The sequence below is a fragment of the Pseudomonas sp. 18.1.10 genome, from assembly GCF_024655625.1.
Lineage (GTDB): Bacteria > Pseudomonadota > Gammaproteobacteria > Pseudomonadales > Pseudomonadaceae > Aquipseudomonas.
On record NZ_JANLGL010000026.1, the window covers coordinates 1 to 46,602 of the forward strand.

The 46,602-nt window shown below is 60.4% G+C and carries 49 protein-coding genes, 2 tRNA genes and 1 pseudogene; 28 read left to right on the forward strand and 24 right to left on the reverse strand.

What is annotated here, in order from left to right; genetic code table 11:
* Positions 1-73: 73 nt before the first annotated feature.
* The 6 genes from NUV89_RS07070 to hemA form a co-directional block, all read right to left on the reverse strand.
* Positions 74-592 (reverse strand): acyloxyacyl hydrolase, encoded by a 519-nt coding sequence (locus NUV89_RS07070; RefSeq protein ID WP_257780739.1) that lies wholly within the window; start codon positions 590-592, stop codon positions 74-76.
* A gap of 111 nt (positions 593-703) precedes the next feature.
* The gene (gene murI / locus NUV89_RS07075) at positions 704-1,498 is read right to left on the reverse strand and encodes a glutamate racemase (protein WP_257780740.1); all 795 of its coding nucleotides are present in this window, start codon (positions 1,496-1,498) and stop codon (positions 704-706) included.
* Positions 1,491-2,246: a molybdopterin-synthase adenylyltransferase MoeB gene (locus tag NUV89_RS07080; protein ID WP_257780741.1), complete on the reverse strand. Its 756-nt coding sequence runs from the start codon at positions 2,244-2,246 to the stop codon at positions 1,491-1,493. The genes murI and NUV89_RS07080 overlap by 8 nt, the downstream gene beginning before the upstream one ends.
* Positions 2,240-3,070, reverse strand: a complete 831-nt coding sequence (gene prmC, locus NUV89_RS07085) for a peptide chain release factor N(5)-glutamine methyltransferase (protein WP_257780742.1) — start codon at positions 3,068-3,070, stop codon at positions 2,240-2,242. Before prmC ends, NUV89_RS07080 begins: the two co-directional genes overlap by 7 nt.
* Positions 3,071-4,153, reverse strand: coding sequence for a peptide chain release factor 1 (gene prfA / locus NUV89_RS07090; RefSeq protein WP_122489521.1), 1,083 nt, complete (start codon positions 4,151-4,153; stop codon positions 3,071-3,073).
* Positions 4,150-5,439: a glutamyl-tRNA reductase gene (gene hemA / locus NUV89_RS07095; protein WP_124529887.1), complete on the reverse strand. Its 1,290-nt coding sequence runs from the start codon at positions 5,437-5,439 to the stop codon at positions 4,150-4,152. The genes prfA and hemA overlap by 4 nt, the downstream gene beginning before the upstream one ends.
* A 182-nt stretch (positions 5,440-5,621) precedes the next feature.
* Between hemA and NUV89_RS07100 the strand changes: the two genes are divergently transcribed.
* The 18 genes from NUV89_RS07100 (at position 5,622) to NUV89_RS07185 (ending at position 20,044) form a co-directional block, all read left to right on the forward strand.
* Positions 5,622-7,346: a tetratricopeptide repeat protein gene (locus tag NUV89_RS07100; RefSeq protein WP_257780743.1), complete on the forward strand. Its 1,725-nt coding sequence runs from the start codon at positions 5,622-5,624 to the stop codon at positions 7,344-7,346.
* A gap of 4 nt (positions 7,347-7,350) precedes the next feature.
* The gene (gene lolB, locus NUV89_RS07105; protein ID WP_257780744.1) at positions 7,351-7,968 is read left to right on the forward strand and encodes a lipoprotein insertase outer membrane protein LolB; all 618 of its coding nucleotides are present in this window, start codon (positions 7,351-7,353) and stop codon (positions 7,966-7,968) included.
* A gap of 49 nt (positions 7,969-8,017) precedes the next feature.
* The gene (gene ispE, locus NUV89_RS07110; RefSeq protein WP_257780778.1) at positions 8,018-8,821 is read left to right on the forward strand and encodes a 4-(cytidine 5'-diphospho)-2-C-methyl-D-erythritol kinase; all 804 of its coding nucleotides are present in this window, start codon (positions 8,018-8,020) and stop codon (positions 8,819-8,821) included.
* Positions 8,822-8,858: 37 nt separating this feature from the next.
* Positions 8,859-8,933: transfer RNA gene (locus NUV89_RS07115), tRNA-Gln, on the forward strand.
* Between the two features lie 46 nt (positions 8,934-8,979).
* Positions 8,980-9,921, forward strand: coding sequence for a ribose-phosphate pyrophosphokinase (locus NUV89_RS07120; protein WP_003208392.1), 942 nt, complete (start codon positions 8,980-8,982; stop codon positions 9,919-9,921).
* A 138-nt stretch (positions 9,922-10,059) separates the two neighbouring features.
* Complete coding sequence (locus tag NUV89_RS07125) at positions 10,060-10,653, forward strand: 50S ribosomal protein L25/general stress protein Ctc (protein ID WP_017735149.1); 594 nt, start codon at positions 10,060-10,062, stop codon at positions 10,651-10,653.
* 168 nt (positions 10,654-10,821) lie between these two features.
* Positions 10,822-11,406, forward strand: coding sequence for an aminoacyl-tRNA hydrolase (pth, locus tag NUV89_RS07130; RefSeq protein WP_017735148.1), 585 nt, complete (start codon positions 10,822-10,824; stop codon positions 11,404-11,406).
* Between the two features lie 21 nt (positions 11,407-11,427).
* Positions 11,428-12,528 carry a redox-regulated ATPase YchF gene (gene ychF, locus NUV89_RS07135; protein WP_017735147.1) on the forward strand — a complete coding sequence of 367 codons (1,101 nt, stop codon included), beginning with the start codon at positions 11,428-11,430 and terminating at the stop codon, positions 12,526-12,528.
* Positions 12,529-12,847: 319 nt separating this feature from the next.
* The gene (locus NUV89_RS07140; protein WP_257780745.1) at positions 12,848-13,771 is read left to right on the forward strand and encodes a sigma 54-interacting transcriptional regulator; all 924 of its coding nucleotides are present in this window, start codon (positions 12,848-12,850) and stop codon (positions 13,769-13,771) included.
* A gap of 528 nt (positions 13,772-14,299) precedes the next feature.
* A complete protein-coding gene (locus NUV89_RS07145) occupies positions 14,300-14,671 on the forward strand; it encodes an EscI/YscI/HrpB family type III secretion system inner rod protein (RefSeq protein ID WP_257780746.1) in 372 nt (123 codons plus the stop codon).
* 2 nt (positions 14,672-14,673) lie between these two features.
* The gene (gene sctJ / locus NUV89_RS07150) at positions 14,674-15,474 is read left to right on the forward strand and encodes a type III secretion system inner membrane ring lipoprotein SctJ (RefSeq protein WP_257780747.1); all 801 of its coding nucleotides are present in this window, start codon (positions 14,674-14,676) and stop codon (positions 15,472-15,474) included.
* A gap of 13 nt (positions 15,475-15,487) precedes the next feature.
* The gene (locus NUV89_RS07155) at positions 15,488-16,069 is read left to right on the forward strand and encodes a type III secretion protein (RefSeq protein ID WP_257780748.1); all 582 of its coding nucleotides are present in this window, start codon (positions 15,488-15,490) and stop codon (positions 16,067-16,069) included.
* Positions 16,047-16,640: a type III secretion system stator protein SctL gene (sctL, locus tag NUV89_RS07160; protein ID WP_257780749.1), complete on the forward strand. Its 594-nt coding sequence runs from the start codon at positions 16,047-16,049 to the stop codon at positions 16,638-16,640. Before NUV89_RS07155 ends, sctL begins: the two co-directional genes overlap by 23 nt.
* 89 nt (positions 16,641-16,729) lie before the next feature.
* A complete protein-coding gene (locus tag NUV89_RS07165; protein WP_257780750.1) occupies positions 16,730-16,945 on the forward strand; it encodes a type III secretion protein in 216 nt (71 codons plus the stop codon).
* Entirely contained in the window at positions 16,946-17,341 is a 396-nt protein-coding gene (locus NUV89_RS07170; RefSeq protein WP_257780751.1) for a type III secretion protein, read from the forward strand. It abuts the gene before it with no gap.
* A gap of 11 nt (positions 17,342-17,352) precedes the next feature.
* Positions 17,353-19,494: a type III secretion system outer membrane ring subunit SctC gene (gene sctC / locus NUV89_RS07175; RefSeq protein ID WP_257780752.1), complete on the forward strand. Its 2,142-nt coding sequence runs from the start codon at positions 17,353-17,355 to the stop codon at positions 19,492-19,494.
* A complete protein-coding gene (hrpT, locus tag NUV89_RS07180) occupies positions 19,491-19,694 on the forward strand; it encodes an HrpT family type III secretion system protein (protein WP_257780753.1) in 204 nt (67 codons plus the stop codon). Before sctC ends, hrpT begins: the two co-directional genes overlap by 4 nt.
* Before the next feature lie 11 nt (positions 19,695-19,705).
* On the forward strand, positions 19,706-20,044 hold the full coding sequence (locus NUV89_RS07185) for a transcriptional regulator (RefSeq protein WP_257780754.1): 339 nt from the start codon (positions 19,706-19,708) through the stop codon (positions 20,042-20,044).
* Here NUV89_RS07185 and sctU read toward each other — a convergent pair whose 3' ends face one another.
* From sctU to NUV89_RS07240, 11 genes are read right to left on the reverse strand one after another with little or no spacing between them, the layout of a single operon-like run.
* The gene (gene sctU / locus NUV89_RS07190; RefSeq protein WP_257780755.1) at positions 20,045-21,142 is read right to left on the reverse strand and encodes a type III secretion system export apparatus subunit SctU; all 1,098 of its coding nucleotides are present in this window, start codon (positions 21,140-21,142) and stop codon (positions 20,045-20,047) included.
* Positions 21,139-21,927: a type III secretion system export apparatus subunit SctT gene (gene sctT / locus NUV89_RS07195; protein ID WP_257780756.1), complete on the reverse strand. Its 789-nt coding sequence runs from the start codon at positions 21,925-21,927 to the stop codon at positions 21,139-21,141. Before sctT ends, sctU begins: the two co-directional genes overlap by 4 nt.
* A 10-nt stretch (positions 21,928-21,937) precedes the next feature.
* The gene (gene sctS / locus NUV89_RS07200) at positions 21,938-22,201 is read right to left on the reverse strand and encodes a type III secretion system export apparatus subunit SctS (protein ID WP_005784582.1); all 264 of its coding nucleotides are present in this window, start codon (positions 22,199-22,201) and stop codon (positions 21,938-21,940) included.
* A 7-nt stretch (positions 22,202-22,208) separates the two neighbouring features.
* The gene (gene sctR, locus NUV89_RS07205) at positions 22,209-22,862 is read right to left on the reverse strand and encodes a type III secretion system export apparatus subunit SctR (protein ID WP_257780757.1); all 654 of its coding nucleotides are present in this window, start codon (positions 22,860-22,862) and stop codon (positions 22,209-22,211) included.
* Positions 22,859-23,872: a FliM/FliN family flagellar motor switch protein gene (locus tag NUV89_RS07210; protein ID WP_257780758.1), complete on the reverse strand. Its 1,014-nt coding sequence runs from the start codon at positions 23,870-23,872 to the stop codon at positions 22,859-22,861. Before NUV89_RS07210 ends, sctR begins: the two co-directional genes overlap by 4 nt.
* Positions 23,869-24,327, reverse strand: coding sequence for a type III secretion system HrpP C-terminal domain-containing protein (locus tag NUV89_RS07215; RefSeq protein ID WP_257780759.1), 459 nt, complete (start codon positions 24,325-24,327; stop codon positions 23,869-23,871). The genes NUV89_RS07210 and NUV89_RS07215 overlap by 4 nt, the downstream gene beginning before the upstream one ends.
* Complete coding sequence (locus NUV89_RS07220) at positions 24,324-24,752, reverse strand: YscO family type III secretion system apparatus protein (RefSeq protein WP_257780760.1); 429 nt, start codon at positions 24,750-24,752, stop codon at positions 24,324-24,326. The genes NUV89_RS07215 and NUV89_RS07220 overlap by 4 nt, the downstream gene beginning before the upstream one ends.
* Complete coding sequence (locus NUV89_RS07225; protein WP_308220187.1) at positions 24,739-26,097, reverse strand: FliI/YscN family ATPase; 1,359 nt, start codon at positions 26,095-26,097, stop codon at positions 24,739-24,741. Before NUV89_RS07225 ends, NUV89_RS07220 begins: the two co-directional genes overlap by 14 nt.
* On the reverse strand, positions 26,094-26,996 hold the full coding sequence (locus NUV89_RS07230) for an FHA domain-containing protein (RefSeq protein ID WP_257780761.1): 903 nt from the start codon (positions 26,994-26,996) through the stop codon (positions 26,094-26,096). Before NUV89_RS07230 ends, NUV89_RS07225 begins: the two co-directional genes overlap by 4 nt.
* A 37-nt stretch (positions 26,997-27,033) precedes the next feature.
* Entirely contained in the window at positions 27,034-29,127 is a 2,094-nt protein-coding gene (gene sctV / locus NUV89_RS07235; RefSeq protein WP_257780762.1) for a type III secretion system export apparatus subunit SctV, read from the reverse strand.
* 1 nt (position 29,128) lies between these two features.
* On the reverse strand, positions 29,129-30,187 hold the full coding sequence (locus NUV89_RS07240; protein ID WP_257780763.1) for an HrpJ domain-containing protein: 1,059 nt from the start codon (positions 30,185-30,187) through the stop codon (positions 29,129-29,131).
* A gap of 263 nt (positions 30,188-30,450) precedes the next feature.
* On the opposite strand from NUV89_RS07240, the gene NUV89_RS07245 reads away from it, so the two are divergent.
* The 5 genes from NUV89_RS07245 to pgeF all read left to right on the forward strand — a co-directional run bounded on the left by NUV89_RS07245 (position 30,451) and on the right by pgeF (position 34,882).
* On the forward strand, positions 30,451-31,002 hold the full coding sequence (locus tag NUV89_RS07245; protein WP_257780764.1) for an RNA polymerase sigma factor: 552 nt from the start codon (positions 30,451-30,453) through the stop codon (positions 31,000-31,002).
* A gap of 268 nt (positions 31,003-31,270) precedes the next feature.
* Positions 31,271-31,347, forward strand: a tRNA-Met gene (locus tag NUV89_RS07250).
* A gap of 153 nt (positions 31,348-31,500) precedes the next feature.
* The gene (locus tag NUV89_RS07255; RefSeq protein ID WP_257780765.1) at positions 31,501-32,280 is read left to right on the forward strand and encodes a PhzF family phenazine biosynthesis protein; all 780 of its coding nucleotides are present in this window, start codon (positions 31,501-31,503) and stop codon (positions 32,278-32,280) included.
* 36 nt (positions 32,281-32,316) lie between these two features.
* On the forward strand, positions 32,317-34,146 hold the full coding sequence (ggt, locus tag NUV89_RS07260; RefSeq protein WP_257780766.1) for a gamma-glutamyltransferase: 1,830 nt from the start codon (positions 32,317-32,319) through the stop codon (positions 34,144-34,146).
* Between the two features lie 25 nt (positions 34,147-34,171).
* Positions 34,172-34,882 carry a peptidoglycan editing factor PgeF gene (gene pgeF, locus NUV89_RS07265; protein WP_257780767.1) on the forward strand — a complete coding sequence of 237 codons (711 nt, stop codon included), beginning with the start codon at positions 34,172-34,174 and terminating at the stop codon, positions 34,880-34,882.
* Here pgeF and ddlA read toward each other — a convergent pair.
* Together ddlA and NUV89_RS07275 are read right to left on the reverse strand one after the other, a co-directional pair.
* Positions 34,872-35,966, reverse strand: a complete 1,095-nt coding sequence (gene ddlA, locus NUV89_RS07270; RefSeq protein WP_257780768.1) for a D-alanine--D-alanine ligase — start codon at positions 35,964-35,966, stop codon at positions 34,872-34,874. The two genes, pgeF and ddlA, sit on opposite strands and share 11 nt — an antisense overlap.
* A 44-nt stretch (positions 35,967-36,010) precedes the next feature.
* Positions 36,011-36,649 carry a LysE family transporter gene (locus tag NUV89_RS07275; protein ID WP_257780769.1) on the reverse strand — a complete coding sequence of 213 codons (639 nt, stop codon included), beginning with the start codon at positions 36,647-36,649 and terminating at the stop codon, positions 36,011-36,013.
* 139 nt (positions 36,650-36,788) lie between these two features.
* On the opposite strand from NUV89_RS07275, the gene NUV89_RS07280 reads away from it, so the two are divergent.
* Positions 36,789-37,598, forward strand: a complete 810-nt coding sequence (locus NUV89_RS07280) for an AraC family transcriptional regulator (protein WP_257780770.1) — start codon at positions 36,789-36,791, stop codon at positions 37,596-37,598.
* Between the two features lie 124 nt (positions 37,599-37,722).
* Here the strand turns inward: NUV89_RS07280 and NUV89_RS07285 are convergent, their stop codons facing one another.
* Positions 37,723-39,066 carry an MFS transporter gene (locus tag NUV89_RS07285; RefSeq protein WP_257780780.1) on the reverse strand — a complete coding sequence of 448 codons (1,344 nt, stop codon included), beginning with the start codon at positions 39,064-39,066 and terminating at the stop codon, positions 37,723-37,725.
* A gap of 122 nt (positions 39,067-39,188) precedes the next feature.
* Here NUV89_RS07285 and NUV89_RS07290 point away from each other — a divergent pair, with 122 nt between their 5' ends.
* Positions 39,189-40,073 (forward strand): LysR family transcriptional regulator, encoded by an 885-nt coding sequence (locus NUV89_RS07290; RefSeq protein WP_257780771.1) that lies wholly within the window; start codon positions 39,189-39,191, stop codon positions 40,071-40,073.
* Between the two features lie 3 nt (positions 40,074-40,076).
* On the opposite strand, the gene NUV89_RS07295 is transcribed toward NUV89_RS07290, so the two are convergent.
* The 4 genes and pseudogenes from NUV89_RS07295 to NUV89_RS07305 all read right to left on the reverse strand — a co-directional run bounded on the left by NUV89_RS07295 (position 40,077) and on the right by NUV89_RS07305 (position 42,459).
* Positions 40,077-40,652, reverse strand: a complete 576-nt coding sequence (locus NUV89_RS07295) for a flavin reductase family protein (RefSeq protein ID WP_257780772.1) — start codon at positions 40,650-40,652, stop codon at positions 40,077-40,079.
* 52 nt (positions 40,653-40,704) lie between these two features.
* A complete protein-coding gene (locus NUV89_RS29890) occupies positions 40,705-41,136 on the reverse strand; it encodes a methyl-accepting chemotaxis protein (RefSeq protein WP_374684460.1) in 432 nt (143 codons plus the stop codon).
* Between the two features lie 108 nt (positions 41,137-41,244).
* Positions 41,245-42,063 (reverse strand): annotated as a pseudogene (locus NUV89_RS29895) (PAS domain-containing protein); the annotation flags it as partial.
* Between the two features lie 63 nt (positions 42,064-42,126).
* Positions 42,127-42,459 carry a DUF2790 domain-containing protein gene (locus tag NUV89_RS07305; RefSeq protein ID WP_257780774.1) on the reverse strand — a complete coding sequence of 111 codons (333 nt, stop codon included), beginning with the start codon at positions 42,457-42,459 and terminating at the stop codon, positions 42,127-42,129.
* A gap of 226 nt (positions 42,460-42,685) precedes the next feature.
* Between NUV89_RS07305 and NUV89_RS07310 the strand changes: the two genes are divergently transcribed.
* From NUV89_RS07310 to NUV89_RS07320, 3 genes are all read left to right on the forward strand, one after another.
* Positions 42,686-44,005 (forward strand): OprD family porin, encoded by a 1,320-nt coding sequence (locus NUV89_RS07310; RefSeq protein WP_257780775.1) that lies wholly within the window; start codon positions 42,686-42,688, stop codon positions 44,003-44,005.
* Between the two features lie 344 nt (positions 44,006-44,349).
* On the forward strand, positions 44,350-45,024 hold the full coding sequence (locus tag NUV89_RS07315) for a heavy metal response regulator transcription factor (RefSeq protein ID WP_257780776.1): 675 nt from the start codon (positions 44,350-44,352) through the stop codon (positions 45,022-45,024).
* The gene (locus NUV89_RS07320; RefSeq protein WP_257780777.1) at positions 45,021-46,415 is read left to right on the forward strand and encodes a heavy metal sensor histidine kinase; all 1,395 of its coding nucleotides are present in this window, start codon (positions 45,021-45,023) and stop codon (positions 46,413-46,415) included. The genes NUV89_RS07315 and NUV89_RS07320 overlap by 4 nt, the downstream gene beginning before the upstream one ends.
* Positions 46,416-46,602 lie beyond the last annotated feature (187 nt).

Consider the following 46,602-nt stretch of genomic DNA (forward strand, 5'->3'; position numbering starts at 1 on the left):
TGCATGTATCGACTGATCCACCGCATTCGCGAGCAAGCCCGCTCCCACAGGGGTTCTTCAGTAGCCAGAAAAATTACAGCTCCAGGGTGTAATGCAACGCGTAGCTCTCGACCCCATCGTTATTGCTGCTCAACCCGGCATTGGAATAATGCGTGGCGCGAATGCCGACTTCATGCCCACCATTGAAGCGCAAGCCAAAGCCCAGCCGGTCTTCGAACTGAAAGGCCTGGCCGATATTGTTGTCTTCGACCCGCGTGCGCGAGAACACTGCCACGCCAATCCCCGCCTCGATGTAGGGCTTGACCTTCTCCCCGGCAAACTCATACACAAACACCGGTGAGAACGACAGGCTGCTGACGCTCGCACGTTTGTCCCCGTCCCAATAGGTGTAGGCGCCGCTCCAATAGCCGGTCAAGCGACCGGTATCGCTCTGCCACCAGCTTTTGTCCCACTGCGACGTCAACCCCAACCGGTAGGTCATGGTCGAATCACTGGTACTCCCCACCCCCAATTCCAGGCCCGCAGCCTGGGCTGAAACGGAGTGTCCTACAACGACGGCTGCAATCGCAGCCAAACAGAACAAGCGCTTCATAAGAAACATCCTTTCCCGACGAAGTTATTTGGTGTGTACAGGCTATCTGGCTATAGAAGCTGGCGAACAGACGGAAGTTCCAGCTTTTAAGGCAGGCATTTCACGAATTTTTCACGCGCCAAAGCTTCGCACAACGCCCGGATATTTCCATAGTGTCGGTAGGATATTTCTTAGGTGATACACATCGCCGCTGGTCCAGAACTGTGCAGGCTCGGGATTGCCGCCGGCCAGCAGATCGCGCTCGCCCAGCAAACGCTTGAGCTGGCGGGCCACGGCGGCGCCGGTGTCGATGAGGATGATGCTGGGGGGCAGCATCTGTGCCAGGAGTGGCTTGAGGAAGGGGTAGTGGGTGCAGCCGAGAATGATGGTGTCGCAACCGGCGCTGAGCAACGGGTCGATATAACCCTGCAACAACTGGCGCAGCGCGGGGCTGTTGAGGTCGCCGGTCTCGATCAGTTCCACCAGGCCTGGGCAGGGCTGGGTTATCACCCGCACATCGGTGGCAAAGCGGTCGAGCAAGGCGGCGAACTTGGCGCTTTGCAGGGTGCCGGTGGTGGCGAGCACGCCGACCACACCGCTGCGGGTCGCGGCGGCGGCGGGCTTGACGGCGGGCTCCATGCCCACCAGCGGCCAGTCGGGCGAGTCCAGGCGTAGATCGGCCACAGCGGCGACGGTGGCGGTATTACAGGCAATCACAAATGCCTTGGCGCCTTTTTCGCGGAAAAACTCAGCGACCCGGCGCGAACGTTCGAGGATGAATGCAGGCGTTTTCTCGCCGTACGGGATATGCCCGCAGTCGGCGACATACAGCAGCGATTCGTGGGGCAGCAGTTGCTGGATTTCGTCCAGCACCGTCAAGCCGCCGATGCCGGAATCGAACACACCGATCGGCGCGTCCTTAACCATGGTGCGGCCCACACACGCTGCAGCCGGGGTCACGCTTGACGCGCAGCTCGCGGAAACGGCTGGTCAAGGCATCGATCAACAGCAGGCGACCCACCAGCGGCTCGCCGAAACCGGCCAGCAGCTTGAGGGCTTCCAGCGCTTGCAGGCTGCCGACCATTCCCACCAGCGGGCCGACCACGCCGGCTTCGCTGCAGGTCAGTTCGCTGTCGCTGCCATGCCCGTATAAACAGTGGTAACACGGGCTTTCGGCGCGACGCGGGTCGAACACCGACAACTGCCCTTCCAGGCGAATCGCCGCGCCGCTTATCAACGGCTTGGTCGCGGCGACGCAGGCGGCGTTGACCGCTTCACGGGTGGAAAAGTTGTCGCTGCAATCGAGCACCACATCCACCGCCGCCACTGCCGCGGCCAGGGAATCGGCATCCAGCGCATTGCGATGGGCCACCAGCTTGATTTCAGGGTTGATCGCGCTCAGGCGGCGCAGGGCCGAATCGACCTTGGTCTGCCCGACGCTGTCGGTGTCGTGGATGATCTGGCGTTGCAGGTTGGTCAGGTCGACGGTGTCGAAGTCCGCCACGTGCAACTCGCCGACGCCTGCCGCCGCCAGGTACAACGCCACCGGCGCGCCCAGGCCGCCGAGGCCGATGACCAAGGCGCGGCCCTGTTTGAGGCGCAATTGGCCGTCGATGTCGACCTGCTGCAACAGAATCTGTCGGCTATAGCGCAACAGCTCCTGATCGGTCAGCACGGCCGGCGTCCCAGGGTGATGCGTTCGTGGCCGCCAAGGTCGATGCGGCTGTGCACCTCATCAAAGCCTGCGCCCAGCAACAGGTCACGCACGGCGGCGGCCTGGTCGTAACCGTGTTCGAGCAGCAACCAGCCAGCGGCATTCAGGTGCTGTGGGGCTTCCTGGATGATGTGGCGCAAGTCGTCCAGGCCGTCGCGGCCCGCCACCAGCGCGCTGGCCGGTTCGAAGCGCACGTCACCGGCGACCAGGTGCGGGTCGTTGTCGGCGATGTACGGCGGGTTGCTGATAACCAAGTCGTAGGTGTGGCCTTGCAGGGCGCTGAACCAATGGCTGTTCAACACCGTAACGTTGTTCAGGTGCAGGCGCTGGCGATTGCGTTCGGCCAGGGCCACGGCTTCGAGCACGCGGTCGACGGCGGTGACCTTCCAGGCCGGGCGTTCGCTGGCCAAGGCCAGGGCGATGGCGCCACTGCCGGTGCCGAGGTCGAGGACCTGGGTCGGCGTGGCCGGCAATAATTCCAGGGCCGCTTCTACCAGCAACTCGGTGTCCGGGCGCGGGATCAGCGTGTGGGGCGCGACCTCCAGGTCGAGCTTCCAGAAGCCTTGCTGGCCGAGGATATACGCCACTGGCTCACCGCCACGGCGACGCTGCAGGTAGCTGGCAAAGGTCAGCGCGTCTTCGCTGCTGACGATTTTTTCCGGCCAGGTGTGCAGGTAGCTGCGGGGCTTGCCCAGGGCCGCCGCCAATAACAGCTCGGCGTCGAGGCGCGCGGTGGGCGAGTCGGGCAGGTCGGCGGCGCGTAGCAGGCTGGCAATGATGGTCATTTATTCACCTATCGCCGCTAATTGATCGGCCTGGTATTCGGCGAGCAACGGCTCGATCACCGCATCGACGCCACCGGCGAGAATCTCGTCGAGGGAGTACAGCGTGAGGTTGACCCGGTGGTCGGTGACCCGGCCCTGGGCAAAGTTGTAGGTACGGATGCGCTCGGAGCGGTCGCCCGAGCCCACCAGCAACTTGCGCTCGCTGGCAATCGCGTTGGCGGCGGCGCTGGTCTGCTGGTCGTTGAGCTTGGCTGACAGCCAGGACATGGCCCGCGCGCGGTTCTTGTGCTGGGAACGTTCTTCCTGGCACTCCACCACAATGCCCGACGGCAAGTGGGTGATGCGGATCGCGGAATCGGTCTTGTTGACGTGCTGGCCACCGGCCCCCGACGAGCGGTAGGTGTCGACGCGCAGGTCAGCCGGGTTGATCTCGATGGCTTCCTGCTCGTCTGGCTCGGGCAACACGGCCACGGTGCACGCGGAGGTGTGGATACGGCCCTGGGATTCGGTGGCCGGCACGCGCTGTACGCGGTGCGCGCCGGATTCGAACTTGAGCTTGCCGTAGACGTTGTCGCCTTCAACCCGCGCGATGACTTCTTTATAGCCGCCGTGCTCGCCTTCGTTCTCCGAGAGGATCTCGACCCGCCAGCCGCGCCGTTCGGCATAACGCGAATACATGCGGAACAGGTCGCCGGAGAAGATCGCCGCCTCGTCGCCACCGGTGCCGGCGCGGATTTCGAGGAACACGTTGCGCCCGTCATTCGGGTCTTTGGGCAGCAGCATGCGTTGCAGGTCGCCTTCCAGCGCGACCAGTTTTTCCTTGGCCTCGCGGACTTCTTCCACGGCCATTTCGCGCATGTCCGGGTCGCTGTCCTTGAGCAGTGCCTGGGCACCCTCGAGGTCGGCCTGGGTTTTCAGCCACTGGCCGTAGGTGGTCACAATCGGCTCAACTTCCGCGTATTCCTTGGAATAGGTGCGGAATTTGGTCTGATCGGAGATGACTTCGCCATCGCCGAGCAAGGCGGTCAGTTCTTCGAAACGGTCCTGGAGCACGTCCAGTTTATTGAGCAGTGACGCTTTCATTGCGGTTTTTTATCCGAAGAGCTGTCTGACGCGCCCTCACCGAGGGCAAAGAGTTCTTGGGCCATGGCCAGCGCATCGAGGCGGCCTTCGGCAGTCAACTTTTTAAGCTGCACGCTGGGGGCGTGGAGCAGCTTGTTGGTGAGGCCCCGGGCCAGTTGCATCAGCACCTCTTCGGCGCTGCTGCCGTTGGCCAGCAAGCGCTGGGCCTTGCTCAGTTCCTCGTCGCGCAGGCGTTCGCCCTGCTGACGATACGCCTTGAGCACGTCCACCGCTGCCAGTTCGCGCAGGCGCACCATGAAATCGTCGGCGCCGGTGCTGACCATCTCTTCGGCTGCCTGGGCAGCGCCCTGGCGACTCTTGAGGTTTTCGGCGACCACTTCGTGCAGATCGTCGACGCTATAGAGGTAAACGTCGTCCAACTCGCCGACTTCGGGTTCGATATCCCGAGGGACGGCGATGTCCACCATGAAGATCGGCTTGTGCTTGCGCAGTTTCAGCGCGCTCTCGACCGCGCCTTTGCCGAGGATCGGCAACTGGCTGGCGGTGGAGCTGATGACGATATCACTGCGCACCAGCTCGGCCGGGATGTCCGAGAGCAGCACCGCGTGGGCGCCGAACTGCTCGGCGAGGATGCTCGCGCGCTCCAGGGTGCGGTTGGCGACGACGATGCGCTTCACGCCCAGGTCGTGCAGGTGGCGGGCCACCAGGGTGATGGTTTCACCGGCGCCGATCAGCAGGGCCTGGCTGCGTTGCAAGTCACTGAAAATCTGTTTGGCCAGGCTGACCGCGGCAAACGCCACGGACACCGGGTTTTCGCCGATGGCGGTGTCGGTGCGCACCTGCTTGGCCGAGTTGAACGTGGCCTGGAACAGGCGGCCCAGCAGCGGCCCCACGGTGCCAGCCTCACGCGCCACGGCGTAGGCGGACTTCATCTGGCCAAGGATCTGCGGCTCGCCCAACACCAGCGAATCGAGACCGGCGGCCACACGCATCATGTGACGAACTGCCGCATCTTCTTCGTGCACATACGCACACGCGCGCAGCTCTTCGAGGCTTAAATGGTGGTAATCGGCCAGCCAGCGCAGCACCACATCCGCTGAAAGATGTTCCTGCTCTATATAAAGCTCGCTGCGATTGCAGGTTGAAAGGATTGCAGCTTCGCGGCTGTCGGTGAGCCGGCAGAGCTGTTGCAAGGCCTCAACCAACTGCTCTGGCGTGAACGCCACGCGCTCGCGCACGTCTACGGAAGCAGTCTTGTGGTTAATACCGAGTGCGAGGAAGGCCATTCAATATCGCTGATGATGTCGGGAAGCCGACAATTGTCCTACTTCGAATGATTCAGAACAACCACCGTAGGCTATTGTCCCTATACGTTGTGCCTATAAATACACCAACTGAGTCTCGGTTATGTTTGGCCGAAGGCTTGTGTCATGATGATCCGACCGCAGGTTAGTCGTCCTCTTCCTATATGAATAGATCTTCCGCGTTGCTCCTTGCTTTTGTCTTCCTCAGCGGCTGCCAGGCCTTGGCCCCCGTGTCGCCGGACGGTACGCCGCCGGTGGAAGACAGCACCCCCGCCCCTGAAAAGCCCAAGGTTTATTCCTCGTTCAGTGAAGAAACGGTGTTCAGCCTGCTGAGCGCGGAGCTGGCTGGCCAGCGCAATCGTTTCGATATTGCGCTGGATAACTACGTGACCCAGGCCATCAACACACAGGACCCGGGGATTTCCGAGCGGGCGTTTCGCATCGCCGAGTACCTGGGCGCCGATCAGGCGGCGCTGGATACCTCGCTGATCTGGGCGAAAAACGCCCCGGACGACCTTGAGGCGCAGCGTGCGGCCGCCGTGCAACTGGCACGCGCCGGGCGCTACGACGACTCCATGGTCTATATGGAGAAGGTCTTGCAGGGCAAGGGCGACACCCATTTCGACTTCCTCGCGCTGTCGGCCGCCGACACCGACCAGGACACGCGCAATGGCCTGATGAAGAGTTTCGACCGCCTGCTGCAAAAACACCCAAAGAACAGCCAGCTGATTTTCGGCAAGGCCTTGCTGTTGCAACAGGACGACGAGGCCGATGCCGCCCTGAAGCTGCTGGAGCAGAACCCACCGGAAGAGGGTGAGATCGCACCGATCCTGCTGCGCGCGCGCCTGCTGCAAAATCTCAATCGCGGCCAGGAAGCGATTCCGCTGCTGGAAAAAAGCATCAAGAAGTACCCGGACGACAAGCGCCTGCGCCTGACTTATGCGCGCATGCTGGTCGAGCAAGACCGCATGGAAGACGCCAAAGTGCAGTTCGCCAACCTGGTCCAGCAATACCCGGACGACGACGAACTGCGTTATTCCCTGGCGCTGGTGTGCCTGGAGGCCAAGGCCTGGGACGAGGCCAAGGGTTACCTGCAGGAGCTGATCGAACGCGAAAGCCATGTGGACTCGGCGCACTTGAACCTGGGCCGCATTGCTGAAGAGAAAAACGACCCGCAGGCCGCCCTGCTCGAATATGCCCAGGTCGGCCCCGGCAACGACTACCTGCCGGCGCAACTGCGCCAGGCCGACATCCTGATGAGCAATGGCCGCACCGACGAGGCGGAAAAACGCCTGGCAGCCGCGCGCGATGCCGAACCGGACTACGCGATCCAGCTTTACCTGATCCAGGCTGAAACCTTGTCGGCCAATAAACAGGGCGAGCGCGCCTGGAAGCTGCTGCAACAAGCCTTGCTGCAATATCCCGACGATTTGAACCTGCTTTATACCCGTGCCATGCAGGCGGAAAAACGCAATGACCTGGCGCAGATGGAAAAAGACCTGCGCCTTATCATCAAGCGCGACCCGGACAACGCCATGGCCTTGAATGCCCTGGGCTACACCTTGTCCGACCGCACGACGCGCTACGACGAAGCCAAGGCGCTGATCGAGCAAGCCCACAAGCTCAACCCGGAAGACCCGGCCGTGCTCGACAGCCTGGGCTGGGTGAATTACCGCCTGGGCAACCTCGATGAAGCCGAACGCTTGCTGCGCCAGGCCCTGGAGCGGTTCCCCGACCAGGAAGTCGCGGCGCACCTGGGTGAAGTGCTGTGGGCCAATGGCAAGCAGCGCGAAGCCCGTCAAATCTGGGAGAAGTTCCTCAAGGAACAACCCGAAAGCCCTATCCTGCGCGGCACCATCAAGCGCCTGACCGGATCCGAGACCCTTTAAGCTTATGTTCTTGCGCCATGTTGTAGTGTTCAGTCTTATCGCCCTGCTCGCCGGTTGTGCGGGCATCGGCAGCCGTGAATCCGTCGAGGGCCAGGGCAACCCGGCGCAATGGAAACAGCACAAGGATCAGCTCAGCAGCATTGATGGCTGGCAGATCGAAGGAAAAGTCGGCGTTCGCGCGCCGAAAGATTCCGGCAGCGGCACCTTGTTCTGGCTGCAACGCCAGGACTACTACGATATTCGCCTGTCTGGCCCGCTGGGCCGTGGCGCAGCACGCCTGACCGGTCGACCGGGGCAAGTCAGCCTGGAAGTGGCCAACCAGGGCCGCTATGAAGCGAGCTCGCCGGAAACCCTACTGGAAGAACAGATTGGCTGGAAGCTGCCGGTATCGCACCTGGTCTGGTGGGTCCGCGGCCTGCCTGCGCCGGACAGCAAAAGTCGCCTGGGCCTGAACGGCGATAGCCGCCTGGCCACCCTGGAACAGGATGGTTGGCAGGTCGAATATTTGAGCTATGTGCAACAGAACGGCTATTGGCTGCCCGAGCGCATCAAGCTGCATGGCACCGACCTGGATGTCACGCTGGTCATCAAGGACTGGCAACCGCGCAAGTTGGGGCAATAACGTGACCGTACAAAAGCTGACCCTGCCCTCTCCCGCCAAACTCAATTTGATGCTGCACATTCTTGGTCGCCGTGAAGACGGCTATCACGAGTTGCAGACGCTGTTTCAATTTCTCGACTACGGCGATGAAATGACCTTCGCCGTACGCGACGATGGCGTGATCCAGCTGCATACGGCATTCGAAGGCGTGCCCCACGACAGCAATCTGATCGTGAAGGCCGCAAAAAAACTTCAGGAACAATCCGGCTGCGCGCTCGGCATCGACATCTGGATCGATAAAATCCTGCCCATGGGCGGCGGTATCGGCGGTGGCAGTTCGAATGCGGCCACCACGTTGCTCGGTCTGAATCACTTGTGGCAGCTGGGTTGGGACCACGATCGCCTGGCAGCGCTGGGCCTTACGCTGGGCGCCGACGTCCCGGTTTTCGTGCGTGGACACGCTGCATTTGCTGAGGGTGTCGGGGAAAAACTCACCCCTGTAGACCCCGAAGAACCGTGGTATGTCGTACTTGTGCCGCAAGTATCTGTAAGTACAGCAGAAATTTTTTCAGATCCGTTGTTGACACGTAACTCTTCTCCCATTAAAGTGCGCCCCGTTCCCAAGGGAAACAGTCGAAATGACTGCTTACCGGTTGTAGCAAGGCGTTATCCAGAGGTACGTAACGCTTTGAATTTGTTAGGTAAATTTACCGAAGCAAAATTAACCGGAACTGGAAGTTGTGTGTTTGGGGGCTTCCCAAACAAAGCTGAAGCTGATAAAGTCTCGGCCCTTCTTACAGAGACCCTTACAGGGTTTGTAGCAAAGGGAAGCAACGTTTCGATGTTGCATCGCAAGCTGCAAAGTCTGCTCTAAAAGGAACCGAGTGTTAGGCACTCGTTGCAACAGATACAGGGGCGTCGCCAAGCGGTAAGGCAGCAGGTTTTGATCCTGCCATGCGTTGGTTCGAATCCAGCCGCCCCTGCCATTTTCTAATACTCATCCAGGTTACCCTCAGCCTCTAGGTACTGCGCGTGTCCAAGATGATGGTCTTTACGGGGAACGCCAACCCCGATCTGGCTCGACGTGTCGTACGTCAGCTGCATATCCCTCTCGGTGACATCTCTGTCGGTAAATTCTCCGACGGCGAAATTACAGCCGAGATCAATGAAAACGTCCGCGGTAAAGACGTCTTCATTATTCAGCCGACTTGCGCTCCGACCAACGATAACCTGATGGAACTCGTCGTGATGGCTGATGCCTTCCGCCGCTCCTCAGCAACTCGAATCACAGCTGTAATCCCTTACTTTGGTTATGCCCGTCAGGATCGCCGTCCGCGTTCCGCACGTGTAGCTATCAGCGCGAAAGTCGTTGCTGACATGCTGACCGTGGTAGGTATCGACCGTGTTCTCACGGTTGACCTGCACGCTGACCAAATCCAGGGGTTCTTCGATATTCCGGTAGATAACATCTACGGTTCGCCAGTATTGGTGGATGACATCGAAGACCAGCGCTTTGAAAACCTGATGATCGTGTCCCCGGACATTGGTGGCGTCGTGCGTGCACGGGCTGTTGCCAAATCCTTGGGCGTGGACCTCGGGATCATCGACAAACGCCGTGAAAAAGCCAATCACTCTGAAGTGATGCATATCATCGGTGATGTCGAAGGGCGTACCTGTATTCTGGTTGATGACATGGTCGACACCGCCGGCACCCTGTGCCACGCGGCGAAAGCCTTGAAAGAGCACGGTGCCGCAAAAGTCTTCGCCTACTGCACACACCCTGTGCTGTCGGGCCGAGCGATCGAGAACATCGAGAACTCCATGCTGGACGAACTGGTGGTGACCAACACCATCCCGTTGTCCGCAGCAGCTCAAGCCTGTTCGCGTATCCGTCAACTGGATATCGCACCGGTAGTTGCCGAGGCGGTTCGCCGCATCAGCAATGAAGAATCGATCAGCGCGATGTTCCGTTAAGGGTCAAACCTTCGGATCATTTCACTGACGAAAAGCGCCCCGCCCCAGCATTCTGTTGGGGCGGGGCTTTTTTGCCCATATCGCCTTTAGCGCTGGTCGCAAACGCTGGGGCGAATGTGGTTATTTTGGAGATACAACATGAACGATTTTACTCTGAATGCTGAAGCGCGTTCCGACCTGGGGAAAGGTGCGAGCCGCCGCCTGCGTCGTCTCGCAAGCCTGGTTCCAGCTGTAGTTTACGGTGGCGAAAAAGCCCCTGAATCCATCAGCATGCTGGCCAAAGAAATCGCCAAACTGCTCGAAAACGAAGCTGCCTACAGCCACGTTATCGAACTGAACGTTGGCGGCACCAAGCAAAACGTAATCATCAAGGCTCTGCAACGTCACCCGGCCAAAGGCCACGTGCTGCACGCTGACTTTGTACGCGTTGTTGCTGGTCAGAAACTGACCGCGATCGTTCCAGTTCACTTCGTTGGTGAAGCGGCTCCGATCAAGAAAGGCGGCGAAATCTCGCACGTTGTTGCTGAGATCGAAGTTTCCTGCCTGCCAAAAGACCTGCCTGAGTTCATCGAAGTCGACCTGTCGGCCGCTGAAATCGGCGCCATCATCCACCTGTCCGACCTCAAAGCCCCTAAAGGCGTTGAGTTTGTCGCACTGGCTCACGGTGATGACAAAGCTGTTGCAAACGTACACGCTCCACGCGTTGCACCAGAAGCAGACGCAGCAGAGTAATTCACTCTGTAACGTCGGAGCTTGAGGAAACATCGCGGACCGGAACGTAGCGAGAAAGCGGGCGATAACGCGGCGTTTTACTCTTGAGTAAACAGCTTCTGTCGTCCACTTTCGCCGCACAACGGTTGCGGCGATGTTATCCACAACTCCAAAGGAAGGGCCCCTGTCGTGACTGCCATTAAACTGATCGTTGGCCTGGGAAATCCAGGCGCCGAATACGAACAGACCCGGCATAACGCGGGGGCCCTTTTTGTTGAGCGCATCGCCCACGCGCAAGGTGTGAACCTTGTGGCCGATCGCAAGTATTTTGGCCTGACCGGGCGCTTCTCGCACCAGGGTCAGGATGTTCGTCTGCTGATTCCCACCACCTACATGAACCGCAGCGGCCAGGCCGTCGCGGCGCTTGCGAATTTCTTCCGGATCAAACCCGAAGAAATCCTGGTGGCCCATGACGAACTGGACCTGCCACCCGGCGTTGCCAAGCTCAAGCTCGGCGGCGGGCACGGCGGGCACAATGGCCTGCGTGACATCATCGCGCAGTTGGGTAATCAGAATAATTTCTACCGTCTGCGGCTCGGCATTGGCCACCCAGGCGTCGCCAGTATGGTTTCAAATTTCGTCCTGGGTCGTGCGCCACGCGCCGAACAGGAAAAACTCGATGCCAGCATCGACTTTGCCCTCGGCGTGCTGCCGGATATCTTCGCCGGTGAATGGAACCGCGCGATGAAAAACCTGCACAGCCAGAAGGCCTGACTCTTACCGAGGGGAAACACCATGGGATTCAATTGCGGCATCGTCGGCCTGCCCAACGTCGGCAAATCCACCCTGTTCAACGCCCTGACCAAGTCCGGTATTGCGGCGGAGAACTTCCCCTTCTGCACCATCGAGCCCAACAGCGGTATCGTGCCGATGCCTGACGCTCGCCTGGACGCACTGGCGGCTATCGTCAATCCCAAGCGCATCCTGCCGACCACCATGGAGTTCGTCGACATCGCGGGCCTGGTTGCCGGCGCGTCGAAAGGTGAAGGCCTGGGCAACAAGTTCCTGGCCAACATCCGCGAAACCGATGCCATCGCCCACGTGGTCCGCTGCTTTGAAGACGAGAACGTGATTCACGTCTCCAACAGCGTCGACCCGAAACGCGACATCGAGATCATCGACCTGGAACTGATCTTCGCCGACCTCGACAGCTGCGAGAAGCAACTACAGAAAGTTGCGCGCAACGCCAAGGGCGGTGACAAGGACGCAGTGGTCCAGAAAGGCCTGCTGGAACAACTGATCGCGCACTTCACCGAAGGCAAGCCGGCACGCAGCCTGATGAAGAACATGGGCGTCGATGAGAAGGCCGTCATCAAGGGCTTCCACCTGCTGACCACCAAGCCGGTGATGTACATCGCCAACGTTGCCGAAGACGGCTTCGAGAACAACCCGCTGCTGGACGTGGTCAAGGCCATCGCCGACGAAGAAGGCGCGATCGTGGTGCCGGTGTGCAACAAGATCGAAGCAGAAATCGCCGAGCTCGATGACGGCGAAGAAAAGGACATGTTCCTTGAGGCCCTGGGCCTGGAAGAGCCTGGCCTGAACCGCGTGATCCGCGCCGGTTACGAAATGCTCAACCTGCAGACCTACTTCACCGCCGGTGTCGAAGAAGTCCGTGCCTGGACCGTCAAGGTCGGCGCCACCGCGCCACAAGCCGCCGGCGTGATCCACACCGACTTCGAAAAAGGCTTTATCCGTGCCGAAGTGATCGCCTACAACGACTTCATCCAGTTCAAGGGTGAAGCCGGTGCCAAGGAAGCCGGTAAATGGCGCCTGGAAGGCAAGGATTACATCGTTAAAGATGGTGATGTGATGCACTTCCGTTTCAACGTATAAGCTTCCCCCGCGGTTTTGCCGCAAACAAAAAGCCGATGCAATGCATCGGCTTTTTTGTGGGCGCTCGTTAGGCAAATAAGCCGTCATCATCGCCATTGCAACTAAAGATAAAGAATAATCCTACTTGCATGCGCACAGTTGCATGCCAGTCGATATAACTATAACTCTGCCGCCAAGCCCCCCTTACTTTTCGTACAGCATCTTAGCCATTTCTCCCTTACAGACCTCGCAAAAAACTTGATAAGTTACCTTTACCGGCTGATATCGAAAGAGTATCAGGCCAACAATGAAGTGATAGCGATAGTGGAGCACCCGCACTATGTTGGCCTCGTTTCAGATAGACAAGGAAGTAGACCCACCCTTTATCGAAGGGTCGTATATTGAAGAAACGCTCAACACTACAGCGAACCTCAACATTGACATCCTGCTACTGGGCGAAACCGGTACCGGCAAGGACACCTTGGCGCAACGGGTTCATCATTTGTCGGGGCGGCGGGGCAGCTTCATCGCCGTGAACTGTGCCGCTATCCCGGAAAGCCTTGCGGAAAGCCAGTTGTTCGGCGCCAACAGCGGCGCGTATACCGGCGCGATGCAGTCACGGGCAGGGTTCGTAGAAGCCGCTCACCTTGGCACGCTGTATCTGGATGAAATCGACAGCATGCCGCTGGCGCTGCAGGCCAAGCTGTTACGAGTGCTGGAGTCGCGCGGGGTGGAACGGCTGGGATCGACTCGCTTCATCCCGGTCGATATGCGCGTCATTGCGTCCGCCCAACACTCGTTGCACACCATGGTCGAACAAGGCACCTTCAGGCGCGACCTGTACTATCGCCTGAATGTCGTCAACATCCAACTCCCGGCCCTGCGGGATCGGCGTGAGCGCATCATCCCGATGTTTCTGGAAATGATCCAGGAAGAAGCCGACCAGTTCAAATGCACGCCCCCACTGCCTTCTGGCGACCTGTTGCAGCAGCTGCTCTGCCACCCCTGGCTGGGTAACGTTCGCGAGTTACGCTCAACGGCTAAGCGGTTTGTCTTGGGTCTCCCGCCGCTTTCAACTCCCGCGTGCAGCCAGCAACCACCTCAGTTGGACTTGAAGGCACGCCTTCAGCAAATTGAAAAGGCGTTTATTGAAGAGTCGATGTACCGCCACCGCCACTGCGTGGACACCGTGTCAATTGAGTTAGGAATTGCTAAACGCACGCTGTATTACAGGATGAAACAACTGGACATATCACTGGCATAAGGAAGTCAACCCTTCCCCAATTGCCTGACTACACAGCCGACCAAGAAATATTTAGTAACATCGATGCGAGAAATATCGGGAACGTTTTAACCGTACCGGCCACGCAGTAATAGCCAGAAGCAAATTCCCATACAACCCTCTAGTTGCCATGATTTGACCGATGGCCAATAAATAGCCTCAACAACCATCACAGGATTCTCATATGCAAATCAACCCTACAAACAATGCCAGCTATCAGAATAATTCAAATGTTGATCCCCGCAACTCAGGTTCGAGCACAGACAGCCACAAGGCGGAACTCGAAGCCGAATATGAACGATCACTCCAGGACACCGTTGCTAACGCCAAAAGGACCAGGAGATCGGCGGAACTTAAAGGGATAGCCCGAGCAATTAGTTAATAACTACTCGGTGATAAATTACCTTTCAGGCTTGCTAGCCTGAAAGGTAATTATCCAACCCGCTCGACAGGCCATTTCGGTACCTCTCACCGCAGAGCCGCTGCCCACCCTGAATGAGTAGACACTTCATGGAAATAGTAGACAATCTTTTCTTACAAAAAAGCAGCCGTACTCAACATAGCTATACACCACCAGAACAATCAGCAGGTGCTTCGGACGTCAGCTTTTTCACATCGACGCTCGAAGGCCCACGCCTGACGAGTAAGGTTTCTGCCAAGCCGGAAGCATCATTTCTTATGACAAAGGTCTCCCAGCACCTGAGTGACTCAAGAGATGGCTTCGCAAGAATAAACCGTTCAACCAAAAACGGTATAGATATGGAGGCCTTAGGGGCTTACCCAGCCGCATTAAATAACTTACACCTCACATCACAGCTCACGGTGAAATGCATCGCAAAGGCAACACAATGCGTCGATAAGCTCGGCAACATGACGTCTTGAGCATGAATAACTCACTGCTTGTCGCTTTAGTGTTGAGTATGGCTTCTATATTGAGCGGGTGCGGTGACCGAGTGGAACTTCATCGCCAACTTTCCGAGCAAGAGGCCAATGAAGTCGTAGCAGAATTGGCTGATAAACATATTCGTGCACAAAAAATTCCGGCCAAAGATGGTGTCGTCGTGACGGTTAATACGAGCGATATCGGGCGCGCCGTACGGACCTTGGAAGCCGCCGGCCTGCCTCGACTCGCCCGGACCACCATGGGGGATACGTTTCGAAAGGAAGGGGTGATTTCCACGCCGCTGGAAGAGCGTGCCCGCTACATCTATGCATTATCCCAAGAGCTTGAAACCACCCTCTCCAAGATCGACGGTGTCATCGTCGCACGCGTGCATGTCGTGCTGCCTGAACGCATAGCACCAGGAGAGCCGGTCCAACCCGCATCCGCTTCCGTATTCATCAAGCATGATCCACGCCTGGACCCCGACAACATCCGCGCGCGGGTACGCAGAATGGTGGCGAGTAGTATCCCTGGGATGACCGCTGCGGTGGACAACCCGCAAAAACTCACGGTGGTCTTTGTACCTGCCGCCACTTATCAGGAACAACAACGCCTGGTGTACTTCGGCCCCTTCCTGGTGCCCGGAGACGATCTCGGGTTCTGGCGAACCAGCGTCATAGTTTTGCTGCTCGGTCTGGCTTCGGTCGTGCCCGCCACGATCTTCCTGCAACTTCGACGCAAGCGTGCTCCTCAAGGCTCCGCTCTTGGGGGCGAGTCAGACGGGTCATCACATGGCACCTAGGCCCGATCATCCCATGCGTGAACAACTTGCCTGGGCTCAATGGTGGGCTTTTCCGTGGGAGCATGCTCACCAGGACTGGAGAAATGACGAGTATCGTGCGATTGAAAAGCTGTTTCACAGTGGCCGGTCCGTGCCAGACAAGCTGGCGGGTTTTGTCGCCTGCTTGCCTGCTACGCCTCACGCTACGGTACTTCGGTTGGCGCTGGCCTCTACAGACCAACTCAACCAGGTGCTGACGTTGGTTAGCCACACGCTCAATCCAGCAGCGGCGGTACCGTTGAGCGAAAGCCATCATCAGTGGTGCATCCGCCTCGCCATGGCGCTGCCCCCGACCATGCTGCCTCCACATGCCGACCCGCTGCGACTGCTTCATAGCTGGGTTGAACCCGCTACCTGGCAGCGCCTTCGCTTGCGCTTCCCCCGTGCACGTGTGAGCGAGGCTGAAACAGCAAGCGTCCCACTCGGAAATGCGAGCAGCCGATTGAACACGCTCTGGCAGGCCGTCGTGTGGCGCGTCACGACCACGCAGAGCGACAACATGCCCCTGTCTCGCGCGGACGAGGAAACCAGTGATGTTATGCCGACATACTATTGAGTTACGCAAGGGCGCATCCGCTGCGCGAGGAAGCCTTATCCCGCGCGAAGAGCTTGCCAATTGGGAAGAGGCCAACCGGCTCTTAAGTCGTGCCAGTGCCCAGGCCGACGCATTGATAAGCCAGGCCGAAAAAAAATGCGAGGCACTGCTTGAACACGCCTCACTGGAAATCTGGCAACGCGCCGACGCTCAATTCAAGCAATGGGCGCTCGACCGTCAAGCGATGTGCGACAACCTTGAACACTACGCGACCACCATCACCAACCTGGCTATTCGCCGTCTGCTCGACGAGTCGGTTGCCCCGCAAAGGCTTGCAGCGCTGTTAAAGCAATTGTTGCAGAGCCAAGTCCAGGAAGTCAGTGCGACGCTGTTCTGTCATCCCCATGATCTTGAGGAGATAAGACAGGGTCTTGCCCGTCACAAGAGCAGATTCTGGAAGTTAAACGCCGACGACACTCTTCATCCCCAGACGCTCGTACTGAAAACAGATGAAGGAGACTTCCGTATCAGCTGGGACGCCATGCTCGAGACGTTCCCCAACCCGGTCAAAGAAAGTTTGATTGAGATCTAATCCTACAAACACGAAGACTTTATTTATATTCAGCATTAAGCGCTGGCTGTTTAATACATTCATCAGCAATAGATCGCGGAGAAAAAACCATGGACTTCTTCAAAGAGCAAACTCATCAGGTTTCCCGAAATAAAACTTCTGCATATAAAGACTACGAATCCGGCTTTGAAGAAAGCCTGGCCGCCGGAGACAGCGATTTTTTCTTCCATTTAGTAGAACGCAGAGAGGCAACTTTCATGCTTTATAACGATTTCAACAAAACGGTCAACCAAATACTCAAAACAACTATTGAAAGCTTTCCGTAAATGAAAGTGCTCGTGGGTGACTGGCTGAGCAACGGTGGGCGGGAAATCGCCCTGTTTGAAGGCGAAGACGAAGTCACCCTGCAGCGTCAGGGAGACATTGTGTTAATGGGCGTTCAACTGACCTCAACTCTGCCAGATAACCCAGCCTTGCAAGGCTGGCTGCGCCTGGGCGCAGCCAGCTTGAGCCATTTCCAGGGTGCACTGGCCCAGAAAGCTGGCACAGGTGCGCTATGGCTGATTCAAAGCCTGCGCACCGACCGTGGAGAAGCCTACGTGCTCCACTGCCTGGAGGTTTTACTCAACCAACGCGACACATGGCGCGCAATCGTTGCACGCCTTGCTCGCCCAGCCCCGCCCCTCAAACCCACTCCGCTGCGTTTACGCTCGTACAAATAAGAGAACTGTCTATGCCTAACAAGACCCATAAGGTTAACCGCTTGTGCCTTGGCTGGCCCGGGGGGTTAGCCAAAAGAGCCCATTGGCGGAAAATGTTCCTGTTTTCCTGGCTACTGGTTTCAGCAGAAAGCGCGTTGGCCGCCATCCCTCCCGCATGGAAAAACACCGCCTACGCCTATGAAGCCGAGCACAAGCCAGTGCGGGACGTACTCGAAGACTTCGCTAAGACCTTCGGCGCACAATTGCAAATAGAGGGTCTGCTGGAGGGCACGGTCAATGGCAAGATACGCGCCAATACCCCGCAGTCATTGCTCGACCGCCTGGGAGTAGAGCACCGCTTCCAGTGGTACATGTACAACAACACGCTTTACATCAGCACGCTGGACCAACAAGAGTCCGCGCGCCTGGAGGTTTCCTCCGAAACCATTGCCGACCTCAAGCAGGCCCTCACCGATATTGGCCTGCTCGATAGTCGCTTCGGCTGGGGGGAATTGCCCGAGGATGGCGTCGTGCTGGTCTCTGGTCCCCGGCGCTATATCGAACAAATCAAGCAGTTCAGCAGCCAGCGCCGCTCAGCGGATGAAATGCAGGCTGTGCTGAGTTTCCCGCTGAAGTTCGCCAGTGCAGCGGATCGCCCATTGGATTATCGCGGTGAAAAGCTGACCATTCCGGGCGTTGCCAGCATTTTGAGAGGGTTGCTGGAGCCGCGCTCCAATGCGATGACCTCGGCGATGAACCCGCGTTCCTCCTCACAACCCGCCCCTCTCACGCCGAGCGCTCCCCGCTTGAGCAATCCCTTGCTGGGGCAGATGCTCGGTTCAAACAGCAATATCATGCCGTTGGACAGTGGCGCGACACTCACCCCACGCGCGCCGACACCCACCAACCGGGTTCGTGTCGAAGCCGATGTACGCAATAACGCGGTGTTGATCTATGACGTGCCAGAGCGCCAGGCCATGTACCGCGAGTTGATCGCTCAACTCGATGTCGCACGCAAACTGGTGGAAATCGATACGATCATTCTTGATATCGAGCGAACGCAATTGCGTGAGTTCGGTGTGACCTGGGGGTTTCAGAACAGCCGGTTCCGTGGTCACGCAAATGTGGCACCGGGCACATCGCAGCAGTTGTCGATTAATAATCGCGACCGTTTCTATGCCGATATACGAGCGCTGGAAGCCAAGGGGCTGGCAACCATGGTGTCCAACCCTTCCGTGCTCACCCTGGAAAACCAGCCGGCGGTAATCGACTTCAACCGAACTCAATACCTGACCCCCGGACGTGAGAACGCAACCATACTACCGGTCACCGTGGGTACCAGCGTCCAGGTCGTGCCCCGCGTCATTACCAGCCGTGGAGGCCATCAGATCCACTTGGCCGTGGATATCGAGGACGGCACGTTCGACGAATCCAACCCCGAACGCGACCTCAAAGACCTTGATGTTCGCCGCGGCAACGTCAGTACCCAGGCCGTCATGGCGGAGAAGCGCTCGATGGTGGTGGGTGGCTTCCACGTCACGGCAAGTACCGACAAGCAAAACAAGGTGCCGCTGCTGGGCGATATTCCGCTGCTGGGCAAGGCATTGTTCTCCTCGAGCGAAAGGCAGAACAATCGGCGTGAACGCCTGTTCATCATCACCCCACGCGTTATCGGCGACCAAGCCGACCCGTCCCGCTACTTGCCCCAGGCAGACCAAGTCGAATTGCAGGCCGCCCTGACACCGCTGGCCCGGCGATACGCCCCTCACCAGCCCGTGATAAAGCGTAGCGACATCATCAGCACCCTGGCGCACCTGGTGACGGGGCAAGTGCCCAAGGCTTTCAAGTTGGCGCCCATGCCCCTGGGGTTGAACACACTGTGCAGTACCCGCGACTTGCTGGCGTTGAGCGCCGAGCGCAGCCAGTGGTACGCAGGCCCTGAATACAACGTCGCGGTCGTGGTGCTGCGCAACACGTTCAACCGCAATGTGCGCATCGACGAAAAAGAATGCAGCAACTCGCAGACCCTGGCCGTCACCGTCTGGCCGCGCGCCTGGCTGAAGCCTGGAGAGGAAGCCGAGGTATTTATCGCCATGCGGCCAGTGGTGAAGGATGAACACCTGAGCGTCCCCCGCCCCACCTTGATTACTCCTCTTCAGAAGGTCCGACCATGAAACACCCATTGCTATGCGTCACCCTGACCGGCCTGGTGTTGCTCATCACTGGCTGTACCCCAACGTGCAAAGGTGACTCCTGCTCACGCCCCCAGTCGACCCCGGATAAGATGGTGATCTGGTGGCCATCGCAGATGCGCGCAGAGCCCGGCCCGGCCGGAGAGCGCGCGGACTACCAGACCATATCGCTGGAACGATGAGTACCGCGTAAATGCCCTCCGATCAACGTCAGGTATTTCTGGAGAACGTGGTGAGCGGCACTGCCGCTCACCTGCCGCTCGCTCCCGGCATCAAAGTGTACGTCGAACGCCAGGGGCTAGCGCTGCGCGTCGCGCGCGAAGCGTTGCAAGCCAAACAATTGCAGAGGGTACTAGAGAGGCGCTTTGAGCAGGCCCAGATCTTCGATGGCTGCTTTGCCTACCTCGATGCCGACAACGCACTGGTGATCTGGCATGCACTGCCGACAACGCAGAAGACCGCCGACAAGATCCTCAGCCGGATACTCGCGCTGGCCAACCTTGAGGCCCTGGACGCCCACACCAACAGCTAATCAGCGCCGCTCCAGCTCCGGCAGCTCCAGGGTTTCGCGCTTGGCTTCGTCGTCCAGCTCACGCAACGTGCGGTAGATCAACGCCACGGCCTGCAACGTCTGGCGAGGAATGCTGATGCCGAGCCGGTTGGTGTAGAGCGTGCGGGCCAGCCATACACACTGGACCACCGGCACATCGGCCGCCTTCGCTTGGGCAATCAATTGACGGGCCTCAGCGTCCGTCCCTTTGCCAATCAGCAATGGCAACGGCGTCTCGCCGGGGCGGTAATACAGGGCGACCGCAAAGTGTGTCGGGTTGACCACCAGCATGTCGGCTTCCTCCAGCTTGGGCAGCTTGACCTTGGGTTCCTCCTGGGCCAATTGCTGGGCCAATGCGCGGCGCTGGCCCTTCACATGGGGGTCGCCTTCCATGTCCTTGTATTCCTTCGTGACCTCAACCTGTGTCATGCGCATACGCTTGGCGAAGAAATACTTCTGCAAGGTCAGATCGATCAGCGCCAACACCAGCAACAGCCCCAGACAGGCATGCAGCAAGTGACGGAACAACGCGATCAGCGCCAGCAGGTAACTTGGCAGATCGCTGTTGGCAAGGTTTATCAACGTCCCCAAGGAGGGCCAGACCACCACATACACAATCAGGCCCAGGAGGAACGCCTTGGCGATGCTCATCAGCAGCGTCATCAGCGACTGCGCAGAGAACATCTGCTTGATCTGGCTGATCGGGTTGAGGCGATTGAAATCCGGTTTCAGCGTGTCCGGGGCGAACAGCAAGCCGAACTGCATCCAGCTGCCAATCAGCTTCGCGGCAATCGCCAGCCCGGCCATCAACAGAGAGAACGAGAAGAACATGACCAGGCCCTCCATCAGCACCTCTTCCAGCGCCCGCACAAACGGCAGGCTCAAGCGTGACATCGGCAACACCAGCAGTTGCTGAAAGCGCAGCAGGCTGGTCTCGGCCGTGAACAAGGCGACCTCACTGATCGCCGTCAGCGCCAGCAGTTTGCTCACATCCTGGCTTTGCGAGACCTGACCTTTCTTGCGTTGGTCACGCAGTTTCTTGGCGGACGCCGGGTGCTTTTTTTCCCCCGAATCACTCACGGCGCCGGGACCTTGAACAAAAGCCCCAGGTAGTGCTTGAGGTCACCCAACTGGCTCATGCGCCCGACAATCAGGTCCTGCAACAAGGCAAAGTACAGCAACAAAATACCAATTCCCGCCAGACATTTGACCGGCGGCGCCAAGGTACTCACTTGCAATTGCTGGCTATAGACACCCAGCAACGCAATGCCGAACTCCAACAGCAACAACACGGCAATAAAGGGCGCTGCGTAGAGCATCATGTGCATGAACGTGTCACCCAGCAGCCCGACAAATACGCTCATGCCCTCGGCGGCGGGTAGCGGAAACCACACGGTGGGTGGCCAGATCAGGTAACTGTCCCAGATCACCTGAGTCAACGCGCCCAACCCCAGGATGACTATCAACAGGTAAATCGCCAGCTGCTTGAACATGTGCCCGATCGGTGTCGCGTCCGGCCCCAGTGACGGGTTCAACTGGCCACCGGCCAAGGCTCCACGCTGGTTGTCCAGCAGCGCGCCCACCGATTCGAACATCCAGAACGGCATCGCCAACAACACCCCTAGCAGCAATCCCAGGACCACCTCTTTAAGCACCAGCATACCGATCATCAGTGCTGAAATGTCCTGCCCCGCCAGAGCTGCGTGAATGCCCGGAGCGGGCAGCAGCGCCATGACCATCACGATGGTGTGCCGGGGCAGGCCGCGCACGTGTTGAAAACAGAACGCCGCCACCAGGATGCCGCAGGGGTAGATACGCGCCATGCCGATAATCAGGCTGGGTAAATATTCAAGATAAAGCAGCACAGGTCAGGCCTCAGTTCAGGGCCGAACGGCCGATCATTTCAAACGTCAGGTTAATCAGCTGGATCAACTCCACGCCAATCCAGCGGCCTGTCAGGATCAATGTGATCCCCACTGCCACCAGTTTGATGCCGAAGGGCAATGTCTGGTCCTGGATCTGCATCAACGCCTGTACCAGGGAGGTCAGCACCCCGACCACCACCGCCACGATCAGCGGCGGCGCCGACAGCACAACCACCAGCAACATGCCCTGCTTGAATAGCACGATAGGTTCCATACGCCTCTCAGAGATAAGAAAGGAACAGGCTGTCGAGCAACCGCGACCAGCCAGACACCAGCACGAACAGCAACAGCTTGAGCGGCAGGGAAATGGTCATCGGCGAGACCATCTGCATGCCCAGCGCCAGCAGCAGGTTGGAAACAATGAGGTCGATCACGATGAAGGGGATGTAGATCAGGAAGCCGATCTCGAACCCCGCCTGCAATTGCGATAGCACAAAGGCCGGAATCAGCAGGATAAGGTCCTCACGCTGGACCTCCTGCGCCATTTTCGCAGGCCACAGACGTGCGGTGTTTTCCAGTAGATGGGTCAGCACATCCGCATCCACATTGCGCAGCATGAAGGCGCGCAAGGGCTTGATGGCCTCATTACCGGTATCCAGAAACGTTTGCACGTTGCTCATGTCCAGGGGCGAAGCCTTGACGCTCTCGGCGATCTCATACCCCACCGGCGCCATGATAAACAGGGTGGCCGCCAGGGCGATTCCGTTGATGGCCATGCTCGGCGGGACCTGTTGTACGCCGATGGCATTGCGGGTAATCATCAGCACAATCACGATTTTCAAGAAGGCTGTGCAGACCACCAACAGCATGGGCATCAACGACAGCGCCCCCAGAAATATCGCCAGGACTATCGGGTCCAGCCCTTGAAGTATCATCGACCGAACACCACCCGGGACAACTGCAACCCCAGGCGCCCGTCGACCTCCACCAACTGCCCCTGGCCAATGGGCCGATCGCCGTAATACAGGCCTGCCATGCCGGGGGCGAAACCGGCAATACCCAGCACCGCGCCGGGCGCGAGGTTACGCAACTCCCCCAAGGTCAAGTTCAGTGTTCCGCAGCGTACGCTCAGCGCCATGCTTAATTCATCAAAAGGCTCGGGGCCGAATACATCCATGACGGGTTCATCGTCTTCATGCCCCGAGTAATGAGGTACAGCTAGATCTTCGTCCACGGACGTGCCCTCGATAGAAGTAAGAATGAAACGTAACCATCCGGTGTCATCGTCAATACCGCCATGCAGGCGCTTTCTGCCGACCGGCACATAACCGCTGCCCCCGGCCTGGAAAGCAGTCTGTTCAAGCACCAGCACATCGCCGGCTCGCAGGCTGCCAGCCTGTACGATGGGTAACCGCAACCGCCCAAGAGTCACGTCAATTGCCAGTTGAAACGACAACGGCAGCGGTGCAGCCGAGGCCTGCCAGGCCCCCGCTTCATGCAACGCAAAAAAACTTTCCGGACTCAGCCACACATACCCCTCGACCCGGGACGCCCCCAGCGTCACGGTGAGACGGCAGCCAAAGCCCTTTGGTCGCTCGGCGTGCAGCAACCGCACATAACCCAACAGCGCTCGTACTTCGGGGCTCAGGTGATACTGGAACAACGCCCAGAACCAGGAGTCCGGGTCGTCACCAGCCCCAGCGAAGGTCACCGGACACTCCCCCAGCAGGCTAAGCAACGGCCCTGCCTGAGCGAGCGCCAGCACACCGCATTGCGTGTCGAAGCACAGCGATTCGCCGCCAGATGGCGGACGTCCAGGCTCGAGCCGCAACTCCCCGGCCTGCCCCACGACCTTGAACGGCAGGTGCAGGCCGCGGCCCAGTCGGTGGCGTGCGGCAACCACGTCGCCCTTGATCGAAGGCAATGTCACTATCGGTACGATCATGGTTTACCGACGTTTGGCAGAACCAGGTTGACCGGCAGCCCCAACGTTTGCGCAAAGCGGCCCTCGCATTGTTGCCGTACGCCGCTGAGCCAGCGCGCGGTGGCGTCGTGTTCCGCCTCCAGCTCAATGGCCCAGGCGCCTTGTTCCCGGCGCACGCTGGCGTTGATCCGGCCCAGGCGTGGCAAGTACAGCACCGCCTGCAACGGCCACTGCGAACCGGCCAGCACACGCGGCCCCAGCTGTTCGGCGAGCGCTTCGATCTGGGCGACACCCGCTGCTGATTTTTTCGCCGATAAGGAGGCTCCCGCTCCACCGCCCTCCCGCTCATCAGCAAACAACCGTGCGAACAGTCGCCCTTGCTCCCAGGGCACGACGCCCACCGCGCCCGGTTCACGCTCATCCCGTGGTTCACGCAGGCGTGGACGCTCGGTCGGTTTATTTGCTACCTGGGTCATGTCGGCTCCTGTGCCAGTAAAAGAGAGAGCTCCTGAAGCTTTTCCACCTGCCGCAGGCATTCGGTGACCTGTTTCTGGGCACTGCCAACCCGGTGTTCCTTTTCTGTCCGCTGGTTGCGCAACGCCTCGAGTTGCCCTTCTTCGCGCTGGGTGCTGGCAGATAAAGAGTGCTCCTGTGCGCGCCAGGATTTCAGACCCGTCAAGGTCAGCGTCTGGCCCTGGTGCTGGCTGAGCAACTGAGCACTTTGCCGGGCCTCCTCCTGCCGCGTGTGCTCAAGTGCATCCTGGGCCTGCCGGATGTGAACAAGCAGGGCCTGCTGCTCTCGTTTCGCCTCGCGCAGGGCACGCTCGGCCCGATCGGCCCTGTGCCTGCGCAGACGCCGTAGCGTCTCCACTTCACCGAGCAGCACATCAGAATGGGACATAGGCCGTCAGCTCCTTCAGTTGCTCCAGCGTGGCCGCCATCGGCGTGGGCTCACGCAAATCCTGGCGAAGGAAACCGTCCACCGCCTGGCGGCTGTCCACTGCCAGGTCAGTCAGGGCATCGCTGCCAGGCTGGTACTCCCCCAGCTTGAGCATCAGCTCGATCTGCTGGTAGGCCGACAACAGACGGCGCAACGCCGTACCCGCGCGGATATCTTCAGGCTCGGCGACGTTGGTCAATATTCGTGAAAGGCTGGCCAGCACATCCACCGCCGGATAGTGCCCACGCTCGGCCAATTTGCGTGACAGCACGATATGGCCATCGAGCAGCGAACGTACTTCATCGGCCACCGGGTCATTCATCGAGTCCTGCTCGATCAGCACGGTGTAGATGGCCGTGATCACACCCTCGCGGGTCAGCCCGGCGCGCTCAACCAGGCGTGGCAGCAAGCTGTACACCGAAGGCGGCAGGCCACCGCGTCCCAGGGGTTCGCCGGCAGCCAGGCCGATTTCGCGTTGGGCCCTGGCGAAACGGGTCAGGGAGTCGATCAGCAGCAACACCCGTTGCCCCTTGCGCCGAAAACCTTCGGCCAATGCCGTGGCGGTGAACGCGGCGCGGGCGCGCTCCATGCTGGAGCGATCAGATGTGGCACACACCAGTACCGCTTTGGCGCGCAGTTGGTCATCCAGCTCATGGTCGAGAAACTCGCGCAATTCCCGACCCCGCTCGCCGATCAGGCCGAACACAATGACATCACACTCGACGTTACGGGCGATCTCGGCCAACAAGGTCGTCTTGCCGCAGCCGGCCCCGGCGAACAGACCGACGCGCTGGCCTTCACCGAGCGTCATCAATCCATCGATGGAACGTACTCCGGTAGCCAGCGCACGGTTGATCCGCGGCCGCTCGGTGGGCAACGGCGCTTCGCACAACACCGCACTGGTATCCGGCAGCTCGGCGTCGACAAACGCACTGGCCCCCTGCCCCGTGATCGGCCGTCCGAAACCATCCAGCACCTGGCCCAACAGCGCTGCGCTGACCTGCACCCGATGCGATACGCCCAGGCGCTCGACACTGGCCCCCACGCGCACGCCTTCCAGATTCCCCAGGGCACTTAGCACCGCATCTTGCTGATCGAAGCCGATGATTTCGGCGAGCATGTAGTCACCCGGCGTTTTTTCGACCCGGCACAAGTCGCCGATGCGCGCTTGAGGTAGCCGGCACTGCAGCAGCATGCCGTTGACGCGCTGGATTCGACCGCGCATCGCCACCGGCGCAAAGCTGCCCAGCGCCTGGGCCTGACGCTGTTGCCAGGCGTCGAGGCGCACGTGCAATGGCGTACTCACCAGTGCACCTCGTAACGCTGCGTGCCATCAAACACCACCTTGCTGTTGTCGATCAGTACCAGGCGCAGCCCTTCCACCTGATCGCCAACAAAGAGTCGGCTGCCCTCCTCCAGAACCACGTGACCGTTCGGCCCGCCGATGATCTGCACAATCCTGAACGGCAATGCATCATCGCGCACACGCACACGGCTGATAACCGGTACCGCGCTGTCAAATTGCTCACCAAAACGACTGAGCATCCGCGCCACCAACTCCACATCGTCCTGGGACACGCCCCCACTGAGCACAACTTGGCCATTGATTACTTGCAAGCTGATCCGCTGGCTCAACTCACGCTCGCCGAGCATCTTCAGCAACTGCTGGCGCACGTCAAACGGTGAAGCCAATTCGTGTTTGTTCACCACCGCGGGCATCAGGGAAGCCTGCGCCTCGTGCTCCCCTGTGGAGGCCATGCCCACCACCGCGATGACCACCGCCATCACCAGCACCAGGCTAATCAAGCGCTTTTGCTGGATGGGTGAGATGGACGATAACTTCAGCGCCCGCGCCGGTTCATCCGGCGATGGCGACGACGCTACGGATACCGGGGCCGTTGGCTGGGGCCACGGCTGCTCCGCCAAGGTCACACACAGACGTACGCCGCCCACCAGGAAGGGAACGTTCAACGCCAGGTGCGGGATCTGCGCCCTGGCCTGGCCATCCGCTGCGTACACCAACTGCGCCTGGGCCTGCACCGACCAGTTGGCGTCGAAAAACCGCAGCAGAGCATGATGTTCGGCAACCTCTGGATCGCTCAGCACCAAGTCAGCGTCTGCCTGGGCACCGATGCTCCACTGTTCGCCGAACAACGGTAACGCGGCGCCCTGCCGCAGCCCATCAAGCACCCGCAACTCGAACATCACCAAGCCCTCCTTCCAACCGACCATGGCCGTGGGGTCATGCCGCTGCACCCCGCATCAACGCTTCCTGACCAAGGTCAATGCGCCCCAACACCTTGACCTTGGAGCTGCTCCCCAACTCAGCGAAAGACAGCACCGGCACATGGTTGAACTCTTCCAGCAACAAGGTGCGCAAGGGGCTGCGCAAGTCTTGCGCCACCAACATCACGCTTTTGGTCTTGGCCCTTAAGACAAAGGCCTGATTGAGCAGGCTGATAAGCACCGCGCTGTGGTCCTCGCCCAACGCAAAGAACACCCCGGTCTGGGTCTGGCGCAGGGCTTCGCGCAGGATGTTTTCGCTCTGTGGCGACAACAGCCATGCATGCAGGCCGTCGTCCTCGCTGTACTGGTGGTAGATCTGCGCCTTGAGGGCAATGCGCGCATAGTCGGCCAGGGCTTCCGGCTCACGTTCATGCTGCCCGTATTCGATCAACGACTCGACGATCAGCCGCACCGCCCGCAGGGGTACACCTTCACTGGCCAGGCGTTGCAACACCGCTGAAAAACGCGACAGCGGCATAATGCGCTGCAGTTCCTGCACCAGCTCCGGTTGGTTTTGCTCCAGCCAACTCAGGATCGACTTGCTCTCCTGAATCCCCAGGAACTGGGGCCCGCTGAGCATCATTGCCTGCTTCATACGCTCGATAATCAGGCTCGTGGCAGTGAAGCGCTCCAGTTGCGGATCATCAAGCAACGGATCATCAGGAGGCAGCCAGAGCCAATCCTGTTCATCCCGCTCGACCAGCCCCGGTATGGCGTGCTCAGGCTCAACCGTCAGCACGTTTCGCGCAACGGCCACACGACCAACCACCGACGCCCTGACCATGGGCACTTCATGTACGCAAAAGCGCATTTCATCGTCGGCCAGGGCGTCATCGAGTTCGACTTCGAACGGCGGCAATGTCAGGCCAATGTTGGCGACCAGCGAGTTTCGGGCCTGGCGAATCCCATGAATCAGATCCGTCACTTCGGGCGTCCCGCGCAGGACGGGGGAAAACTGCAACAGGTAGGGGCGCGACGGATCAAATCCGCGCAAGTCCTCTTTACCGTTCTCTTCGGGGCGCACGGCGGTGGCGGCTTCATCGGAGGGCTTTTCCTGTCGGGCACGCTGGCGCACCAGGAAGTAACCCAGGCTGCCGGTTATCAGCGCAATCAGGATAAACACCAGGGTAGGCATGCCAGGTACTGCAGCAAACGCAAGCATCCCCACCGACGCAATCACCCAGCTTTTCGGCTCGCTGGTCATTTGCCGGGCAATTTCGGCGCCCATGTTAGTGATGCCTTTGCGCCCGTCCGGCGCCACGCGGGTAATAATCATGCCGGCAGTCAGGGAGATCAGCAGCGCTGGAATTTGTGCAATCAGGCCATCACCGATGGTCAGTACCGAGTACAACGCCATGGAGTCGGCAGCGCTCAAGCCGTGCTGGAACATGCCCGTGGAAAAGCCTCCCAACAGGTTCACCACGACGATAATCAAACCGGCGATGGCATCGCCCTTGACGAATTTCATGGCGCCATCCATGGCCCCGAACAGTTGGCTTTCACGCGACAGCTGATCGCGCTTGTCACGCGCCTGAATGCCGTCAATCAGCCCGGCACGCAAATCGCTGTCGATCGACATTTGCTTTCCCGGCATGGCATCCAGGCTGAACCGCGCCGCGACCTCGGCGACCCGCTCCGAACCCTTGGTAATCACCAGGAAGTTGACCAGGGTCAGGATCAGGAAGATCACCATCCCTACCGCCAGGTTTCCCCCCACCACGAAATTACCGAACGCCTCGACGATATCACCGGCGTCCTGCTCCAACAGGATCAGGCGCGTGGTCGCGATCGACAGTGCCAGCCGAAACATGGTGGTCAGCAACAGGATCGACGGGAACGACGAGAACGCCAAAGGGCCCGGTAGATAAAGCGCCAGCACGATCAACAGGCAAGATATGCAGATATTGAGCGCAATCAGAATATCTACCAGCCAGGTCGGCAGTGGCACGATAAAGATAAAGATAATGGCCATGACCACCACGGCGCCCAGCACTTCGGCTCGCTGCGCCACTTTGAGCAGCAAGCCATTGATGGACGACAGTAGAGGCATGTCAGGCCCCTGCCATGTTTGGAAACCGCTGGGTGCCACCGTCGCTCCGGTTCAGTTCATCCATCAACGCGATAAACGTGAACAAGGTTTCCTCGCGGACTCGACTGTCAGGCCACAAGGCCATAGGTAGCTCCCGGAACAGAGGGAAAAGCGCGTTCAGAGCTACCAGCCTTCGAGGGCGCAAACTGCCTCCCATCTCTTGCCCAAGCAGCAAGATTTCCTCGGCGGCGATACCGCTGTTGGCATATCCGAGCAGGCGCTGCAGAAGGGTAACGGCCTCCTGTTCAATGCCCAGTCGCAGTTTCAACGCCAGGCATCCGGCTAACACTGAGCCCAACTGCCCACAGCTTCGCAGGCCCAGCAGCAAGGAATGCAACAGTGGCTTGTCCATCGATGACTTCTTGGCGGCGATATCGTCCACCAAGGCTTTACGCATCACATTGAGCCCCTCGTGGAAGCGCTCGCCGCCGTACACACCCAGTAAGGTTTGCATCATCGTCGTTAGGGATTGGCGCGTGACCACACTGGCGTAGTAGAGCGACCGCAGTGCTTGGCGCTCCTGCGGATCGACACTGGCCGCCTGCAATGAGCGGGCGGTGTTCAGGCCAGCCAGAATCTCCCTTTCGTATTTGGCCTCCAGGTTGGCAATAGCTGCGCGTGCCGCGTCGGCCTCAGGGCGACGCGCTTCAGCGTCCGCGTGGGCAGCCACATGCTTGAGCACCACAAACGCACGCGCCGGATCCCCACCCACCTCTGCGAGCAACTCGTCGATATTCGCTTTTTGCAGCAACAGCATCCTGATGAGACGCGAAATGGAGGCCATGCTTGCCTGGGCCGGATGACCCAATTGGTCATAGAGCTGCACCATTTTTTCCGCTGGAGGCACGCGCAACCCCATCTGTCGTTGGGCCAGCGGGAGCTTATTGAGCTCCACTTCCTGATTGAACAGAAGGGCCAGTTCATCACTCCCCTTCGCCGGCTCGGGCACGGAAGCATTGCTGACAACAGGTTTATCCAAGTGTTGGACTGTTTGCACATCGCTATGGGATTCGACTTTCATGGGCAGGCCCGTTCAGGAAGAGTATTTCCTTGTGTGGCGAGACCGGCCCATGTGGTTCCATCGAGATTCAATGCCACTGCGAGTTTGAAAATACTTGCAAACGCTCTGTTTTCACACGTGCAAAACACTGCATGAAAGCGCTTCAATACAAGATATTAATTTATATAAATCAACTAGTTACATGTTTTTTTCCATTTGGCACAAGCAGTGCTATCGGGTTCCTGTCGATACGTTTCGACTGCGTCTACCCAAAGGAAAAAATCATGAGTATCCCTATTGAAGCTTTGGTTCACCTTGTTGGCAGTTCGCCTCAATTCATGCTTCACCTGACGGACGACCAGCAAAAAAAGCTGCGCCGTTTTATTCACAAACGTGTGCTCAATCCCGAGGATGCGGATGATCTTCTGCAACTGACTTACCTGGAGGCCTGGCGCAATAGGGAGCGCTTCGGCGGCCAGGCCACCCTCAGCACCTGGATGTGCGGCATTGCCCAGAACCTGATCCGCAACCACTTCCGGCGCATGTATGCCAAGCCGGTCCATTGCGAATTCGATGAGACGCTGTGGCATGGCCAGGAGGACAGCCGTAACCTGGACTGGGAATTCGAAATCAACCGTCGCCTGGAGAAAACCCTGACCGCCATTGACCACCTGCCGATGGAGATGCGTAAAACACTGTACGCCTCGCTGGAAACCGACGGCAGCTACCAGGACACCGCCGACGTGTTGGACATCCCGATCGGCACGGTTCGCTCACGCCTATCGCGAGCGCGCGAACAACTCAAGCGCGTCACCCATAACTCGCGACACCCCTAAGTAAGGCTACGCGTTGGGCGACAGGGATATCTGCCCAACCGGGTCACACGCCAACGGCACCAAGAGGCCATCGCCGCGCCCCTCGTCGATCGCCCCCCACCGAAAAACCGCTCCCTCCACCTGAATTCTTCAGCGCAGAAACATCAACGCCCACCGCGCCACTCGTCGCGGATTCAGCCTATTTCGCTTAAACAGTTGAAAGCGTAGATAAAAATTAAAAATAAACGCTTGACGCATTCCCGTTCTCCGCGAATAATGCGCGCCACTTGGCTACATAGCTCAGTTGGTTAGAGCATAGCATTCATAATGCTGGGGTCCGGGGTTCAAGTCCCTGTGTAGCCACCAAGTACTAAAAACGGCTTACCGAAAGGTAGGCCGTTTTTTTATGCCTGCGGAAAAGTACCGCACACATACGTTCAAAAAAAACCGCCATCTGTACGTCGACGCCCCCACTGACCCACTGTTAGTGTCCTGCCTCCCCCACACGGAGCGCCCCCGATGAAATTGGACATCTACCAAGTCGACGCTTTCAGCCAACACACCTTCGGCGGTAACCCGGCGGCCGTCTGCCCGCTGACCGAATGGCTGCCCAACGAACAACTGCACAACATCGCCGCCGAGAACAACCTCTCGGAGACCGCGTTTTTCGTGCCGCGTGGCGATATCTATGAGCTGCGCTGGTTTACCCCGGAAGTCGAAGTGGACCTGTGCGGCCATGCCACGCTGGCAGCGGCCTGGGTGTTGATCCACCAGTTGGCGGACGCCCCCGAAGTGCTGCGCTTTGCCACCCGCAGCGGCGAGCTGCGGGTGACACGCAATGGCGACGAGCTGGCGATGGACTTCCCGGCCAAGCGCCCGGAGCGTTGCGAGCCGCCGGCGGGGATGTTGAGCGCGCTGGGCATCGAGCGCGCCGAAGTCTTCGGCACCGATGACTACATCGTGCTGGTGGACGACGAAGCCCAGGTCGCCGCGCTGACCCCGGACTTCGCGCGCCTCAAGGGCCTGCCCAAGCGCGGGATCGCCGTGACAGCCAAAAGCGCGCGGTTCGATTTTGTCTCGCGCTGGTTCGGGCCGAACGTGGGCGTCAATGAAGACCCGGTCACCGGTTCCGCCCACACCTCGCTGGCACCGTTCTGGGCCGAGCGCCTGGGCAAGCAGCAAATGACCGCCGAACAAGGCGGCAAGCGCCGTGGCCAGTTGCGCTGCGAGCTCCAGGGCGACCGCGTAATCATCTCGGGCAACGCCGTGCTCTACCTGCAAGGCACGATTTACCTGTAAAACACCAAGCCCCAAGGACAACAGATCATTCTCAAAATGAACGGAGTTCAGCGCGTGTTTTCGATTTATCGCCGGCCGTTGTCGGTCTTGGCTGCGACCCTCACCCTGGCCGCCTGCCACAGCCCAGTCACCGAACAACCTCCGGCACCGGAGCTGGGCTCGGGCTATCGCAGCGACCTCACGCTGCGTCACGCCGAGCGCCACATGGCTGCCGCCGCCAACCCACTGGCCGCCGCAGCCGGGCGCGAGATGCTGCGCCAAGGCGGTTCGGCGATTGACGCGGCGATTGCGATGCAGGCCGTGTTGACCCTGGTGGAGCCACAGTCGTCGGGCATTGGCGGCGGTGCATTCATCATGCTGTGGGACGGCCAGAACGTGCACGCCTATGACGGCCGCGAAACCGCACCGGCCGGGGCGACCGAGCGCTTGTTCCTGAGGGCCGACGGCACACCGATGGGGTTTGCCGAGGCGCAGATCGGCGGGCGTTCCGTCGGCACGCCGGGGGTTTTGCGCGCGCTGGAAATGGCCCACGACAAGAGCGGGCGCCTGCCCTGGGCTACGCTGTTCGAGCCGGCGATTCGTTTGTCGCAGCAGGGCTTTGCGATTTCCCCGCGCCTGCACGCGCTGATTGCCGCTGACCGCTACATCCCGCAGTCGCCGGACATGGCGGCGTATTTCTTGAATGCCGATGGCACGCCCAAGGCCACCGGCACGCTATTGAAAAACCCGGCGCTGGCCGCCGTGTTCCAACGCATCGCCAAGGAAGGGCCAAACGCGCTGTACCACGGGCCGATTGCCGCTGAAATCGCACGCAAGGTGCAGGGCCACGGCAACGCCGGGAGCCTGTCCCAGGCGGACCTCCAAGGCTACAGCGCCAAAGAGCGTGCGCCGCTGTGCACCGACTACAAGCAATGGAAAGTCTGCGGCATGCCGCCGCCGTCGTCGGGCGGGATTGCCATCGCGCAGATCCTCGGCACCCTGCAGGCGCTGCAAGCGCGTAACCCGCAACAGGCCATCGCGCCGATGACACCGCGCAAGAGCGCCTCACCGGCCGGCCTGGAACCGACGCCCGAGGCCGTGCACCTGCTCTCCGAAGCCGGCCGCCTGGCGTTCGCCGACCGCGCGCTGTACGTGGCCGATGCCGACTTCGTTCCCGTGCCGCTCGCCGGTCTCGTCGCCCCTGAATACCTGGCCAAACGCGCCGCCTTGATCGGCGAACGCAGCATGGGCATCGCCAAGCCCGGCACACCAGCGGGCATCGCAGTGGCGTACGCCCCAGACCGCTCGCCGCTGCGCATCTCCACCTCGCAAGTGGTGGCGGTGGACGACCAGGGCGGTGCCGTGTCGATGACCACCACGGTCGAAGCGGCATTCGGCGCCCATGTGATGGTCCAGGGCTTTTTGCTCAACAACCAGATGACCGACTTCTCGTTCATCCCCGAGGAAAACGGCCAGCCCGTAGCCAACCGCGTCGAGCCCGGCAAACGCCCGCGCTCGGCCATGGCGCCGACGCTGGTCTTCGACCGCCACAGCGGCGAGTTGCTGGCCACCGTCGGCTCGCCGGGAGGCTCGCAGATCATCGAGTACGTGAGCAAGTCCCTGGTGGCGATGCTCGACTGGCAACTCGACCCGCAAGCGGCCATCAGCCTGCCCAACTTTGGCAGCCGCAATGGTGCCACCGAACTGGAAGCGGGCTTGTTCAGCCCCGGGTTGAAACAGGCTCTGAAAGACAAGGGCCATGCCCTCAACGAGATCGATATGACCAGTGGCGTGCAGGCCATCGTGCGCACCCGCGATGCCCAGGGCAAAGTGTCACTCAGTGGCGGCGCGGACCCTCGACGTGAAGGCGAAGCCCTCGGCGACTGAAACTTTTAGCGATGGAGACAACCCCGTGCAACAGGCAGACAACCTCGGCGCCCTCGTTGGCGTCGATCATGGTTTTTGTACGATCAATGACCCGCAGTGCCCGGATGACGTGCTTATCTGCAAGCAGGTGCACAGCGCCGCCGTGATCGACTGGCAAGCGGATCAGCCGAGCAATACAGTGCCGGCCGACGGCGTGTTCACCGGCTCGCAGCAGCCGATCGCGGTGATTACGGCCGACTGTCTGCCCATCCTTATCGCCGCCCACAACGGCGAGAAAGTGGCGGCGGTGCATGGCGGTTGGAAAGGCCTGCAAGCCGGGATCATCGCCAATGCCGTGCAACGTTTTGCCGAGGACGGGATTGGCGCCGAGCAGTTGCAAGTGGCTATCGGCCCGTCGATCAAGCCCTGCTGTTATGAGGTGAGCGCCGACTTTATCGCGCAGTTCCAGGCCGATCAGGGTCACTTGTGGCACTTTGCCCAACCGACGCCGCTGCTGCCACCGCAGATCGCACCGCCCCATGCGCGCCAAACCGGCAGCGCGTGGTTCGACTTGAGCGCCTACGCGCTGATGCTGTTGCACGCGGCCGGCGTTCGGCGCGAGCAGGTAGAGGTCAGCGCGGTCTGCACTTACTGCACGTCGCCGGCGTTTGCCAGCTACCGCAGAAGGACCCATCACCCGGAGGAGGTGAGGACGTTGTTGTATTCGTGGATTGCTCGTAGAGCCATCACCGACTGATCTTCAACCCCTTGCGCCCCGCATGCCGCTCCAACGCCAGCTCGATCAACCGGCTCACCAGTTCGCTGTAGCTCATCCCCGCCGCCTGCCACAGCTTGGGGTACATGCTGATGCGGGTGAAGCCGGGCAGTGAGTTGATTTCATTGATAAGCACTTCGCCGTCGTCGGTCAAAAACACATCGACCCGCGCCAGCCCCGCGCAACCCAACACTTCAAACGCCTCGATGGCCAAACGGCGGATACGTTCGCTGGCGTCGACGCTGATCGCCGCCGGCACCACCACCTGGGCGGCCTGGTCGTCGATGTATTTGCTGTCGTAGGAATAGAAACCGTTGCTCACCACAATCTCGCCGCAACCGCTGGCGATGGGGTTGTCATTGCCCAGCACGGCGCATTCGATTTCACGGCCGCTGACAGCGGATTCCACCAGCACTTTTTCATCAAAGCCCAGGGCCAGTTCGACAGCGGCGTGGTACTCGGCTGCGTTGCCGACCTTGCTCACCCCCACCGACGAACCCTGGTTGGCCGGCTTGACGAACAGCGGCAGACCGAGCGTGTTCACCGCCGTATCAAAGCTTGTCTGTGCCGCATTGCGACGGGTCAGGGTGATGAACGGCGTGACTGCAATCCCGGCATCGCGCAGCAGGCGCTTGCTGATGTCCTTGTCCATGCACACCGCCGAGCCGAGCACATCGGAGCCGACAAATGGCAGGTCGGCCATGCGCAGCAGGCCTTGCAGGCAACCGTCCTCGCCCAGGGAGCCGTGGACGATGGGGAAGATTACATCGACATGGGCCAGCAGGTCGCCGCCGGAGGTTTCCAGCAGTTGCTGGCTGGCCTTGCCCGGCACCACCGCCAGTTCGCGGTTGGATTGGTTGAGGGCGATCAAGGCCGGGTTTTCCTGGTTAATCAGGAAGTTCGAGGTGTCGTTGAGGTGCCAGTGGCCGGCCTTGTCGATGCCGATCAGCACCGGCTCGAAGCGCGTGCGATCAAGGGCGTCGACGATATTGCGCGCCGATTGCAACGACACTTCGTGCTCGGCCGAACGACCACCAAAAATAATCCCTACGCGCACCTTGCTCATGACCCAGCCTCACTGTTGAAAGTATGGCTTCTTACCACGGGCCGTCAGCGATTCGCTACCAGATGTGCGCCGAACAACAGGTAGCAACTGCCAGCAAAGCGGTCGAGCCATTTGCGCGAACGGCTGTAGAGGTTGGCCATGCGCTCGCTGGAAAACACCAGGGCCACGCAGGAATACCAGCTGAAGGACAAGGTGGCCATGGTGAGCACCGCCAGGGTCAGCAACATCGGCGATGGCGAAGGCGGCATGGTGGACGCGAAGATGGTCGCGACAAACAGCGCCGCTTTGGGATTGGACAGGTTGCCCAGCAACCCCAGGCGCCACGCGGAGAACAGCGAGCGCCGAGGCGCGTCCGGCAGCAGGTTCTGGCCCATGGCCGGCGCCGAGCGTTTGAACAGTTTCAGGCCGAGGTAGATGAGGTAGCAGCCACCGATGATCTTGAAGGCCAGGTACAGCATCGGTGCCGCAGTAAACAGCGACTTGATGCCCAGGCCTCCCGCCAGCCCCCACAGGATCGTACCGGTGGCCACGCCCGCCGACGCCACCACGCCATGGCGGCGCGAACAGCTGGCGGCCAACTGCGCGGTATTGAAAAAATTCGGGCCCGGCGTTACGACTGCCACGGTCCACAACAGCGCCAGCGAGACCAGGGGCGCCACATAGGCGGGGTTGAAAAAATCCATTGTGGGCAGCTCCATCGGCACGGGGCACAAAACGCGATCATAGGCCTCGCCCCTGCCTTGCACAATCGTACAAGACCCCGGCAGACTGGGAGCGCAGACTCGGTTAACGTGTTTCCACCTCACTGTGTGACAAGCCACCATGGGCAATCCCATCTCCCCCCTCGACTGGATGCACCGCGCCCCGCATGCCAGCGGTATGGACCGTATCGAGGCGTACTTTGCCGGCTTCGCGTTCGACCCCCATCGCCATGACACCTACGCCATCGGCCGAACGTTGTTCGGCGTGCAGAGCTTTCACTATCGCGGCTGCATGACCCACAGCCTGCCCGGCACGACCATGGTGATTCATCCCGACGAGACCCACGACGGCCGCGCCAGCAGTGAGGAAGGCTTCCGCTACCGCATGATCTATGTGGAGCCGGCGCTGATCCAACAGATCCTCGGCGGCAAGCCATTGCCGTTCATTCCCTGTGGCCATACCACCGACCCGCGCCTGTTCCGCGCCAGCGAAGTGCTGCTGCAAAGCCTGGATTGCCCGATTGATCCGCTGCAGGAACAGGACGCCATGTACGACGTGGCGCAAGCCCTGAGCGATGCGTCCGGGGTAATCACCAGCCGCAAGAGCTTCGACTACGTCGCCGCCGAACGCGCGCGGGAATTTATCCACAGCGCCCTGGGCCGCAGCATCACCCTGGACGAAATGGCCGACCACGCCGGCCGCGACCGCTGGGCGTTGTCGCGGGATTTCCGCTTGTTATTCGGCACCAGCCCTTACCGCTACCTGACGATGCGCCGGCTGGACCTGGTGCGCAGCCTGCTGGCCCAGGGCCAATCGCTGGTGAATGCGGCGATGACGGCCGGGTTCACCGACCAAAGCCACATGACCCGGCAGTTTCGCAGCACCTACGGCATGCCGCCGTCGCGTTGGGTGAAGATGCTGGGCCGCTGAAGCGTCAATTTGCAAATGCGATCAAAAATGTGGGAGCGGGCTTGCTCGCGAATGCGGAGTGTCAGTCGCTGGAGATGTTGACTGGTCCACCGCCTTCGCGAGCAAGCCCGCTCCCACATTGGCTTTAGGTTGTCTCTAGAATCGAGTTCGACTTAGCGCCGCCTTCCCTGAACCCAACGGCCACCACCGCCCCCACCAGCGCAATCCCCGCACTCCACCACAACGCCCACTCAATCCCACCGGCATTCGCCAACGACACCAACACCGCCAACCCCAGCGCCCCACCGATCTGCTGGCTGGTGGACGCCATCCCCGCCGCCACGCCCTGCTCGCCCGGGCGAATACCCAGGCCGGCTGCCACCCACATCGCCGTCCACGTCATGCCCTGGCCGATGCTCAAGATAAAAATCCCCGGCAGCAGCGACCAGAATCCCACGCCCGTCGGTAATGCCCAGCACACCAGCGCAATGCCCACGGCCCCCGCCAATTGCCCGCTGACCAGCGTGTTGCGAAGTCCAATCCTGACCAGCGAACGCTCCGCCAGCCAGATGCCGAACGTACACACCAGGGTCGCCGGCAAAAACGCCAAGCCCGCCTGCAACACGCTGTAGCCGTAGACCTGCTGGTAATACAGCGCCAGAAAGTAGTACTGCACGCCAAAGCTGCTCATAAACACTGCCGTCAGCACCATGGCCATGCGCAGCTCGCGGTAGGCCAACAGCCGCAGCGGCATCAACGGGTCGCGGCCGCGGTGTTCGATCCAGGCAAACAGCCCCAGCAGCGCCACGGCCAGGGCGATGCAACCGAGGGTCGACGGCGCCGTCCAGCCCCATTCCGGGCCTTGCACCAGGGCGAACACCAGCAAGGTGCCGCCGACGGTCACGGTCAGCGCGCCGCTGATATCGAAGTTGCGCCCACGGGCCCGCTCGCCGTCGGCAGGAATCCAGTAACGCGCTGCCCAGGCGCAGCCACCCGCCAACGGCACGTTCACCAGGAACACCGCCTCCCAGCCCCACACCTGGGTCAACACGCCGCCGAGCAAGGCACCCAGCGCCAAGCCCGCTGCCGACGCGGCGCTCCACACTGCAAACGCGCGGTTACGCTCAGGCCCTTCGGCGTAGTGGGTGTTAATCAACGCCAGGGTCGCCGGAAACAACAGCGCCCCGCCCACGCCCTGCACCGCCCGCGCCAGCACCAGCAACACCGCGCTGCCGCCCAGCACGGCGGCCAGGGACGCCAACGCATACAGCGCCTGCCCTGTCCGGTACAAGCGGCGCTTGCCGAGCAGGTCCGTGGCGCGCCCGCCCAACAGCAGGAAACCGCCGAACGCCACGCTGTAGGCGCTCACCACCCACTGCAGTTGCTGGGCGGAAAAATCCAGGTGCGTGCCGATCTGCGGCAGCGCGACAAACACGATGGTGGCGTCGAGGGCGATAATCAGTTGGGCAGTGGCCAACAGCATCAGCATCCAGCCGGAAGGTCGAGAGGGAGACATCACAGCGTCCTGTCCAAAAATGAAGTGCGGCCAGTGTGTTTTATGCGTGATAGATGATAAATAGGGCTATCACTCTTTCAGTAATGACTTTAATCATGGATCTGAACGCTGTTCGCCTGCTGGTCCGCGTGGCCGAAACCCGCAGTTTCACCCGCGCCGCCGGTGACCTGGGGCTGACGCAATCCGGGCTTTCCCGCGCCATCTCACGCCTGGAAAACCAGTTGGGCGTGCGCCTGCTGCAACGCAACACCCGCAGCGTCAGCCTCACGCCCGACGGGCAGTTGTTGTACGAGCGCAGCGCGCCGTTGCTGGCGGAATTGGCCGAGGCCGAGAAGCTGATGCTCGACCGCCGAGGCAGCCCGTCGGGCCTGTTGAAGATCAGCACGCCGTCGCTGTTCGGGCGCAAGGTGGTGATGCCGGTGATCGGCGAACTGACCCTGCGTTATCCCGAACTGCGCATCGAAGCCGTGATGACCGACCGCCTGGTGGACATCGTCGATGAAGGCTTCGATGCCTTGCTGCGTACCGGCGAGATCCACGACCAACGCCTGATCGCCCGAACCCTGGCGCCGTTGCGCTGGGTCACCGTCGCCGCCCCCGCCTACCTCGCCCGGTTCGGCACGCCGCAAACCGTCGACGAGCTCAAGGACCACCACTGCCTCACCGTGCGCAATCTGCGCAGCGGGCGCATGGTGGACTGGCAGTTCATGCTTGATGGCAAGGTGCAGGACGTGAGCGTCGAAGGGCGCCTGATCTTTGATATCGGCGACGCGCTGGTGGACGGCGCCGTGGGTGGTTTTGGCATCGCCCAGGTGATGGATTTTGCCGTGCGCGATGATCTCGCCGCCGGGCGCCTGGTGCCGGTGCTGCAAGCCTTTGCCGGACGCAGCCGGGCGATCTCGCTGGTGTACCCGCCGTCCCGCCAGTATTCGCCGAAGTTGGTGGCGTTTGCCGAGGCGTTGGCAAACGCGCGCTGGTAGGGCTTAGAGCTGGCGCCCGGTAATCGGCTCGCCGATCGTCAGGAAGTTACCGCCCGCGATGTGATGCAAGGTGCGCAGTGCATCATGCCCTTCGAAGTGCCAATGACCTTCGCTGAACACGCGCTCGTCGGCATACGCCGCGACCACTTCGCCGAGGAACAAGTCGTAGGCTTCCTGAGTGTGCGGCTCGGGTAGCAAGCGGCATTCCAGCCAGGCCACGCAGCCTTCCAGCAGCGGTGCATCGGTGTGTTCGCCGTTGAACACCTGTAGGCCGTAAGCGGCGAATTTGTCCGTCTCGCTACCGGAGGTATTGCCGACGGTCTGTACGAGATCGGCCTGGGCCACGCAAGGCACTTGCAGCACGAAGGTGCCACTGCCTTCCAGCAACTGGCGGGTCCAGGTGGACTTGTCCAGCACCACGGCGACCTTCGGCGGTTCGAAGTCCAGCGGCATCGCCCAGGCGGCGGCCATGATATTGCGCTGGCCGTTATGCGCCGCGCTGACCAGCACGGTCGGGCCGTGATTGAGCAAGCGGTAGGCTTTGGACAGCGGAACGGGGCGACGGTGGATAGGGCTCATGGACAGTCGGCTCTTCAAGCAGGAAAGCGCCTACGATACCTGAGCCCTAGTCTCAGCTCGACAGTTGGTTGGCGAACTGTCCTACAGCGCTGACCACCTTCTGCGCACCGTCCTGAATCTCGACGATCACCGAGCCCGCTTCCGCCGCCAACGCCAGGCCTTGCTCGGCTTGCAGGCGACCATCGGTCATCAGCGCCACTGCCTCGCGGGCCATGTCCTGGTTCTGACGCACCACGCCGACAATTTCCTCGGTGGCCTTGCTGGTACGCGAGGCCAATTGGCGCACTTCGTCGGCCACCACCGCAAAACCACGGCCTTGCTCGCCGGCGCGTGCCGCTTCGATGGCCGCGTTGAGCGCCAGCAAGTTGGTCTGCTCGGCAATGCCGCTGATGGTCTTGACGATGCTGCCAATCACCTGGGACTGGGCATTCAACGCTTCGATACCTTCGCCGGCCTGCTGCATGTGCTGGGCCAGGTCGCGCATCACATCCACCGCCTGGGTCACCACCGTGGTGCCGCGCTGGGCGCTGTTGTCGGTTTGCAACGAGGTGCTGTAGGCGATGTTGGCGGCGTCGGAAACCGCTTGTTCCTGATTGACCTGATCGGTAATCACCGTGGCGAACTTGACCACTTTGTACAGGCGATCCGTCGCATCCAGCACCGGGTTGTAGGTCGCTTCCAGCCACACTGTACGACCATGGCTGTCGACCCGCTTGAAGCGCGCCGCGACAAACTCGCCGTTGTTCAGGCGCTTCCAGAAGTTCTGGTACTCGGCGCTGTTGTACTCCTCCGGTTCGCAGAACATGCGGTGATGCTTGCCCTTGATCTGCGCCAGGCTGTAACCCATGCCACCGAGGAAACGATCATTCGCGGTGAGCACGTGCCCACTCAGGTCGAACTCGATCACTGCGGTGGAGCGCACCAGTGCGGTAATCAGGTTTTCATGCTCGCGCGACGCCTCGATGGTGCGAGTCAGGTCGCTGGAGAAAATCGAAAAATGCTTGATCCGTCCATCGGAGCTGCGCACCGGCTGCACGATCGAGCGCAGCCACGCTTCCTCGCCATTGCCGCGCAGCAGGCGCACGGTGCCGGCGAAGTGCTCACCCCGCGTCAGCGCATTGTTGAAGCGCTGCTGGAACTCGTCATGCTTCACATGCGCCGGCGCCAGATCGCCAATGGCGCGGCCTTGCAGCTGGCCGCTCTGGTAGGCCATTTCCTTGAGGAAGTTGCCATTGGCCCAGTCGATACGCCCCTGGGGGTCCAGCGTCAGGCACAACATCTCGCTTTCCAGGCTCTCCTTGACCTGCTGCAAGCTGGACAGTTCTTCGCGAAGAGCGGACAGCTCCTGCTTCAAGCGGGTGTTGAACATGGGGCACCGATGGTCAAGTGGAGAGAAGGATCTGACCTGCATCGGCCCTGCCAAGCTTTTCTGAAGAGCCCTTTAGCCCAAGGCCCAACTATATTTTTCGATCCATCAGCCGCCATTGTTTCGGCACATCCCCATCACTTGGTATTCGATGGTGTTGAGCTTGCCGCTGGAGTCTTCATAGGTCATGCGCGAAGGCACGGCATTACAGCTGCGAACCGGCGGCGTCACGTTGACCACCTTGGCGATATCCAGCGGCATGCCATAGCGATACACCTGCACCTCGGGCGCGGGCTTGCCGTTGCGGGCGGCGTAATCGGCCATGACCTGTTCATTGCGCTCCATCATCAAGGCAAAGGTACGGTCGCCGCCGCCTTCGGCCAACGCACCGAACGACAGGACTGCAGCCAATACACCCAGGCCAAGTTTATAAACGTTCATCAGAAGTTCCTCGTCTCTAAGTTGAGTGCCTAGCGTAACGAGCGAACCCTGACGCGATGTTCACCAGAACATTACTTATTTGTTAGGTGGCCGTAAGTTTCCAAAATTGTAATGTGCGTGCCACTTCGCTGTTATCTGTGATTCGCAACTATCAGCCCGGGCCACATCAATAAGAACGCCCACCTCATATAAGAAGCCGATCACTGCCAATACCGAGGAGCGAAACATGCACAGTGCTTACTACACACTTCCCTTTTCATTGCTGGCCGCGCTGCCCCTGGCCGCCGTGGCCGCGGAAGACAAGCCCGAGGGTTTTATCGAAGGCAGCAGCGTAAACGTGCTGGCGCGCAATTTTTACTTCAACCGCGATGACCGCAAGGGCCAGTCCAGCCCCACCGGCAATGGCTACTCCGAAGCCTGGGCGCAGGGGTTCATTGGCAAATTCGAATCCGGTTTTACCCAGGGCCCCGTCGGTTTTGGCCTGGACGCATTTGCCATGTACGGCCTCAAACTCGACTCGGGCACCGGCCGCAGCGGCGGCAAGGGCTCGTTTGGCGTGCTGCCGGTGGACAGCGACAACCATCCAGAATCCGGCTACAGCAAATTCGGCGGCGCCGCAAAACTGCGCGTGCTGGACACCGTTATCAAGGCCGGTGACGTATTCCCGCTCACACCGGTGGTGGCCTACGGCGACTCGCGGCTGTTGCCGGAAAGCTTTCGTGGCGTCACCGCGCAAAACACCAGCCTGGAGGGCCTGAGCCTGCAAGGCGGACGCTTGAGCGGCATGAGCCAGCCCACCGAAAGCGGCATGGACAAAGGCTTTGCGACGTTCTATGCGGGCAAGGTCGACTCGCCGTGGATCGGCTATTTCGGCGGTGATTATCAACTCAACAAGCATCTGAGCGTGAGCCTGTACAGCAGCCGCCTGAAGGACGCCTGGGACCAGTACTACTTCGGCAGTGCGGCCAATTACCCGCTGAACGATGACGTTTCGCTGTTCGGCGACTTCAACTATTACAAGGCGGTGGATGAGGGCAAAAAGCGGCTGGGGGAGTTCGACAACTCCATCTGGAGCGCCAGGCTCGGCGTGAAGATCGGCGCCCACAGCGTGGCCGTGTCGCACCAACGCAACAACGGGGATGACGACTTCGATTACCTGCGCCAGTCGGACTCGATCTTCCTCAACAACTCGATCCAGTACAGCGACTTCAACGCCCCCAAGGAGCGTTCGTGGATGGTGCGCTACGACCTGGACATGCAGCCCTTCGGCATTCCCGGCCTGTCGTTCATGGCCCGCTACGGCAAAGGTACCGGTGCCGACTACAGCAACGCCAACGCGGTGTACATGCGCCGCGATGCAGCAGGCGACCCGCTGACCGATCAACGCCGCTGGGAGCGCGATATCGAGGCCAAGTACGTGGTGCAAAGTGGCCACTTGAAAGACCTGTCGCTGCGCCTGCGCCAGGCCACGGTGCGGTCCAGTGCATTCGAGTCGGACCTGGAAGAAGTGCGCCTGATTGCCGAATACCCGCTGGCGATTCTCTAAGGCGTTACATTCGTTCGCGCTTGACTTACATCTGTTCACAACTAGCCAGTTATCAAAACTGTAATATTGGCCTCACCTTCCCGTTAAGTTGAACTTTATAGACTGGCTTCAACTTGCAACACCGAGCACATTCATCTCTGAAGCTTTTGTGTAGCTCCTTTGGAAAGAGATGGATTTTTTAACGCCCCATTGGGGCGTTTTTTTTGCGCACTTTCTTAGTTGCGACAGAACGTCGCAGTTGACCCTGAAGCCACTTCACGCTTCAGAATTTTCCTACTCCCCCAGCAACACCCTCCATAAGGAAATGGACCCCCTTCTCTGTTCGGAAAAAAGGTAAACCCCCCATGCGTATCCTTGTGGTTGAGGACGAGCAAAAAACCGCCGCCTATTTGCAGCAAGGCCTGACTGAAAGTGGCTACGTGGTCGACTGCGCCAGCAACGGTATCGACGGCCTGCACCTGGCCGCGCAACACGCCTATGAACTGGTGATTCTCGACGTCAACCTGCCGGGCAAGGACGGCTGGGAAGTGCTCGAACAACTGCGCCGCAACGGCAGCCAGCGCGTAATGATGCTCACCGCCCGTGGCCGCCTGGACGACAAGATCAAGGGCCTGGACATGGGCGCCGATGATTACCTGGTCAAGCCCTTCGAGTTTCCCGAATTGCTCGCGCGGGTGCGCACGTTGTTGCGGCGCAGTGAACATATCCCACAGCCGGAAGTGTTCTGCGTGTCGGACCTGGAACTCGACCCACGTCGCCATCGTGCCTATCGCGGCACCCGGCGCATCGACCTGACCACCAAGGAGTTCGCCCTGCTCCAGGTGCTCATGCGCCAGACCGGCGAAGTGATGACCCGTACGCAGATCATTTCCCTGGTGTGGGACATGAATTTCGACTGCGACACCAACGTGGTGGAAGTTTCCATCAGCCGCCTGCGGGCCAAGGTGGATGACCAGAGCGAGGTCAAGTTGATCCACACCATTCGCGGCGTCGGCTACGTGCTGGAAGCGCGGCCATGAAAACCGGCAGCCTGTCGATGCGCCTCGGCCTGACGGTCAGCCTGATGGGCGCCGGCCTGGTGCTGCTGCTGGCCAGCCTGGCTTACCTGGCCTTGACCCATGAGCTGGAAAAACTCGCGCGCAAGGGCCTGGAAAGCAAGATGGAACAGATCCAGCACAGCCTGGCCCAGGGCCTGGACGCCCGCGACATCCGCGCGCGCCCGCATTCGCTGTTGGACCTGGTGATCGGCCACGACAACTTCTACCTGACCATCGTCGGCACCGCGCCCGACGAGCGTGTGCTGCTGAGCGTCGGCGCCAAGCCCCAGGCGCCGCTGCTCACCGACTACCCGCACCGCGAAACCCTCGGCTACCTCAACTGGGAGGACAGCGACGGCAACCAGGTGCTCAGTGCGTCCAGCCTGATGCGCCTGGCCAGTGGCGAGCGTGTGCGCGTGGTGCTGTCCCTGGACCGCATGGACGACCAGGCCCTGCTCAGCGCCTACCTGCGCGCCACGGTGGTGGCGCTGCCGTTGCTGCTGCTGTTGATCGGCATGGGCGCCTGGTGGTTGGTGCAGCGCGGGCTGGCGCCGTTAAAACAGTTCAGCCACGTCGCCGCCCAAGTCACCACCCAGGACCTGACCCATCGCTTGGCCCTGGACAACCTGCCCCAGGAACTGCGGGAATTGGCCCAGGGCTTCAACGTGATGCTCAATCGCCTGGACGCGGGGGTGCAGCAGTTGTCGCAATTCTCCGACGATTTGGCCCACGAACTGCGCGCGCCGCTGACCAACCTGATGGGCAAGGCCCAGGTCACGTTGTCGCGCCAGCGTCCGCTGGAGGAATACAAGGTCGCGCTGGAATCCAGCACCGAAGAGCTGGAGCGGTTGTCGCGCATCGTGTCCGACATGCTGTTTTTGGCCCAGGTCAGCCACCCCGCCGCACGCGCGTCGTTCGGGCCAGTGTCGTTGAACGATGAAGCCCAGCGGGTGATGGAGTTGTTTGCCTTGAGTGCCGAAGACAAACACCTGAGCCTGACGTTGATCGGCCAGGCACAGGTCCAGGGTGATCGCCTGATGATCCAGCGCGCCCTTTCCAACCTGCTGTCCAACGCGATTCGCCACAGCCCCCAAGGTGGGCATATTTCGCTGCGGGTGGAGACGTATGCGCAGCAGGTAACGATCTCCGTCAGCAATCCCGGTGTGGGCATTGACGCCCGACACCAGCCGCACCTGTTCGAACGTTTCTACCGCGCCGACAACAGCCGCGCCCGCACCGAAGGCGGCACCGGCCTGGGGCTGGCCATCGTCAAGTCAATCATGACCCTGCACCAGGGCCAGGCCGAAGTGCGCAGCCCGCCGGGTGGCATTACCTCGTTTCGGTTGGTGTTTCCCCTGGTGGCGATTGGTTAAAGGTGGGAGTTGTCGAGCTTTAGCGAGGCTACGAAGGCGGTGGCTCAGGCAACAGAGGTTTCGCCTGGGCCGCCGTCTTCGCAGGCAAGCCAGCTCCCACATTTTGAGCGGTGTACACCTGACACAGCCTGCAAACCCAATCCCCTGTGGGAGTTGTCGAGCTTTAGCGAGGCTACGAAGGCGGTGG

Excerpts from the sequence above, each read along its gene's own strand:
- lolB (WP_257780744.1), top strand. The coding sequence starts at position 7,351 with ATGTTCTTGCGCCATGTTGTAGTGTTCAGTCTTATCGCCCTGCTCGCC.
- NUV89_RS07185 (WP_257780754.1), top strand. The coding sequence starts at position 19,706 with ATGCCCTCCGATCAACGTCAGGTATTTCTGGAGAACGTGGTGAGCGGC.
- sctS (WP_005784582.1), bottom strand. The coding sequence starts at position 22,201 with ATGGAACCTATCGTGCTATTCAAGCAGGGCATGTTGCTGGTGGTTGTG.
- sctR (WP_257780757.1), bottom strand. The coding sequence starts at position 22,862 with ATGATACTTCAAGGGCTGGACCCGATAGTCCTGGCGATATTTCTGGGG.
- ggt (WP_257780766.1), top strand. The coding sequence starts at position 32,317 with ATGAACGGAGTTCAGCGCGTGTTTTCGATTTATCGCCGGCCGTTGTCG.
- ispE (WP_257780778.1), top strand. The coding sequence starts at position 8,018 with ATGCTGCACATTCTTGGTCGCCGTGAAGACGGCTATCACGAGTTGCAG.
- NUV89_RS07245 (WP_257780764.1), top strand. The coding sequence starts at position 30,451 with ATGAGTATCCCTATTGAAGCTTTGGTTCACCTTGTTGGCAGTTCGCCT.
- NUV89_RS07215 (WP_257780759.1), bottom strand. The coding sequence starts at position 24,327 with ATGACCCAGGTAGCAAATAAACCGACCGAGCGTCCACGCCTGCGTGAA.
- NUV89_RS07230 (WP_257780761.1), bottom strand. The coding sequence starts at position 26,996 with ATGTTCGAGTTGCGGGTGCTTGATGGGCTGCGGCAGGGCGCCGCGTTA.
- ychF (WP_017735147.1), top strand. The coding sequence starts at position 11,428 with ATGGGATTCAATTGCGGCATCGTCGGCCTGCCCAACGTCGGCAAATCC.
- hemA (WP_124529887.1), bottom strand. The coding sequence starts at position 5,439 with ATGGCCTTCCTCGCACTCGGTATTAACCACAAGACTGCTTCCGTAGAC.
- NUV89_RS07140 (WP_257780745.1), top strand. The coding sequence starts at position 12,848 with ATGTTGGCCTCGTTTCAGATAGACAAGGAAGTAGACCCACCCTTTATC.
- ddlA (WP_257780768.1), bottom strand. The coding sequence starts at position 35,966 with ATGAGCAAGGTGCGCGTAGGGATTATTTTTGGTGGTCGTTCGGCCGAG.
- NUV89_RS07315 (WP_257780776.1), top strand. The coding sequence starts at position 44,350 with ATGCGTATCCTTGTGGTTGAGGACGAGCAAAAAACCGCCGCCTATTTG.
- NUV89_RS07275 (WP_257780769.1), bottom strand. The coding sequence starts at position 36,649 with ATGGATTTTTTCAACCCCGCCTATGTGGCGCCCCTGGTCTCGCTGGCG.
- NUV89_RS07240 (WP_257780763.1), bottom strand. The coding sequence starts at position 30,187 with ATGAAAGTCGAATCCCATAGCGATGTGCAAACAGTCCAACACTTGGAT.
- NUV89_RS07310 (WP_257780775.1), top strand. The coding sequence starts at position 42,686 with ATGCACAGTGCTTACTACACACTTCCCTTTTCATTGCTGGCCGCGCTG.
- NUV89_RS07220 (WP_257780760.1), bottom strand. The coding sequence starts at position 24,752 with ATGTCCCATTCTGATGTGCTGCTCGGTGAAGTGGAGACGCTACGGCGT.
- NUV89_RS07320 (WP_257780777.1), top strand. The coding sequence starts at position 45,021 with ATGAAAACCGGCAGCCTGTCGATGCGCCTCGGCCTGACGGTCAGCCTG.
- NUV89_RS07280 (WP_257780770.1), top strand. The coding sequence starts at position 36,789 with ATGGGCAATCCCATCTCCCCCCTCGACTGGATGCACCGCGCCCCGCAT.
- NUV89_RS07070 (WP_257780739.1), bottom strand. The coding sequence starts at position 592 with ATGAAGCGCTTGTTCTGTTTGGCTGCGATTGCAGCCGTCGTTGTAGGA.
- NUV89_RS07165 (WP_257780750.1), top strand. The coding sequence starts at position 16,730 with ATGGACTTCTTCAAAGAGCAAACTCATCAGGTTTCCCGAAATAAAACT.
- murI (WP_257780740.1), bottom strand. The coding sequence starts at position 1,498 with ATGGTTAAGGACGCGCCGATCGGTGTGTTCGATTCCGGCATCGGCGGC.
- hrpT (WP_257780753.1), top strand. The coding sequence starts at position 19,491 with ATGAAACACCCATTGCTATGCGTCACCCTGACCGGCCTGGTGTTGCTC.
- NUV89_RS07145 (WP_257780746.1), top strand. The coding sequence starts at position 14,300 with ATGGAAATAGTAGACAATCTTTTCTTACAAAAAAGCAGCCGTACTCAA.
- prmC (WP_257780742.1), bottom strand. The coding sequence starts at position 3,070 with ATGACCATCATTGCCAGCCTGCTACGCGCCGCCGACCTGCCCGACTCG.
- sctC (WP_257780752.1), top strand. The coding sequence starts at position 17,353 with ATGCCTAACAAGACCCATAAGGTTAACCGCTTGTGCCTTGGCTGGCCC.
- NUV89_RS07170 (WP_257780751.1), top strand. The coding sequence starts at position 16,946 with ATGAAAGTGCTCGTGGGTGACTGGCTGAGCAACGGTGGGCGGGAAATC.
- sctJ (WP_257780747.1), top strand. The coding sequence starts at position 14,674 with ATGAATAACTCACTGCTTGTCGCTTTAGTGTTGAGTATGGCTTCTATA.
- NUV89_RS07155 (WP_257780748.1), top strand. The coding sequence starts at position 15,488 with ATGCGTGAACAACTTGCCTGGGCTCAATGGTGGGCTTTTCCGTGGGAG.
- sctV (WP_257780762.1), bottom strand. The coding sequence starts at position 29,127 with ATGCCTCTACTGTCGTCCATCAATGGCTTGCTGCTCAAAGTGGCGCAG.
- sctL (WP_257780749.1), top strand. The coding sequence starts at position 16,047 with ATGTTATGCCGACATACTATTGAGTTACGCAAGGGCGCATCCGCTGCG.
- NUV89_RS07285 (WP_257780780.1), bottom strand. The coding sequence starts at position 39,066 with ATGCTGATGCTGTTGGCCACTGCCCAACTGATTATCGCCCTCGACGCC.
- NUV89_RS07255 (WP_257780765.1), top strand. The coding sequence starts at position 31,501 with ATGAAATTGGACATCTACCAAGTCGACGCTTTCAGCCAACACACCTTC.
- NUV89_RS29890 (WP_374684460.1), bottom strand. The coding sequence starts at position 41,136 with ATGCGCGACCTGGCCCAGCACATGCAGCAGGCCGGCGAAGGTATCGAA.
- NUV89_RS07210 (WP_257780758.1), bottom strand. The coding sequence starts at position 23,872 with ATGATCGTACCGATAGTGACATTGCCTTCGATCAAGGGCGACGTGGTT.
- prfA (WP_122489521.1), bottom strand. The coding sequence starts at position 4,153 with ATGAAAGCGTCACTGCTCAATAAACTGGACGTGCTCCAGGACCGTTTC.
- NUV89_RS07295 (WP_257780772.1), bottom strand. The coding sequence starts at position 40,652 with ATGAGCCCTATCCACCGTCGCCCCGTTCCGCTGTCCAAAGCCTACCGC.
- NUV89_RS07100 (WP_257780743.1), top strand. The coding sequence starts at position 5,622 with ATGAATAGATCTTCCGCGTTGCTCCTTGCTTTTGTCTTCCTCAGCGGC.
- NUV89_RS07125 (WP_017735149.1), top strand. The coding sequence starts at position 10,060 with ATGAACGATTTTACTCTGAATGCTGAAGCGCGTTCCGACCTGGGGAAA.
- NUV89_RS07305 (WP_257780774.1), bottom strand. The coding sequence starts at position 42,459 with ATGAACGTTTATAAACTTGGCCTGGGTGTATTGGCTGCAGTCCTGTCG.
- NUV89_RS07290 (WP_257780771.1), top strand. The coding sequence starts at position 39,189 with ATGGATCTGAACGCTGTTCGCCTGCTGGTCCGCGTGGCCGAAACCCGC.